Annotated in this window: 44 protein-coding genes and 2 pseudogenes (1 of these 46 running past the window's edge); 17 read left to right on the forward strand and 29 right to left on the reverse strand. The window is 71.7% G+C overall.

Going from position 1 to position 57671, the window contains the following annotated elements:
- Positions 1-143 precede the first annotated feature (143 nt).
- The gene (locus tag KUM40_RS01855; RefSeq protein ID WP_217162092.1) at positions 144-2090 is read right to left on the reverse strand and encodes an acyl-CoA dehydrogenase family protein; all 1947 of its coding nucleotides are present in this window, start codon (positions 2088-2090) and stop codon (positions 144-146) included.
- A gap of 291 nt (positions 2091-2381) precedes the next feature.
- Between KUM40_RS01855 and KUM40_RS01860 the strand changes: the two genes are divergently transcribed.
- Positions 2382-3395, forward strand: coding sequence for a LacI family DNA-binding transcriptional regulator (locus tag KUM40_RS01860; RefSeq protein ID WP_217162093.1), 1014 nt, complete (start codon positions 2382-2384; stop codon positions 3393-3395).
- Between the two features lie 145 nt (positions 3396-3540).
- Here the strand turns inward: KUM40_RS01860 and KUM40_RS01865 are convergent, their stop codons facing one another.
- The 6 genes from KUM40_RS01865 to KUM40_RS01890 form a co-directional block, all read right to left on the reverse strand.
- Positions 3541-4254 carry a hypothetical protein gene (locus KUM40_RS01865; protein ID WP_217162094.1) on the reverse strand — a complete coding sequence of 238 codons (714 nt, stop codon included), beginning with the start codon at positions 4252-4254 and terminating at the stop codon, positions 3541-3543.
- A gap of 40 nt (positions 4255-4294) precedes the next feature.
- Positions 4295-6574, reverse strand: coding sequence for a glycoside hydrolase N-terminal domain-containing protein (locus tag KUM40_RS01870; protein WP_217162095.1), 2280 nt, complete (start codon positions 6572-6574; stop codon positions 4295-4297).
- Between the two features lie 425 nt (positions 6575-6999).
- The gene (locus KUM40_RS01875; RefSeq protein ID WP_217162098.1) at positions 7000-8991 is read right to left on the reverse strand and encodes a beta-galactosidase; all 1992 of its coding nucleotides are present in this window, start codon (positions 8989-8991) and stop codon (positions 7000-7002) included.
- Complete coding sequence (locus KUM40_RS01880; protein WP_217162461.1) at positions 8991-9917, reverse strand: carbohydrate ABC transporter permease; 927 nt, start codon at positions 9915-9917, stop codon at positions 8991-8993. Before KUM40_RS01880 ends, KUM40_RS01875 begins: the two co-directional genes overlap by 1 nt.
- A 41-nt stretch (positions 9918-9958) precedes the next feature.
- Entirely contained in the window at positions 9959-11002 is a 1044-nt protein-coding gene (locus KUM40_RS01885) for a sugar ABC transporter permease (protein WP_217162099.1), read from the reverse strand.
- A gap of 27 nt (positions 11003-11029) precedes the next feature.
- Positions 11030-12715: an extracellular solute-binding protein gene (locus KUM40_RS01890; RefSeq protein WP_217162102.1), complete on the reverse strand. Its 1686-nt coding sequence runs from the start codon at positions 12713-12715 to the stop codon at positions 11030-11032.
- A 441-nt stretch (positions 12716-13156) separates the two neighbouring features.
- On the opposite strand from KUM40_RS01890, the gene KUM40_RS01895 reads away from it, so the two are divergent.
- Positions 13157-16030 carry a glycoside hydrolase family 3 C-terminal domain-containing protein gene (locus KUM40_RS01895; RefSeq protein ID WP_217162104.1) on the forward strand — a complete coding sequence of 958 codons (2874 nt, stop codon included), beginning with the start codon at positions 13157-13159 and terminating at the stop codon, positions 16028-16030.
- A gap of 45 nt (positions 16031-16075) precedes the next feature.
- On the opposite strand, the pseudogene KUM40_RS01900 reads toward KUM40_RS01895, so the two are convergent.
- Positions 16076-16628, reverse strand: a pseudogene (locus KUM40_RS01900) (response regulator).
- Positions 16629-16885: 257 nt separating this feature from the next.
- Between KUM40_RS01900 and KUM40_RS40970 the strand changes: the two are divergent.
- Together KUM40_RS40970 and KUM40_RS01910 are read left to right on the forward strand one after the other, a co-directional pair.
- Positions 16886-17121, forward strand: a pseudogene (locus KUM40_RS40970) (glycosyltransferase); the annotation flags it as partial.
- Between the two features lie 102 nt (positions 17122-17223).
- Positions 17224-17637 (forward strand): cytidine deaminase, encoded by a 414-nt coding sequence (locus KUM40_RS01910; protein ID WP_217162107.1) that lies wholly within the window; start codon positions 17224-17226, stop codon positions 17635-17637.
- 12 nt (positions 17638-17649) lie between these two features.
- On the opposite strand, the gene KUM40_RS01915 is transcribed toward KUM40_RS01910, so the two are convergent.
- From KUM40_RS01915 to KUM40_RS01925, 3 genes are all read right to left on the reverse strand, one after another.
- Positions 17650-19095: an aldehyde dehydrogenase family protein gene (locus KUM40_RS01915; protein WP_217162109.1), complete on the reverse strand. Its 1446-nt coding sequence runs from the start codon at positions 19093-19095 to the stop codon at positions 17650-17652.
- Positions 19096-19451: 356 nt separating this feature from the next.
- Positions 19452-21170, reverse strand: coding sequence for a PucR family transcriptional regulator (locus KUM40_RS01920; RefSeq protein ID WP_217162111.1), 1719 nt, complete (start codon positions 21168-21170; stop codon positions 19452-19454).
- A 210-nt stretch (positions 21171-21380) separates the two neighbouring features.
- Positions 21381-23561 carry an ATP-binding protein gene (locus KUM40_RS01925; RefSeq protein WP_217162117.1) on the reverse strand — a complete coding sequence of 727 codons (2181 nt, stop codon included), beginning with the start codon at positions 23559-23561 and terminating at the stop codon, positions 21381-21383.
- A 294-nt stretch (positions 23562-23855) separates the two neighbouring features.
- Between KUM40_RS01925 and gabT the strand changes: the two genes are divergently transcribed.
- Entirely contained in the window at positions 23856-25190 is a 1335-nt protein-coding gene (gene gabT / locus KUM40_RS01930; protein ID WP_217162119.1) for a 4-aminobutyrate--2-oxoglutarate transaminase, read from the forward strand.
- 374 nt (positions 25191-25564) lie between these two features.
- Here the strand turns inward: gabT and KUM40_RS01935 are convergent, their stop codons facing one another.
- Positions 25565-26371, reverse strand: a complete 807-nt coding sequence (locus KUM40_RS01935) for a tetratricopeptide repeat protein (protein WP_308401041.1) — start codon at positions 26369-26371, stop codon at positions 25565-25567.
- 44 nt (positions 26372-26415) lie between these two features.
- Here KUM40_RS01935 and KUM40_RS01940 point away from each other — a divergent pair, with 44 nt between their 5' ends.
- Entirely contained in the window at positions 26416-27120 is a 705-nt protein-coding gene (locus KUM40_RS01940) for a phosphatase PAP2 family protein (RefSeq protein ID WP_217162465.1), read from the forward strand.
- Here KUM40_RS01940 and KUM40_RS01945 read toward each other — a convergent pair.
- From KUM40_RS01945 to KUM40_RS01980, 8 genes are all read right to left on the reverse strand, one after another.
- The gene (locus KUM40_RS01945) at positions 27059-28876 is read right to left on the reverse strand and encodes a chitinase (RefSeq protein ID WP_217162121.1); all 1818 of its coding nucleotides are present in this window, start codon (positions 28874-28876) and stop codon (positions 27059-27061) included. The genes KUM40_RS01940 and KUM40_RS01945 overlap by 62 nt on opposite strands.
- A 96-nt stretch (positions 28877-28972) precedes the next feature.
- Entirely contained in the window at positions 28973-29431 is a 459-nt protein-coding gene (locus tag KUM40_RS01950) for a hypothetical protein (RefSeq protein WP_217162123.1), read from the reverse strand.
- A gap of 185 nt (positions 29432-29616) precedes the next feature.
- Entirely contained in the window at positions 29617-31044 is a 1428-nt protein-coding gene (locus KUM40_RS01955) for an FAD-binding oxidoreductase (RefSeq protein WP_217162125.1), read from the reverse strand.
- A gap of 81 nt (positions 31045-31125) precedes the next feature.
- On the reverse strand, positions 31126-31953 hold the full coding sequence (locus KUM40_RS01960) for an ABC transporter permease (protein WP_217162126.1): 828 nt from the start codon (positions 31951-31953) through the stop codon (positions 31126-31128).
- Positions 31954-32886, reverse strand: a complete 933-nt coding sequence (locus KUM40_RS01965) for an ABC transporter permease (RefSeq protein WP_217162127.1) — start codon at positions 32884-32886, stop codon at positions 31954-31956.
- Complete coding sequence (locus KUM40_RS01970; protein WP_217162128.1) at positions 32886-34079, reverse strand: ABC transporter ATP-binding protein; 1194 nt, start codon at positions 34077-34079, stop codon at positions 32886-32888. Before KUM40_RS01970 ends, KUM40_RS01965 begins: the two co-directional genes overlap by 1 nt.
- Positions 34080-34084: 5 nt before the next feature.
- Positions 34085-35332, reverse strand: a complete 1248-nt coding sequence (locus KUM40_RS01975) for a PotD/PotF family extracellular solute-binding protein (protein WP_217162129.1) — start codon at positions 35330-35332, stop codon at positions 34085-34087.
- Between the two features lie 111 nt (positions 35333-35443).
- A complete protein-coding gene (locus KUM40_RS01980) occupies positions 35444-36979 on the reverse strand; it encodes a gamma-aminobutyraldehyde dehydrogenase (RefSeq protein WP_217162130.1) in 1536 nt (511 codons plus the stop codon).
- Between the two features lie 202 nt (positions 36980-37181).
- On the opposite strand from KUM40_RS01980, the gene KUM40_RS01985 reads away from it, so the two are divergent.
- A complete protein-coding gene (locus KUM40_RS01985) occupies positions 37182-37802 on the forward strand; it encodes an NADAR family protein (RefSeq protein ID WP_217162131.1) in 621 nt (206 codons plus the stop codon).
- 80 nt (positions 37803-37882) lie between these two features.
- On the opposite strand, the gene KUM40_RS01990 is transcribed toward KUM40_RS01985, so the two are convergent.
- Positions 37883-38332: a DUF4190 domain-containing protein gene (locus tag KUM40_RS01990; protein ID WP_217162132.1), complete on the reverse strand. Its 450-nt coding sequence runs from the start codon at positions 38330-38332 to the stop codon at positions 37883-37885.
- A 73-nt stretch (positions 38333-38405) separates the two neighbouring features.
- Positions 38406-39071 (reverse strand): DUF4190 domain-containing protein, encoded by a 666-nt coding sequence (locus KUM40_RS01995; protein WP_217162134.1) that lies wholly within the window; start codon positions 39069-39071, stop codon positions 38406-38408.
- 56 nt (positions 39072-39127) lie between these two features.
- Between KUM40_RS01995 and KUM40_RS02000 the strand changes: the two genes are divergently transcribed.
- The 3 genes from KUM40_RS02000 (at position 39128) to KUM40_RS02010 (ending at position 42348) form a co-directional block, all read left to right on the forward strand.
- Positions 39128-40294 carry an adenosine deaminase gene (locus tag KUM40_RS02000; RefSeq protein WP_217162136.1) on the forward strand — a complete coding sequence of 389 codons (1167 nt, stop codon included), beginning with the start codon at positions 39128-39130 and terminating at the stop codon, positions 40292-40294.
- Between the two features lie 14 nt (positions 40295-40308).
- Positions 40309-41058, forward strand: a complete 750-nt coding sequence (locus tag KUM40_RS02005; protein ID WP_217162138.1) for a glycerophosphodiester phosphodiesterase — start codon at positions 40309-40311, stop codon at positions 41056-41058.
- A 123-nt stretch (positions 41059-41181) separates the two neighbouring features.
- Positions 41182-42348 (forward strand): serine hydrolase, encoded by a 1167-nt coding sequence (locus KUM40_RS02010; RefSeq protein WP_217162139.1) that lies wholly within the window; start codon positions 41182-41184, stop codon positions 42346-42348.
- 65 nt (positions 42349-42413) lie between these two features.
- On the opposite strand, the gene KUM40_RS02015 is transcribed toward KUM40_RS02010, so the two are convergent.
- The 3 genes from KUM40_RS02015 to KUM40_RS02025 all read right to left on the reverse strand — a co-directional run bounded on the left by KUM40_RS02015 (position 42414) and on the right by KUM40_RS02025 (position 45821).
- A complete protein-coding gene (locus KUM40_RS02015) occupies positions 42414-42965 on the reverse strand; it encodes an HXXEE domain-containing protein (RefSeq protein WP_217162141.1) in 552 nt (183 codons plus the stop codon).
- 15 nt (positions 42966-42980) lie between these two features.
- The gene (locus tag KUM40_RS02020) at positions 42981-44171 is read right to left on the reverse strand and encodes a spermidine/putrescine ABC transporter substrate-binding protein (RefSeq protein WP_217162143.1); all 1191 of its coding nucleotides are present in this window, start codon (positions 44169-44171) and stop codon (positions 42981-42983) included.
- Positions 44172-44381: 210 nt separating this feature from the next.
- Entirely contained in the window at positions 44382-45821 is a 1440-nt protein-coding gene (locus tag KUM40_RS02025) for a gamma-aminobutyraldehyde dehydrogenase (protein WP_217162146.1), read from the reverse strand.
- Positions 45822-45986: 165 nt separating this feature from the next.
- Here KUM40_RS02025 and KUM40_RS02030 point away from each other — a divergent pair, with 165 nt between their 5' ends.
- The 7 genes from KUM40_RS02030 (at position 45987) to KUM40_RS02060 (ending at position 53017) form a co-directional block, all read left to right on the forward strand.
- Positions 45987-46502 carry an Lrp/AsnC family transcriptional regulator gene (locus tag KUM40_RS02030; protein WP_217162148.1) on the forward strand — a complete coding sequence of 172 codons (516 nt, stop codon included), beginning with the start codon at positions 45987-45989 and terminating at the stop codon, positions 46500-46502.
- Between the two features lie 2 nt (positions 46503-46504).
- Positions 46505-47884: an aspartate aminotransferase family protein gene (locus tag KUM40_RS02035; protein ID WP_217162154.1), complete on the forward strand. Its 1380-nt coding sequence runs from the start codon at positions 46505-46507 to the stop codon at positions 47882-47884.
- A 256-nt stretch (positions 47885-48140) separates the two neighbouring features.
- Positions 48141-48944, forward strand: a complete 804-nt coding sequence (locus KUM40_RS02040; protein ID WP_217162156.1) for an ABC transporter ATP-binding protein — start codon at positions 48141-48143, stop codon at positions 48942-48944.
- A complete protein-coding gene (locus KUM40_RS02045; protein ID WP_217162158.1) occupies positions 48926-50383 on the forward strand; it encodes a hypothetical protein in 1458 nt (485 codons plus the stop codon). The genes KUM40_RS02040 and KUM40_RS02045 overlap by 19 nt, the downstream gene beginning before the upstream one ends.
- Positions 50384-50534: 151 nt before the next feature.
- Positions 50535-50942: a VOC family protein gene (locus KUM40_RS02050; RefSeq protein WP_217162160.1), complete on the forward strand. Its 408-nt coding sequence runs from the start codon at positions 50535-50537 to the stop codon at positions 50940-50942.
- Positions 50943-51070: 128 nt separating this feature from the next.
- Positions 51071-52147, forward strand: coding sequence for an LOG family protein (locus tag KUM40_RS02055; protein ID WP_217162466.1), 1077 nt, complete (start codon positions 51071-51073; stop codon positions 52145-52147).
- A gap of 156 nt (positions 52148-52303) precedes the next feature.
- Positions 52304-53017 carry an LAETG motif-containing sortase-dependent surface protein gene (locus KUM40_RS02060; RefSeq protein WP_217162161.1) on the forward strand — a complete coding sequence of 238 codons (714 nt, stop codon included), beginning with the start codon at positions 52304-52306 and terminating at the stop codon, positions 53015-53017.
- A 63-nt stretch (positions 53018-53080) separates the two neighbouring features.
- Here the strand turns inward: KUM40_RS02060 and KUM40_RS02065 are convergent, their stop codons facing one another.
- The 4 genes from KUM40_RS02065 to KUM40_RS02080 all read right to left on the reverse strand — a co-directional run.
- Entirely contained in the window at positions 53081-53890 is an 810-nt protein-coding gene (locus tag KUM40_RS02065; protein ID WP_217162163.1) for a maleylpyruvate isomerase N-terminal domain-containing protein, read from the reverse strand.
- Between the two features lie 24 nt (positions 53891-53914).
- Positions 53915-54934, reverse strand: coding sequence for an ABC transporter ATP-binding protein (locus tag KUM40_RS02070; RefSeq protein WP_217162165.1), 1020 nt, complete (start codon positions 54932-54934; stop codon positions 53915-53917).
- Positions 54935-54965: 31 nt separating this feature from the next.
- Positions 54966-56567, reverse strand: a complete 1602-nt coding sequence (locus KUM40_RS02075; protein WP_217162167.1) for an iron ABC transporter permease — start codon at positions 56565-56567, stop codon at positions 54966-54968.
- 101 nt (positions 56568-56668) lie between these two features.
- On the reverse strand, positions 56669-57671 hold the 3' portion of the coding sequence (locus KUM40_RS02080) for a thiamine ABC transporter substrate binding subunit (RefSeq protein WP_217162169.1). The gene runs 83 nt beyond the window's last position; 1003 of the gene's 1086 nt are visible here — the last part of the coding sequence; its start codon lies beyond the right edge, outside the window — the gene reads right to left on this strand; it ends in the stop codon at positions 56669-56671.

Raw genomic sequence — 57671 nt, forward strand, 5'->3', positions numbered from 1 at the left:
GTCGGGGGCGGTGTCGGGGGTGAGCCGTCCCGCGTGGGGCGGGGGGCCGGTGGGGCGATCCGGGTTCGTCCGGATCGGCATTGTTTATCCGAACCGTCCGGGTTCGGCCCGACCGCCCGGATCACCGGATCGCCCCCGGGGGCTCAGCCGATGCGACGACGCACGTTCTCCCTCCGCGCGGGGCCCGGTGTCGCGTCCGCGATCCACGGCCCGTCGCCCGACGGGTCGACGACGCCCTGTTCCAGCCACTCGTACGCGCCGCCCAGCACGCCCTTGACGACCTTGCGGTCGACGTCGTCGGTGTTGGTCCACAGCCGGCCGAAGAGTTCCTCGACGCGGATGCGGGCCTGGCGGCAGAAGGCGTCGGCGAGCTGGTAGGCCTCGCGGCCGTGGTCGTCCCTGGTGCGCAGGTGCTCGGCGCGCACGCACGCGGCGCTCATCGCGAAGAGTTCCGCGCCGATGTCGACGACGCGGCCCAGGAAGCCCTGCTTGGTCTCCATCCGGCCCTGCCAGCGGGACATGGCGTAGAAGGTGGAGCGGGCGAGTTTGCGGGCGGTGCGTTCGACGTAGCGCAGGTGGCCGGACAGGTCGGGGTGGCCCGAGGGGTGGAAGTCGGCGTAGGAGCGCGGGAGTTGTCCCGGTCCGGCGACGAGCTTCGGCAGCCACTTGGCGTAGAAGACGCCGGCCTGCGCGCCCGCCCTCGCCTTGTCGGACAGGGTCTTGTCGGGGTCGATCAGGTCGCCGGCGACCGAGAGGTGGGCGTCGACGGCCTCGCGCGCGATCAGCAGGTGCATGATCTCGGTGGAGCCCTCGAAGATGCGGTTGATGCGCAGGTCACGCAGGATCTGCTCGGCGGGAACGGCGCGCTCGCCGCGGGCTTCCAGGGAGGCCGCGGTCTCGAAGCCCCGGCCGCCGCGGATCTGGACCAGTTCGTCGGCCATCAGGCATGCCATCTCGGAGCCGTAGAGCTTGGCGAGGGCGGCCTCGATGCGGATGTCGTTGCGGTCCTCGTCGGCCATCTGGGAGGACAGGTCCAGGACGGCTTCGAGCGCGAAGGTGGTAGCCGCGATGAAGGAGATCTTGGAGCCGACGGCCTCGTGCAGCGCGACCGGCTTGCCCCACTGCTCGCGCACCGCCGACCACTCGCGGGCGATCTTCAGGCACCACTTGCCGGCGCCGACGCACATGGCGGGCAGCGAGAGGCGGCCGGTGTTGAGGGTGGTGAGGGCGATCTTGAGGCCGGCGCCCTCGGGGCCGATGCGGTTCGCGGCCGGGACGCGCACCTGGTGGAAGCGGGTGACGCCGTTCTCCAGGCCGCGCAGGCCCATGAAGGCGTTGCGGTTCTCGACCGTGATGCCCTCGGAGCCGGCCTCCACGACGAAGGCGGTGATGCCGCCCTTGCGGTCCTCGGACTTCGGGACGCGGGCCATGACGACGAGGAGGTCGGCGACGACGCCGTTGGTCGTCCACAGCTTCACTCCGTCGAGGACGTAGTCGTCCCCCTCCGGCACCGCGGTGGTGGCCAGGCGCGCCGGGTCGGAGCCGACATCCGGCTCGGTCAGCAGGAACGCCGAGATGTCGGTGCGGGCGCAGCGCGGCAGGAACGTGTCCTTCTGCTCCTGGGTGCCGAACATCTTCAGCGGCTGCGGTACGCCGATCGACTGGTGGGCGGAGAGCAACGCACCGATCGAGGGGTTCGCGGACCCGACCAGGGCGAGGGCCTTGTTGTAGTAGACCTGGGTCAGGCCGAGGCCGCCGTACTTCGTGTCGATCTTCATGCCGAAGGCGCCCAGCTCCTTCAGCCCGGTGATCACCTCGTCGGGGATCCGTGCGTCGCGTTCGATCACGGCCCCGTCGATCTTCGTCTCGCAGAAGTCGCGCAGTTTGGCGAGGAACTCCTCGCCGCGCTGGACGTCCTCGTCGGCCGGGAGCGGGTGGGGGTGGAGGAGGTCGAGGCGGAAGCGGCCGAGGAACAGCTCCTTGGCGAAGCTGGGCTTGCGCCAGTCCTGTTCCCGGGCCGCCTCCGCGACCTGTCGGGCCTCACGTTCGGTGACGGTGGGTCGGGAGGAGGGGGTGGTTGGTGCGGACATGAGGCTCACCTCGCCACGATTCATCCTGCACGAACAAGCGGATGTACGTTACTAGTCGGTGCTACCCGATCGTATGTACCCGATCCCGGGCGACCCAGCCACCCTTCGTGCGGCCGTTCGGCCGATACTGCGGAGGGGAGACGGGAAGTGGGACACGCGGAACCCAAGGCAGTCGAAGCGCTTCGACAGCCTATGGACACCCATCCCCACTGGGGTTACTGTCGGACTACTCTCACCCGCCGTTGTCCGCCCCGCGCGCTGTCGAAGCGCTTCAAAAGCTTGGAAAGCTGGATGGTCACCCTCGCCGAGGTCGCCCAGCACGCCGGAGTCTCGGCGAGCACGGTGAGCTATGTCCTCAGCGGCAAGCGGTCCATCTCCACCACCACCCGGCAGCGGGTCGAGGAGAGCATCCGGAAGCTCGGCTACCACCCGAACGCCGGCGCCCGCGCCCTGGCAAGCAGCAGGTCGAACATCATCGCCCTGATGATCCCACTGCGCACCGACATGTACGTGCCGGTGATGATGGAGATCGCCATCGCGGTCGCGACCAGTGCGCGCACCCACGGGTACGACATCCTGCTGCTCACCGGCGAGGAGGGCCCCGACGCGGTGCGCCGCGTCACCGGCAGTGGGCTCGCCGACGCGATGATCCTCATGGACGTCGAACTCGACGACGAGCGGCTCCCCCTGCTGCGCGGCACCGACCAGCCGTCCGTCCTGATCGGCCTGCCCGCCGACACCACCGGCCTCACCTGCGTCGACTTGGACTTCCGGGCGACCGGGGCGCTGTGCGTGGAGCATCTGGCGAAGCTGGGGCACCGCGACATCGCCGTCATCGGCGAGGCTCCCGCGGTCTACGAACGGCACACCGGCTTCGCCGAGCGCACCCTCGACGGGCTGCGCACCCGCGCGCGGGAGCTGGAGCTGCGGCTGCTGCACCGGCCCTGCGAGGGCGGGTACGACGCGATGGCCGCGACGCTCGCCCGTCTCTTCGACGAACGTCCGGACACCACGGGATTCGTCGTCCAGAACGAGTCGGCGGTCGAGCCGCTGCTCGCGCTGCTGCGCCAGCAGGGCCGGGCCGTGCCCGAGGACGTGTCGGTGGTCGCGGTCTGTCCCGATCAGGTCGCCACCCAGGCCTCGGTGCGGCTCACCTCGGTCGCCGTGCCGGCGCAGGAGATGGGCCGGCACGCCGTGGAGCAGCTTGTCGCCAAGCTCGGTGGCCGCGGCAGCGACGAGGTCGTGCTGCTCGCGCCGGAACTGACCGTCCGGGCCAGCTCGGGACCGGCGCCCGTCCGGTCGTAGCCGGCCGGGCCGGCCGTCAAGCTGGTGGTCGGCTCGGCCGGCCCGGCGTGGGCGGGCGGTGGCCGCGGACGCGGAAGCGGAAGCGGAGTCAGCGAAGGGACCGGTCCCGGGCGGGGCCGGCCCCTCGGCCCTGGGGTGCGGTGGGTCAGCCGGCGCTGACCGTCAGGTTGTTGGTCTGGAAGTCCAGACCGCCGGCGGACGAGGTGATCTCGTAGCCGAACTGCACGTCGCCGATGGTCTCGTTGCCCATCCAGCCCTTGGTGTCCTTGATCCATTTCAGGATCGGGAGGATGTTCACCGTGCCGGAGTCCGAGTCCGAGGTGCGCAGGAACGAGAAGACCTCGTTGGCGCCGTTGTCGCCCTTGTAGACGTTCCAGGTGTGGCCGCCGAGGGTGGCCGTCCCCTGCGAGATGCCGAGCGGGCCGACGGCTCCGTTGTGGTTGACCCAGAGCATGATCTCGTAGTCGTAATCCGTGTCCCAGATGTCGTACGACGTGTTGTACGCGCCGGACGACGGGACCGTGACGTTGTAGCTGCTGCTGAGCGAGCCGAGGGAGGTGATCGGCTTGTTGATCACCTTCTTGGCGTTCGGGTAGGACTTGATGCCGCCGGTGTTCGGGTGGTCGGCCCAGACGCCCCAGTTGGTGCCGGAGTTGGCCCAGACGCACTGGCTGCCGGCGCCGGAGCCCCAGATGTTGTTGTAGAGCGTGTAGCCGTTCAGGGTCGTGTTGCCCCACTGGTCGCAGGAGTTCCAGACGGCGGCCTGCGCGGGCGCGGCGGCGAGACCGACGGTGGCGCCGAGCGCGAGGGCGGGGGCGAGGAGAGCGGTCAGGGTGCGGGTGCGGGTGCGTGGTGCCATGGCGGTTCCTTCCATGGGTGGGGGGGGAGGTGCGCGGGTGCTACCGCGTCTTGACGCTGATGACGCGGTCCTCTCCGGCGACGAGGTCGAGCGGCTCGGCGCCGGAGGAGGTCCGGAGTTCCACGCGGTGGGTGCGGCGTGGACGCAGGAGGGCCGTCGCACGGCCGTCCGGCGTCCAGGTGAGGTCGAGTTCGGCACCGAACCGGGTGCGTACGCCCCTGAGTTCGCCCTGCGGGCAGGACGCGGGGAGGGCGGGCAGCAGGACGAGGCGGCCGGGGGTGGACTGCACCAGCATCTCGATCAGGACGGCCGGGAGGGCGTGTGCGGCGTCCGCGTTGTAGACGTCTCGGTGGGGGTAGTGCGCGCTCATCAGGGACGCGTGGAAGAAGTCGCCGTCGAGGACCTGGGCGAGGGCGTGGGCGACCCGGCCGCCGTCCCGGAGCCGGGCCGCGATCAGGGCGTGGTGGAGGTGGCCGTGGGCGGAGTCGTTCTCGGCGCCGCGCAGTGCGAGGGCGCGGTGGGCGGCCCGGGCGAGCTCGGGGGTGTCGTACGGGGTGATCTCGTCGAGCGGCCAGACGCCGTAGAGGTGGCTGAGGTGGCGGTGGTCGTAGGTGTCCTTGAGGCCGGGCCACGCCCACTCCGCGAGCGCGCCGTCGATGTTGATCCGGTGCGGGCGGACGCGGGCGGCGAGGGCGCGCCAGCGGTCGGCGTGTTCGGGGTGGTGGTCGGCGGCGGTCAGCAGGGCGTGCCGGGCGGCGGAGAGGTCCATGGCCGCGTTGAGGGTGCCCCAGCTTCCACCCGCGGGGCGGTTCTCGGGCGAGTACGAGGGGACGACCACCAGGTGTCCGTCCGGGTCGGTGCGGGTGAGGAAGTCCTCGTAGAACAGGGCGACTTCGGCCAGTGCGGCGACGGTACGGGGGTCGCGGGCGCCGTGGGTCTCGTCGTGGTCGACGAGGGGCTTGAGCAGCCAGTCGGCGCCGGCCGTCCAGAGGTGGAGCGGGTATGCGCGGCTGAAATGGTACGTGTGCCCGGACTCGCCGTCGGTGTGCGAGGGCGCGACGACGCCCCGGGTGCCGAAGATCTCGCGGGCGTTGTCCCGCCAGTGCGGGAGCTGCCGGTGGACCAGGGCGGCGTGGGCCTCGGTGACCTCGGGGAGGGCGGCCGCAGCGGCGGAGGCGGTCTGGAGGTTGAGGTTGGCGTTGGTGGTGAAGGCACCTGACCAGGCGGTGTTCCAGTCGCCGGTCCACAGGCCGGTCAGGCGGGGCGGGAGCAGGCCGCTCGCCGAGAGCAGGTGGTAGCGCCCGGCGGCGAAGAGGCGCTCCAGCAGGGCCGCGCTGCGGGGGCGGGTGAGCAGTTGCGATCCCGGCAGAGCGCGTTCGGCGGGGTCGGCGGCGAGGTCGAGGGTGACGCGGTCGTAGGCGGTGCGGTGGCGTGCGAGATGCCGTTCGAGGAGCGCGTCGTACGTCGGCCCGTCCGGCAGGTCGGGCAGGTCGTGCAGGCCTCGGAGGTCTCGGAGGTCTCGCAGGGCGCGGCTCTCGGCGACCACGTCCAGGTCGCCGGTGTGGCGGCGCACGCGGGTGAGGAGCAGCACTTCGGTGGCGCCCTCGACGAGTACGCCGGGCGGCACGAGCCTCGTGGTGCCGCCGGTGACGGCGATCAGGGTGACGCCGGTGTAGGCCAGGTCGCTGCCGGGGTAGCGGGCGCGGAGGCTGAGCAGGGCGCCCTCGGGGGTGAGGACGGTGCCGTGGCCGACGCCCAGCCCGGCGGGGGCGCCGGGGAGGCGGGGGTCGAGGGACAGGTCGAGGGTGAGGTCCGGGGCGGTGACGTGCTGGACGATCACGTCGTCGGCGCGGGAGACGAAGACCCGGCTGGTCCAGGTGGAGCGGGTGGCCGTCGTCTCGCCGGTGGTGAAGTCGACGGAGCGGCGGTAGGGGGCGTGGGCGTCGCACGCGGGCCGGTTCAGGCGGAGCTGGAAGGCCGGGTGGAAGGGGCGTACCCATTGCAGGGGACGGCCGTCGGTGAAGGCCTCGGCGGCGGTGGTGTCGCCGGCCAGCAGGCGGTCCTGGAGGGCGGGGAGCCGGTCGGCCAGCCGGGGCGGGCGACGGTGTTCGTCGTCGCCGTCGCCGTCCGGACGGACGAGGGTGTGGTGAGTAACGACGACCCGGTCGGCGTTCGGATCGCCGAACACGAGGGCGCCGTGATGGCCGTTGCCGCTCAGGAAGGCGTCCTCCCAGCGAGTGGCGGGCTCGGCCTCCCAGGTGCCGTGCAGGGGCCCGCCGGTTGTGGGCGTGTCGGTCGTGGGCGTGTCGGTCACGGGCATGGCGTGCACGGGCCCGCCGGTCGTGGACCCACCGGTCGTGCGCGTGTCCTGCCGGGGCCCGCCGGTCGTCGGCCCACCGGTCACGGACATGTCGCACACGGGCCCACCGGTCGTGGACCCACCGGTCGTGCACGTCTCGTGCCGGGGCCCGCCGGTCGTCGGCCCACCGGTCACGGACATGCCGCACACGAACCCACCGCTCGTCGCCCCGCCGGTCACAGGCACGCCGTACACAGACCCACCCAGCGTCGCCCCACCGGTCACGGACATGCCGCACACGGGCCCACCGGTCGTGCGCGTGTCCTGCCGGGGCCCGTCGGTCGTCAGCCCGCCAGCCACAGGCACGCCGTACACAGACCCGCCCAGCGTCGCCCCGCCAGCCACGGACATGTCGTGCACAGGCCCGCCGGCCATCGGCGTGGCGGTCATGACGGCCGCTCCGTGAGGGCCGCCACGTCGTAGCGGCCGAGGGTGACGCGGTCGGTGATCCTCGTGTCGGTCAGCAGGTCGCGGTGGGTGCCCGGGACGTCGACGGTGACCGGGTCGCGGCCGTGGTGCAGGAGGAACAGCAGGTCGCCGCGGCGTACGGCCTCGACGTCGTCCGGGAGTCCGTCGAGCACCGGGCGGGCGCCCGCGTCGGCGGCGACGCGGGCGAGCAGGTCGCGCAGCGCCTCCGGCTCGGGGAGCGTCGAGAGGTACCAGGCGCGGCCCTTGCGCAGGACGGCGGGGAGTCCGTCCAGCTCGCCGCCCTTGTAGGGGATCGTCTCGGCGGCGGTGCCGTCGGGCTCGATCTCCTCCGACCACAGGGTGCCCCGGAAGCCGTCGCAGTCGACGCTCTCGTCCGTCTCCAGCGGCCACCACTCGTGCAGGGTGCGGATGCCGAACAGGTCGCGCAGTCGGGCGTCCATGCCGCCGGGTCTGACGCGGTCGTCCATGTTGGCGACGCCGGTGAGGAAGCCGCAGACGAGGGTGCCGCCGCCGTGGACGTAGGCGAGGAGTCTGTCGATCGCGGTGTCCGTGAGCGCGTAGAGCTGGGGGACGACGACGGCCTTGTACGGGGTGAGGTCGTGGTCCGGGTGGGCGAAGTCGGTGGTGAGGTGGGCCCGCCACAGCGCGCGGTGCCAGGCGCGCAGGACGTCGGCGTGGTCGAAGCGGCGGGAGGGGCGGGCGTCCTGGGCGCCGGCCCACCAGGAGTGCCAGTCGTGCAGGACGGCGATGTCGGCGGTGATCGTGCTCTCCGCCACGTGCGGGCCCAGCCTCGCGAGGTCGGCGCCGAGCTGCTTGACCTCCTGGTACGTGCGGCCCTGCTCCCCCGCGTGGGAGACCATCCCGGAGTGGAACTTCTCGGCGCCCTGCCGCGACTGCCGCCACTGGAAGTAGCAGACGGCGTCGGCGCCGCGGGCCACGGCCTGGAGGGACCACAGGCGGTTCAGGCCGCGCGGCTTGGGGTGGTTCACGCCGCGCCAGTTGACGGGTCCGGCCGCCTGTTCCATGAGCATCCACGGGCCGCGGGCCTGGGAGCGGGTCATGTCCTGGATCAGGGCGCCCTCCTGGGCGCCGAACGGGTCGCGCGGGTCGGGGTAGAGGTCGACGGAGACGACGTCCTCCTCCTCGGCCCAGCGCCAGGCGTCCTGGCCGGACCACAGCGGCATGAAGTTGGTGGTGACCGGGAGGTGCGGAGTGTGGCGGCGGACGATGTCGCGCTCGGCGGTGTAGCACTCCAGGAGCATGTCGGAGGTGAAGCGCCGGAAGTCCAGGACTTGGGTGGGGTTCTTCAGGTAGTGGGCGTGGCGGGGTGGGAAGACCTCCGCCCAGTCGCCGTAGCCCTGGCTCCAGAAGGCGGTGCCCCAGGCGGTGTTGAGGGCGTCGAGGGTGCCGTACCGGTCCAGGAGCCAGCGGCGGAAGCGGGTGGCGGCCTCGTCGCCGTGGTCGTGGGTGCAGTACTCGTTGTTGATGTGCCACATGGTCAGGGCGGGGTGGCTCGCGTAGCGGGCGGCCAGGGCCTCGGTGACGGCGGCGGCGTGGCGGCGGTAGGTGGTGCTGGAGTGCGAGAAGTGCTGCCGGCCGCCCCACCACTCGGTGCGGCCGTCCGCGTCGCGGGGCAGGGTGTCGGGGTGCAGGTGCCCCAGCCAGGGCGGGGGCGAGGCGGTGGGGGTGGCGAGGACGACGCCGATGCCGCCCTCGTGCATCAGGTCCATGAGACGGTCGAGCCAGGTGAAGTCGTGTACGCCGGGGCGTGGTTCGAGTTTCGCCCAGGAGAAGACGCCGAGGGTGACGGAGTTGACGCCGGCGGCCCGCATCAGGCGGACGTCGTCGGGCCAGGTCTCCTCGGGCCACTGCTCGGGGTTGTAGTCGCCGCCGTAGAGGATGCGCCGGCGGGTCGCGTCCGCGAGGTTCGGCTGTCCGCGGTGTCGCATCAGCCCTTCACCGCCCCGGTGAGCATCCCCTTCTTGAAGTGGCGCTGGACGAAGGGCGACAGCACGGCCACCGGCAGCAGCGCCATGACCATCACCGCCATCTGCACGGCCAGTCCGGACAGTTCACCGGTCTTGATCGCCTGGCCGAGGCCGACGGGAGCCTCCTGCTTCTGTACGAGCTGGATCATGACGTTCTGCAGGGGCAGCATGTCCTGGTCGTTGAGGTACAGGGAGGCGTTGAACCAGGCGCTCCAGTAGCCGACGGCGTAGAACAGCGTGATGACCGCGACGACCGCGCGGGAGAGCGGCAGCACGATCTGCCACAGGATGCGCAGGTCCCCGGCGCCGTCGATGCGGGCGCTGTCGATCAGCTCCTGCGAGATGCCCATGAAGAAGCCGCGCAGTACCAGGATGTTGAAGACGCTGATCGCGCTGGGCAGGATCAGCGCGAGGTAGCTGTCGGTCAGGCCCAGGGACTGCACCAGCAGGTAGGTGGGGATGAGGCCCGCGCTGAAGAACATCGTGGCGAGCAGCACCATGAGGATCCAGCGGTGGCCGAGGGAGCCGGTGCGGGACAGTCCGTAGGCGCACAGCACGGACACCGCCATCGAGAACAGGGTGCCGACGAGGGTGACGCCGATGCTGACCAGTGCGGCGCGGGTGACCTGGCCGCCGCTGAGCAGCTCCTGGTAGGCGACGAAGGTGATGTCCTTCGGGATCATCACCAGCCCGCCGGCCTCGTCGATGGCCTTGCGCGAGGCGAGGCTGGTGACGACGACGATCCACAGCGGGAACAGGATCCCGAAGCAGGCCAGGAGGAGGACCAGTCCCTTGCCGGCGAGTCCGGTCCGGCTGGGTTTCTCCTCCCACACGGGCCGGGGCGGGGCCGCCCACCGGCGGGGTTTGCGCGCGGGATCGTCGGTCACGGCGGTCGTGTCCTGGACGGCGGTCGCGCCTTGGGCGGCGGTCACTTCTTGTACACCCCCTGCTCGCCCATGAGGTGGGCCACCTTGTTCGCTATCAGGACCAGGCCGAGACTGATGACGCCCTTGACGAGTCCCGCGGCGGCCGCGAAGCCGAAGTCCTGGTTGCGTACGCCGTTCCACCACACGAAGGTGTCGAGGACCTCCGCGGCCCCCGGTCCGACGGCGCCGCGTTGCAACAGGATCTGTTCGAAGCCGACGGTGAGGGCGTCACCGACGCGCAGCACCAGCAGCAGGGCGATCACGGGGCGCAGCGCGGGCAGCGTGACGTGCCACATGCGGCGCCAGCGGTTCGCGCCGTCCATCGCGGCGGCCTCGTACAGGTCGGGGCTGACCGAGGCGAGCGCGGCGAGGAAGACGATGATGCCCCAGCCCGCGTCCTTCCACACGCTCTGCGCGGTGACCAGGAACTTGAAGGTGTCCGGGTCGGTCATGAGGGTGAGCCCGTCGTACCCGTGGTCGCGCAGCAGTTGGGACAGCAGCCCGGCGCCGCCGAAGATCTGCTGGAAGACGGCGATGACCAGCACCCACGAGAAGAAGTGCGGCAGGTAGAGGATGGCCTGGGAGATCGCCCGTACCCGGGGCCGGACCACGCTGTTGATGAGCAGCGCGAGCCCGATGGGGATCGGGAAGTACAGCACGAGCTGGAGCACGAACAGCACCAGCGTGTTCCGCACCGAGTTCCAGAACGCGGAGTCCTCGAAGATCCGCTGGAAGTTGTCCAGGCCCACCCAGGGGCTGTGCAGGATGGAGACGATCCCGTTGTCGCTGATGTAGGGGTCGTACTCCTGGAAGGCGACGACGTTGCCGAGGATCGGCAGGTAGTTGAAGAGCAGCACGAGCAGGACGGCCGGCAGCGTCATCAGCAGGAGTACGCGGTCGCGCCGGTATCTCAGCCGGAGGCTGAGCTTTCCGGCGTGCGTGTGCGGCCTTCCTCCGCGGGGGCCGGTGGCGCCGCCGGACGCCACCGGGGTCTTCTTCGTCGCATCGGCCTCGGCCCTGGTCCGAGGCACCGTGCTGTGGGACACGGCGGTTCTCCTTGCCTCGGTACCGAATCAGCCCGCCGCCATGCCATTCTCGTCGAGCAGCTTCTTGTACCAGTCGCGGAGCTTGTCGCCGCCCTTGCTCTTCCAGTCGGAGACGGCCTGCTGCATGTCGCCGATCTTCTTGCGGCCGCGGACGATGTCGTCCTCCAACTGCTCGAAGTCGTTGGAGAGGTTGGTGTAGCGGGTGGGCTCGGTGATCTGCATGCCGTAGAAGGTGGGCTTCTTCGTGAAGGCACCCATGCGCTGCTGCCACTCGACCTGCCCCTTGGCGACCTCGGGGAAGTCGGGGTGGGCGATGGTCGCGGCGGGGCTCGCCACCATCACGAAGGCGTTCAACACGTCGATGTTGCCCTGCTCTGTCTTGGTGGGCACCCCGTCCTCGACGGTGTAGTGGGTGCCTTCCACGCCGTAGTTGGTGGCCATGTACTCCTTGGTGCCGTACGGCGCGGCGGTGACGTTGGCGACGGCCAGCACGTCGCGGATCACGGACTTGGATGCCTTCTTGTTGACGAAGGCGAAGATGCCCGCCGGGTTCTGCGCCCACAGGGTGGGGTCGCCGCCGTCGTGGCCGAAGATGTCCATGCCCCAGATCTTGAACTCGGGGTTCTGGATGGCTTGTTCGGCGGTACGGCTCCACCACTGCGAGGAGTCCTGGTTGTAGATGATGAACTCGCCGGCGGCGAACTTGGGCCCCGGGTCGGCGGCGTTGCTCTTGCCCAGCTTGGCGTCGGGGTGCACGACACCGGCGGCGAACAGCTTGCGCGTCCACTCCAGGGCCTCGAGGTATTCGTCGGTCTCGATGCGGTAGATCAGCTTGCCGTCGGCCTGGTTCCAGCCGAGGGACTTCTCGTTGCCGGAGAGCACGCCGAAGGCGTTGAAGGCGGTCCACTTCATGTCCAGGCAGGCCCAGCGCTTGGCCTTGGCGCTGGTGGCGTCCTTGGCCAGCGCCATGAACTCGTCGCAGGACCGGGGGACTTCGTAGCCCCGCTTGTCGAAGATGTCCTGCCGGTACAGCGGCACGATGCCGGTCACGTACGAGGAGGGCATCGGCAGGCCGCGCAGTTTGCCGCCGAAGATGGACCGGCGCCAGGCGTCGGTGGGGATCGCCGCCAGGTTCGGGTATTCCTTGACCGCGTCGCCGGACAGGTACGGGCCGAGGTCGGCGAACTTGCCGATGATGGCGCTGGGTATCCTGCCGGTCATGTTCCAGCCGGGTACGACCACCACGTCGGGCACCTCGCTGGAGGCGAGGACCGCGCCGAGTTTCTGGTCGTAGGTGTTGCCGTCCTGGTTCTGCCAGCCCACGTCGACGCCGATGAGGTCGTTCATCGCCCGGTAGTAGGCGTTGTCGTCCTTCGGCGGGGATCCCCAGAACGGCGACATGACGGTGACCTCGCCGCCCTTGCCGAGCTTCTTGGGCACCGAGGTCTTCAGGCCGGCGAGGTCGAGCTTGCCGGTGAAGCCGACCGCGGAGCCGTTCTTGCTCGGGATGTCGGGGGTGACGACGTTGCCGGCCACGTACGCCGGCAGCAGCTTCTCGGCGTCCTTGCCGGACGTGGTGCCGTCTCGCGAACCGCCGTCGGATCCGCCGCAGGCGGAGAGCAGCGGCACCCCTCCCGCCACCGCCGCGGTGGCGGCCGCTGTGGAGGCGAGGAACTTTCTCCGGCTGGGACCGGAGCCGGCGTTCGGCGTCATTTGCGTCAACCCTTCATGCCTGCGTGCCTTCATGTCTTCGTGCCTGCGTGCCTTCATGCCTGCGTGGCGCACCAGGGGACACCCGGCGGTGGCCGTCGGCTGCGGTGTCTCGAGTGGAACCGGCTGAGCCCGAAGCGGTCCTCGGAGGAATCCCCGGTTCGCGTCGCACCTCAGGTGCGCTGCCGGGCGGGAGCCTCGCCGTCGAAGCGCTTCGATGTGCTGCGAGGTTAAGTGAACGCCTGGGGGTGCACAAGGGTCGACTCCATAATTCCTCCGAGGTATGGGGTGGACGGGACAGGCCGAACCGGCTCATGTGGCACCCGGGTTGCGAAGAGAAGTCGGAGGTGATGCGCCCAAGTGGCTTGACACCCACCCTGGCGGCGACTGAGCATCGAAGCGCTTCGAAAGCGCCTGGCCGCTCCATCGCAAAGGGAACCCCACGTGACCGCATCCACGCCGCCCACGCCGCCTTTCCGTGATCCGCACCTGCCGTTCGCGAAGCGCGTCGACGACCTGCTGTCGCGGCTCACGCTCGACGAGAAGACCGGGTTCCTGCACCAGTACGCGCCCGCCGTCGAGCGCCTCGGCATCGCCGCCTTCCGCACCGGCCAGGAGGCGCTGCACGGGGTGGCCTGGATGGGTCCGGCGACCGTGTTCCCGCAGGCCGTGGGGATCGGCGCCACCTGGAACGAGGACCTCGTGCGCCGGGTCGGCGAGGCGGTGTCCAGGGAGGCGCGGGCGATGCGCGCCCACGACGACCGCGTCGGCCTCAACGTCTGGTCCCCGACGGTGAACCTGCTGCGCCACCCCCTGTGGGGCCGGGGCGAGGAGGGCTACTCCGAGGACCCGGGGCTCACCTCGGCCATCGCCACGGCCTACACCCGTGGCCTGCGCGGCGAACATCCGACGTACTGGCGCACCGCGCCCGTCCTCAAGCACTGGCTCGCACACAACAACGAGACCGACCGGGACACCTGCTCGTCGTCCGTCCGGCCACGCGTCCTGCACGAGTACGACCTGCGCGCCTTCCGCGCGACCGTCGGGGCGGGCGCGGTGGCCGGGGTGATGCCGGCCTACAACCTGGTCAACGGCCGCCCCAACCACGTCTCCCCGTATCTGCGGGAGCACCTGCGCGCGTGGACGGAGGAGGACCTGCTCGTCTGCTCCGACGCCGGCGCGCCCTCCAACCTGGTCGACTCCGAGCACTACTTCGACACCCACGAGGAGGCGACCGCCGCCGCGCTGCGGGCCGGGGTGGACAGCTTCACCGACCACGGCACGGACCCGTCGAAGACCGTCGCGCGGGTCCGGGGCGCACTGGAGCAGGGCCTGCTGACCGAGGCCGACGTCGACGCGGCGGTGCGCAGGCAGCTTTCGGTCCGCCTCCGGCTCGGCGAGTTCGACCCGGAGCACGATCCGTACGCCGTCACGGACACCGCCAGGGACTTCTTCGACTCGCCGGAACACCGGGCGCTCGCGCGGGAGGCGGCCGAGCAGGCGGTCGTCCTGCTCAAGAACGACGGCGTCCTGCCGCTGGCCGCCGACACCCGCGTCGCCGTCGTCGGACTGCTCGCCGACGAGTGCAAGCTCGACTGGTACAGCGGCACGCTCATCCACCGCTCCACCCCGCTGGAGGGCCTGTACGAGCGGTTCGGCGCCGACCGCGTGAGCTTCGCGGAGGGCGTGGACCGGGTCCGGCTGCGGACCGCCGGCGGTACGTTCCTGCACGTGCTCCCGGCGGAGGACTCCCCCGCCGGAGCACGCGGCGCCGAGGGCGCCCTCGACCCGGCCCTGCTCGTCGGCCGCACCGACCTGCCGCCCCTCACCACCGACGCCACCGGCACCGAACTGGCGCTCATCGACTGGGGCGAGGGCGCCTTGACCCTGCGCTCCCCCGACGGCCGCTACCTCTCGGTCGCCGAGGACGGCTTCGTCCGCGCCTCCGCCGACCAGCCCGGCGGCTGGATCGTGCAGGAGACGTTCCGACTTGAACCCCACGGGAACGGGCACCTCCTCCAGCACACAGGGACGGGTCGTCACGTCCGGGTCGCCGCCGACGGCGTGAAGGTTGCCGCCGAAGACGCCAGCGGCGGTCCGGACGTCTTCGAGCTGGTCGTCACCGAGCGCGGCGAGGACGCCGTGACGCGGGCGGCGGCCGAGGCCGACGTGGTCGTGGTCGTCACGGGCAACGACCCGCACATCAACGGCCGGGAGACCGAGGACCGTACGACGCTGCGGCTGCCCGCCCACCAGGAACGGCTGCTGCGCGCGGCCCGCGCCGCCAACCCGGACACGGTGCTGGCGCTGGTGTCCGCCTACCCGTACGCGGTCGACCCTGCGACCCTCCCGGCGGTGCTGTGGACCGCGCACGGCGGCCAGGCGGCCGGCACCGCGCTGGCCTGCGTGCTCGCCGGGGACGTCTCCCCCGCCGGACGGCTCCCGCAGACCTGGTACGCCGACGACGCCGACCTGCCCGGTCTGCTCGACTACGACGTGATCGGCGGCCGTCAGACCTACCTGTACTTCGAGGGGACACCGCTGTTCCCGTTCGGGCACGGCCTCTCCTACGCGTCCTTCGGGTACGCGGACCTCACTGCACGGGTGACCGAGGAGGCGGTGTCCGTGTCCTTCACGGTCACCAACACCGGCGACGTCACCGCCGACGAGGTGGCCCAGCTCTACGCCCGCGCCCAGGCCCCGTCGGTCCCGCGTCCGCGCCGCGAGCTCCTGGCCCACCGCCGCTTCGCCCTCGCCCCGGGCGCGACGACCCAGGTCTCCTTCGAGGTCCCGCTGTCGGCCTTCGCGTTCTGGGACGTCGCGCACGACCGGTGGCGGCTGGAGCCGGGCCCGTACGCCCTGCTGGTGGGCGCCTCCAGCGAGGACGTACGCCTGTCGGCGACCGTGACCCTCGACGGCGAGCCCGCCACCCCGCGCCCGGCCGGCCAGCGCGGCGTTCAGGCCGTCGACTTCGACGAGCAGAGCGGCACGGAGATCGTCGACCGGACCAGGGTCGTGGGCGACGCGGTGACGCCGGTCGCCGGACGGACGGGCGAACTGCTCTACCGCGACTGCGACTTCGGCGCCGGTGTCACCGGGGTGGCGGTGGCGGTGGCGGGCGGGAGCGGTGGCGGTGGCACGGTCGAGATCGCCCTCGACGGGGGCCCGTGGACGACGGCGCTGTCGCCTGACGCGCCCACACCGGGACCGTACGACTACGTGGAACTCCACGCCGCCTTCGCGGCCGAGGGCGTCCACGACCTCCGCATCAGGCTGCGCGGCCCGCTGCGGCTCGCGCACGTCGGCTTCTCCGGCTGAGGGTCCGGAGCAGGCCGGCACGATGACGGGGCCCGGCGTCGGTGGCTACCGGTGCCGGGCCCCCGACTCCAGGGCCGCCCGGACCAGGCCGAGTTCGTAGGCGACGATCACGGCCTGGGCCCGGTCGCGCAGCTCCAGCTTGGCGAACAGCCGGTTGATGTGGGTCTTCACCGTGTGATCGGTGGGTCAGCACCTCGGTCTCCCGGGCCGTGAGATCGGCGGCCGGACGGACGGGCAGCCGTGAGGCGCGGGTGTGGACGAAGTCCGCGATCAGCCGCTTGGTGATCTCGGGCGAGAGCAGGGCGTCGCCGCTGGCCACCACCCGGACCGCGTGCAGCAGTTCGGGGAAGGTGGCGTCCTTGAGCAGGAAGCCTCCAGCCCCGGCCGCGAGCGCGTCGTACACGTAATCGTCGAGGCCGAACTGCGGCATCCGGATGTCGAGGAGCACGAGGTCGGGCCGGGTCTCGTCGGCCACCCGCACCGCCTGCGCCCCGTCCTCCGCCTCGCCGACGACCTCGATGTCCTCCTGGATGCCCAGGAGGTTCACGAAGCCGGTGCGGACGACCGCCTGGTCGTCGGCGACCAGTGCTCTGATCACACGGGTCTCCTCGCTCGTCGCTCCACGGGGCACATCCGCTCCCCCACGGAAGCTCCACTTCCACCAGGAAACCGCCGTCCGGACCCGCTCCCGCATCCCGGTCAGGCCGTGCCCCGTGCCGGGGCCGTCGTCGCGGACGCGGAGGGTGAGGAGCCGGTCGGCGCCGTAGTCGACCTCCACCACGGTACGGGCGCCGGGGGCGTGCTTGCGGCGTTGGTCAGTACCTTTTGGGCGATCCGGTAGGCGGACAGCTCCCAGGACCGCCGGTCGTCGCGGGCGACTCGGGCGGCGCCCCGGACGCGGTGTGCGACGGCGAGACGGCGAGACGGGTCATGTCGTCCACGGCGGCTCGGGCGCGGCGACGGCGGACCGGCTGATCAGACTCCTGCGCGACCCGCGGCGGGCCCGCGCCATGGGCGAGAAGGGCCGCCACTGGGTGCGTACCGCATGGTCCTGGGACCACTCCAGCGCGACGTTGCGGGACCTGCTGTCGGGGCGGACGGCGGGCTGTCGCACAGTAGGAGCGTCGTATCCGTCCGCACACCGACCGACGGCCCCCGCCCGACGTCGCCCGACACCTGACAAGGCAGCGACGATGACCTCGCAGACGCACCCCGTCGACCACGAACTCGTCGAGGCCGCGGCACACGTGGCCCGTACCCGGTGCCGGGGCGACAACCACACCGTGGCGGCGGCCGCCCGCGACCGGGACGGCCGGATCGTCACGGCGGTCAACGCCTACCACTTCACCGGCGGCCCCTGCGCCGAGCTGGTCGTCATCGGAGCCGCGGCGGCCCAGGGCGCCCACGAGCTGGAGACGATCGTCGCCGTCGGCGACCGCGAGCGGGGAGTCGTTCCTCCGTGCGGCCGGTGCCGCCAGGTGCTGCTCGACTACTTTCCCGGAATCGAGGTGATCGTCGGTGACGGGGACCGCGTCCGCGCGGTCCCCGTCACCGACCTGCTCCCCGAGACGTACGTCTGGGCAGACCATCAGCTCGACGCCGGGTGAGAGGAGCAGGTGTCAGAGCGCGAGCCCCGTCAGGACCAGGACGCGCTCGTAGGTGTAGTCGTCCATCGCGAACTTCACGCCCTCGCGGCCGACGCCGGACTGCTTGGCGCCGCCGTACGGCATCTGGTCGGCGCGGTAGGAGGGGACGTCGCCGATGACGACGCCGCCGACCTCGAGGGCCCGGTGGGCGCGGAAGGCGGCCTGGAGGTCGTGGGTGAACACGCCTGCCTGGAGGCCGTACTTGGAGTCGTTGACGGCTGCGAACGCCTCGGCCTCGCCGTTCACCTTCTGCACGCTGAGGACGGGTCCGAAGGCCTCCTCGCGGGCGAGGGTGGTGTCGGCCGGCAGGCCGGTGAGGACGGTCGGGGCGTAGGAGGCGCCGTCGCGCTTGCCGCCGGTGTGGAGCGTGGCGCCCGCGGTGACGGCCTCCTCGACCCAGGACTCCACGCGCTCCGCGGCGGCCTCGCTGACCAGCGGGCCCACATCGGTCGCGTCGTCGTTCGGGTCGCCGGTGACCTGGGCCTCGACGGCGGCGACGATGCGCGGCAGCAGACGGTCGTGGACGGCGGCGTCGACGATCACGCGCTGCACGGAGATGCAGGACTGGCCGCCCTGGTAGTTGGAGAAGGTCGCGATGCGCTGCGCGGCCCACGTCAGGTCCTCGTCGCTCGCCCAGTCGCCGAGGACGACGGCTGCGCCGTTGCCGCCCAGCTCCAGGGTGCAGTGCTTGCGCGGGACCGAGTCCATGATCGCGTAGCCGACCGTCTCGGAGCCGGTGAAGGAGATGACCGGGAGGCGCTCGTCCTGGACCAGGGCGGGCATGCGGTCGTTCGGGACCGGGAGGATGCTCCAGGAGCCGGCGGGCAGCTCGGTCTCGGCGAGCAGCTCGCCGAGGATCAGGCCGGAGAGGGGCGTGGCGGGGGCCGGCTTGAGGATGATCGGGGCGCCGGCGGCTATCGCGGGGGCGATCTTGTGGGCGCACAGGTTGAGGGGGAAGTTGAAGGGCGCGATGCCGAGGACGACGCCCTTGGGGAAGCGGCGGGTGAGGGCGAGGCGCCCCTGGCCGCCGGCGTCGGTGTCCAGGCGCTGGGCCTCGCCGCCGTTGAAGCGGCGGGCCTCCTCGGCCGCGAAGCGGAACACGGACACCGCTCGGCCGACCTCGCCGCGGGCCCACTTGACCGGCTTGCCGTTCTCGGCGGAGATCAGGCGGGCGATCTCCTCGGCGCGGTCGGCCAGGCGGCGGCTGACGTGGTCCAGGGCGGCGGCGCGGGTGTGGGCGGGGGTGGCGGCGAACGCGTCCCGTACGGCGTACGCGGCGGCCACGGCCTCCTCGACCTGGGCGTCGGTCGGGAGGCTCACCGTGCCGACGTGGCTGCCGTCCCAGGGGGACGTGACGTCGAGGGCTGCCTCGCCGGTGGCCTGGCGGCCGGCGAGCCAGAAGGCGTGGGTGGAAGTCATGTGGAGTCCCGGGCCCTTCCGCGTTGGGGTGGTGTCGGTGTGTGCGCTGCGGTGCGGTGTGGTGTGGTGCGGGGTCAACGGTAGGGCGGGGTGGGGTGGAGGGCGCTTGTCCGTGGCGTATTAGTGAGGGTGGGTTCTTCGACGGTGTGGCCAGGTGGGGGTGGGCGCGTGCGGGGTGCGGGTGAGGGTGGGCGGTGCGGGGTGGGTGTGCGTGGTGGGTTTTCGCCCCCGCCGCCCCTTCCCGTCCCGTCCCCGGGGGCTGCCGCCCCCGGACCCCCGCTTCGGCCTGGACGGCCTCGTCCTCAAGCGCCGGACGGGCTGAGGATTCCGGCCGACGCTTGTGAGGGGACCGGCGGCTATTCGGGCGATGTCGCCTTCAGGGCGAGCCACAGCTCCATGCGTACGTCCGGGTCGTCCAGGGAGCGGCCGAGGATCTCCTCCACCCGCCGCATCCGGTAGCGCAGGGTGTGGCGGTGGACGCCCAGGTCGGCCGCGGCGGCGTCCCACTGGCCGTGGCGGGAGAGCCAGGCGCGCAGGGAGGCCACCAGGTCGCCCCGGCCGGTGGCGTCGTGGTCGCGCAGCGCCCGCAGCAGGCCGTCGGCGAAGGCGCGCACCGCGTCGTCGGCGAGCAGCGGAAGGACCGAGCCGGCCGCCAGGTGCTCGTGCTCCACGCAGACGCGTCCGCGCCGACGGGCCACCGACAGGGCCTGTTCGGCCTGTTTGTAGGCGGCGGAGGCGGCGATGGGCCCGGACGGTGCCGACAGGCCGACGACCAGGCCCTCCTCGTCGCCGCCCGTCATCGGCTCCGGAGCCGCACGCCCGGCCTCCAGCGCCGCCGCGTACTCGACGCAGGCGGCGACGGCCGCGCCCCCGTCCGTGGCCAGCGCCACGAGCCGTTCACCCTCGGGTACGACCAGCACCGCCTCACCTGCGCGGGCCGCCGCGGACTCCACGACCTCGGTGAGCGAGGCGAGCGGGTCGCCGCCCGGGGCAGCGGCGGTCGGCGAGCCGCCGGACCCGGAGCCAGACCTGGAGCCGGTCTTCGCGGCAGGCGCGCGTGTCTGCCCTCCGGCGTGCGCCCGCGCGGCGGAGGCGGAGGCCTGCTCGGCGACGATCATCCGGAACGGGGCGTCCAGCAGGCCGCCGTACAGGTCCCCGGCGACCGTGCGCGCGTGGTCGGGTTCGCCGGCCAGCAGCATGCGCAGTACGGCCGCGTCGATGCGCAGCCCGGCTTCGTGCAGGGAGCGGGAGCGTTCCGTGGTGAGGGTGAGCAGGGCGATGGCGGAGTGGACGGCGTACCGCTCGGCGGTGCCGAGGGCGGCGGCGGTGCCGACGGCGAGCGCGGAGCGTGGTCTGCGGGAGGTGCCCAGGGAGTGCAGCTCGACCCGGTCGGCGTTCTCGGCGTTCTCGGCGTTCTCGGGGTGCTCGGGGTTCCCGGCGCCGCCGACCACGGAGGAGGCCGGTGCCGGGCGCTCGCGCAGCCGCCGCACGTCCGCCGTGAGCCGGGCCGCCCTGCGGCCCGCCCACTCCGGTGCGGTGGCGACGACGGCGCCCGAGGCGTCGTACAGCGCCGCCCAGCCGTCGACCTGTGCGGCGAGCGCGGCCAGCAGGCCCTCCGGACCGTCGGTCAGGGTCCGCCGGGTCAGCTCGCGCTGGGCGGCGAAGCCCGCGGTGACCGCGCGGTACTGGTCGGCGGCGATCGCGGCGGACACGGCCTTGCTGATGGCGAGGAAAGGGGTGCGGCGCGGCACTTCGAGGAGCGGCAGCCCCTCCTGCCGGGCCGCTTCGACCAGCGCCTCGGGGACCGCGTCGTAGTTGACCCCGACGGCGAAGCCGAGGCCCACCACCCCGGCGCCCGCCAGCCGCTTCACGTACCGGTGCATCGCCTCGGGGTCCTCGGCGTCCAGCTTGAGGGCGGTGACCAGCAGCAGTTCCCCGCCCTCCATGTAGGGCACGGGGTCGGCGAGTTCGCTGACGTGCGCCCAGCGCACCGGCACGTCGAGGCGGTCCTCGCCCGCGCGCACGGTCAGCTTGAGCGCCGAGTGGTGGACGAGCGAGGCGAGCGTGGGGGGCATGGGGTCTGGGCCTTCGGGTCTGCGTCGAGGTGCACGAGGTCGGTGCGGGGATCGGTGCGGGGATCGGTGCGGGGATCGGTGCGGGGATCGGTGTGGGTCGGTGTGGGTCGGTGTGGAGTCTCTGTGATTTTTGGCCGCCGCGTATGAACGACCTGTGTCGATTCTGCCTCACTGTACGGTCCCCGGGTGCCCGCCCGGGGACCGTACGACTCACCCGCGAAGATCCACCAGCAGGGGCGGCGCGTGCTCCCCCTTGACGCTCGTCAGCGACAGCACCGCGTGCCCGGCCGGCACGGCGTGCGCCAGCTCGGACGCCGACCACCGCTCCCGCTCGACCTGCCGCACGGTGACCGCCCGCGCGGTGGGCGCCTTCCCGGTGATCACCCGGCGGAGCATGTGCACGGCCTTGCCTGCCGGGGTCTCGGCGATGATCTGCCGGTCGGTGACGTCGCGGGCCTCGGTCCACTCCTTGCCCCACACCTCGGCGAAGTCCTGCCCGTCCCAGGGGGTGAGCCCGGACAGCGCCATCCGGCACCCGATGGCCCCGAGCAGCGGCCCGCGCAGGGGGCGCGGTACGTCGTCCAGGGTGCGCAGCGTCAGCACGACCCCGGCGCCCGCCGAACGCAGCCGCTGCACGCCGCGTACGGCCTCCGGCGTCACCACGCCGCTCGCGTCGTCCAGCACCAGGCAGGGGAACAGCGACCGGTCCTCCCGCAGCGAGACGCTCGCCGTGAACTGGGCGAGCACCAGCCGGGCCAGCATCCGCGAGGCGTCGGCGTGGCCGCGCTCCGGCAGGTCGATGCGGACCCGGACCGGGTGGTCGAGGGCCTTGAGCGAGAACGGCCGGGACTGCCCCGAGGTGTCGAAGAAGGAGGCGAACGCGGGCCGGTCGAGCAGCGCCACCCGGTCGGCCAGTACGCCGCCCACGTCCCCGGGGTTGCCCATCTGCCGCTCACGCGCGTCCAGTTCGCGCAGCAGCGACTCCTGCCCGGCCGCCCGCAGGCCCTGGCGCAGTTCGGCCAGCGGTCCGGGCGCACCGTCCAGCAGTTGCCGCAGCTCCGGTACGCCGGGGAAGCGGCCGTGCACCGCGCGGAACGGGCCGAGCAACTGGGCGAGGACGGTGGTGGAGCGCCGGGTGTCGCCGCCCTGGTGCTGGTCGGTGAGGTCGCCGACCAAGGCCTCGGCGAGCACGACGGCGGCCTCGTCGGGGTCGGTGGTGCCGCCGTACAGGTCCAGGTCGTACACGGAGTCCGGGTTGCCGATCCGGACGACCACGTCGTAGGCGTCGGCCGGGCCGAGGTCGGCGCCCGCCGCGCCGACCACGACGACCGCGGCGCGGCCGGCCAGCGCGTGCAGGCACAGCGACTCGGTGAGCGGCCGCACCACGCTGCCGGTCTTGCCGGAGCCCGCGGGGCCGACGGCGAGCAGGGAGGTGCCGAGCAGGTCGGGGCCGAGGGCGAGTCCGGTGCCGCGGTAGGCGTAGGGGTTGCGGTCGTCTTCGGCGGCCGTGCCGATGCGCACCTGCCCGGTGACCAGGTCGTGCCGGGCCTGCCGGACGGGCAGGTCGCGGGCTCCGGAGGGGTGCGGGCAGGCGCCGGCGCCGTGGCTGAGCACCGCGCCGGTGAAGGTGGCGAGGCTGTGCCGCCCGCGCTGCACGCCCTGCCAGGCGCGGGTGATGCGGGCGTGGTCGACGTCCCGCATGAGCCCCGTGCGGGCGTCGGCGGCGAGCCGCTCGGCGGCGTCGTGCGCACCGGCGGCGCGGAGCGCGGGCCAGGCGGCGGGGTCCTCCTCGGGGGCGGGCGCGGGAACGCCGCCCGGGGCGGCGGCCCGGCGCCATGCGGGCGGGCCGTAGCGCCGCCAGATCTCGCCCCAGCGGCCGAGCCGGCCGACGCCGACCATGATGATGCCCGCGATGAGGACGTAGTAGGCGTAGACGACCACGACAGAGGCGAAGCTGTGCGGCTGGGCCCAGGAGTCCGGGATCATCGCGTAGAGGGGCAGCAGCCACCAGCCGCCCAGGTAGCCGTTCCACAGCAGCGACCAGATCAGCCAGCCGACGAGGAAGGCGATCACCGCCCCGCTCAGCAGTTGCCGCCCCGGCACGCGCTCGGGCTCCTCCTCCGGCCGCGCCCGGTGCCCGAAGCGCCAGACGCCGGGCAGCGCCTGCGGGCGCGGGGTACGCAGCCAGGACAGGAAGTCGGAGCCGTCGGGCAGCGGCGGTACGCCCGGCAGCGCGGACATCCCCGGCGGCGCCCGCGTCGGCCGTGGCGGTGCCGTGGGCGCCTCCGCGGGTACCTCGGGAGGCCTCGCGGGTACCTCGGGAGGCCCCGCCGGGCGCGGCACAGGGTTCGCATGCGTACCCCGCGCGTCCCGGTTCCCGTCGCCGTCCATCGCCCTTGCCCCCTGACCAGCCGCTCCGTCCACCATCAGCGAGCCAATCTAACGCCCTCCCAGGGGGAGTTCACCGCTTACGCGGCCGGGCTCGCGTCGACGTGTCCATATGTCGCCGTTCCCGACACCTGTCCATGTCGGACAACCGGCCTCACGGACAACGCCCACATGGAGCATGCCCACCCCACACCACCGGTCCTAGCCTGCGAGAAAAGAAGGCAAGCGTCCGTAAGATCCCGCGGATCCCGCAGGCACACCAGGTCCCGCAGATCCGGCAAGACCCCAGGAGCCCCCATGACCGCACTTCCGCAGGAGCGCCGCGTCGTCACCGCCATTCCCGGCCCGAAGTCGCGGGAGCTGCAGGCCCGCCGTACGGCCGTGGTCGCGCAGGGTGTGGGCTCCACACTGCCGGTCTTCGTCGCGCGCGCCGGCGGCGGTGTCATCGAGGACGTCGACGGCAACCGCCTGATCGACTTCGGTTCCGGCATCGCGGTGACCTCCGTCGGCGCCTCGGCCGAGGCCGTCGTACGCAAGGCGTCCGCGCAGCTCGCCGACTTCACCCACACCTGTTTCATGGTCACGCCGTACGAGGGCTACGTCGCCGTCGCCGAGGCGCTGGCCGAGCTGACGCCGGGCGACCACGCCAAGAAGTCGGCCCTGTTCAACAGCGGCGCCGAGGCCGTCGAGAACGCCGTCAAGATCGCCCGCGCGTACACGAAGCGGCAGGCGGTCGTCGTCTTCGACCACGGCTACCACGGCCGGACCAACCTGACGATGGCGCTGACCTCGAAGAACATGCCGTACAAGCACGGCTTCGGCCCCTTCGCGCCCGAGGTGTACCGCGTGCCGGTCGCCTACGGCTACCGCTGGCCGACCGGCCCGCAGAACGCCGGTCCGGAGGCCGCCGCCCAGGCGATCGACCAGATCAGCAAGCAGGTCGGCGCCGAGAACGTGGCCGCGATCGTCATCGAGCCCGTGCTCGGCGAGGGCGGCTTCATCGAGCCGGCGAAGGGCTTCCTGCCCGCGATCCGCGAGTTCGCCTCGGACAACGGCATCGTGTTCGTCGCGGACGAGATCCAGTCCGGCTTCTGCCGCACCGGCCAGTGGTTCGCGTGTGAGGACGAGGGCATCGTCCCCGACCTGATCACGACCGCGAAGGGCATCGCGGGCGGCCTGCCGCTGTCCGCCGTCACCGGCCGCGCCGAGATCATGGACGCGGCGCACTCCGGCGGCCTCGGCGGCACCTACGGCGGCAACCCGGTGGCCTGCGCGGGCGCGCTCGGTGCCATCGAGACGATGAAGGAGCTGGACCTCAACGCCCGGGCGAAGAACATCGAGGCGGTCATGAAGTCCCGGCTGGCCGCCATGGCCGAGAAGTTCGACGTCATCGGCGACATCCGGGGCCGCGGCGCGATGATCGCGATCGAGCTGGTCAAGGACCGCGACACCAAGGAGCCGAACCCGGAGGTGACCGCCGCGCTCGCCAAGGCCTGCCACGCCGAGGGCCTGCTGGTCCTGACCTGTGGCACCTACGGCAACGTGCTCCGTTTCCTGCCGCCGCTGGTCATCGAGGAGGACCTGCTGAACGAGGGCCTCGACATCATCGAACAGGCCTTCGCCGGCGTCTGAGCTGCGTTTCGCACGCCTGGCCGGGCCGACCGTCAGAGCGTGTGAAGAACGTGTGCGAGGTGGATGTCAGGACGCCGATGGCCCTGTCCTGAGCCCAACCCCTGCCGTAGGTTCTACGCAGATGAGAGATACACCCCGCCCACAGGGGACTGTGGGCGGATCATCAGGACGAGGCTTCCCCAGCTTCGACCTGGTCGTGCCTCGCGCACACAACCGGAGCCCGTGGGCTCCGGCTTCCTCACCGATCGGACGGTCGCCCGCCCCAAACCCCCCGGGGCGCGCGGCGTTCCGGTCAGGACGGCCGCCTCGGCATTCGGGACGGTGGTTCACCGAAGGGCCGACACACTCCCCCCCTTGTGCCGGCCCTTCGGTGTTCACTCCCCCGCTCCCTCTCCCGTGATGCGGGCCAGCAGGGCGCCGGCCTCGCCGGTACGCGGATGGGCCGGGTGCAGTTGCCGCTCGCAGTCGGCCAGCGACCGTCGTACGGCGTCCTCCGCCTCGGCGCGGCGCCCCAGTCCGTACAGGGCCTCGGCGGCGACCAGGTCCAAGTATCCGGCGGCGTAGCGGGGCGACGGCAGGGGCCGGCGTACCTCGGTCAGCGCCTCCTCGTAGCGGCCCTGCCCGTTCAGGCTGCGCGCCAGCGTGGTGTGCAGGACGCCGACGGCGGGTCCGTTCGCCCGGGTCAGATTGCCGCGGGCCACGGCCTCCGCCTCCTCGTGGCGGGCCAGCCCGCACAGCACGGCGGTCAGATGTCCGAGGGTGGTGATCTCCAGCGCCGACACCGGGGCGCGGTGGGCGATCTGGTTCAGCTCCCTCAGGACGCCGTTCGCCTCCGTCTCTGCCTCCGCGTACCGCCGCAGGCCGGACAGGGCCACCACGCGGTTGCTGCGGGCGATCAGTCGCAGCATCTGCGAGTTGAGGCCGACGGGCTCCAGTTCCGCGATGAGCGTGTCCAGTTCGTCCAGCGCCTCGGCCATCCGGCCGTGCATGACGGCCGTTCCCGTGGCCAGTACCCTCGCCTCCCAGTGCGGCGGACGCCTCCGCCAGGGTCGCCGCGGGAGCGCGGCCAGGGTCCGTGCCTCGGCCTCGACCTCCTCGTACCGGCCCTCCTTGGCCATGGTCCGCAGCCGGGCGAAGGTCTCTCCCCACTGGCTGTCCCGTGCCGTTCGTATGGTGATCACGGGCGGTGAGACTACGCGACGGCGGGCCTGCGAAGCTGGGCGTCATGCCGGTCTCCGTCCCGCCACGCGCCCTGTCCGCCCTCCTCGGGCTGCCCGTTCTCCTCTTCGCGCTGATCACCTGGCAGGTCGTCGCCGACGGCCCGCTGGTCGGGGTGGACGAGCGGCTGAGCGAGGCGCTCGTCCACCCGGACCGGTTCTCCGAACTGCTGGCCGACCTGGGCAATGTGCAGGTGGCCGTGCCCGTCCTCGTCGTGGCGCTGGCGTACGTGGCGTGGCACGGGCGGGCTACAAGTGTGGACCGTTGGTGGCTGCCGCCTCTGGCCGGGGCTCTGGCGATGGCCCTGGTACCGGCGCTGGTCGCCCCACTGAAGGAGTGGACCGACCGCCCCGGCACCCCGGCGGTGCCGCCCGCCACCGGCTACTACCCTTCGGGCCACACCGCCACGGCGGTCGTCGCGTACGGCGCGGCGACGCTGCTGCTGCTCGGACGGCTGCGCGCGCCGGCCGTACGCCGGGGGCTGGTCGTGCTGTGCGTCCTGCTGGTGCTCGGCACCTCCTACGGGCTGGTCCGGCGCGGCTACCACTGGCCGCTGGACGTGGTGGCCAGTTGGTGCCTGGGGGCGGTGCTACTGACCGGGGTCCGGCTGGTGGACCGCCGGACCCCACCCGGCCGGACCCCGCGGGACGTCAGCCGAAGTACGCGTCGAAGTTCTTCTGGAACTCCCAGTTCGAGTAACGGTCCCAGTTGATCGACCACGTCATCAGGCCGCGCAGGTCCGGCCAGGTGCCGTGGGTGGCGTACGAGCCGCAGTCGGTCTTCTTGGTCAGGCAGTTCAGGGTCTTGGTGACCTCGGCCGGGGAGACGTGGCCGTTGCCGGCGTTGGTGGAGGCGGGCATGCCGATCGCGACCTGGTCCGGGCGCAGCGGCGGGAAGACGTTGTTCGCGTCGCCCGCGACGGGGAAGCCGGTGAGCAGCATGTCGGTCATGGCGATGTGGAAGTCGGCGCCGCCCATGGAGTGGTACTGGTTGTCGAGGCCCATGATCGGGCCCGAGTTGTAGTCCTGGACGTGCAGCAGGGTCAGGTCGTCGCGCAGGGCGTGGATCACGGGCAGGTACGCCCCCGCCCTCGGGTCCTGGCCGCCCCACTTGCCGGTGCCGTAGTACTGGTAGCCGAGCTGGACGAAGAAGGTCTCGGGGGCCATGGTCAGCACGAAGTCGTCGCCGTACTTGGCCTTGAGGGTCTTCACGGCGGAGATCAGGTTGACGATGACGGGGGTCTTCGGGTTCTTGAAGTCCGTGTCGTCGGCGTTCAGCGACAGGGAGTGGCCCTCGAAGTCGATGTCGAGGCCGTCCAGGCCGTACTCGTCGATGATCTTCGAGACGGAGGAGACGAAGGTGTCGCGGGCCGCCGCGGTCGTGAGCTGCACCTGGCCGTTCTGGCCGCCGATGGAGATCAGGACCTTCTTGCCGGCCGCCTGCTTGGCCTTGATGGCCGCCTTGAACTCGGCGTCGGACTCCACGTTCGGGCACTCGGCGACCGGGCAGCGCTCGAAGCGGATGTCGCCGGAGGTGACCGAGGTGGGCTCCCCGAAGGCCAGGTCGATGACGTCCCAGCTCTCGGGCACATCGGCCATACGGGTGTAGCCCGAGCCGTTGGCGAAGCTCGCGTGGAGGTAGCCGACCAGGGCGTGGGCCGGGAGGTCCGAGGATCCGCCGCCGTCGTCCGGGCGCTGGGCGGTGGTCGCCGTGACCGTGGCGGACCGCGCCGACTCGCCCGCGTCGTTGACCGCGGCGACCTGGAAGGCGTACGCCGTCGAGGGGGTCAGGCCGGTCACGGTGGTGGAGGTGCCGGTGACCGTGCTGACCTTGGCGCCGTCGCGGTAGACGGCGTATCCCGTCGCGCCCGGCACCGGTGACCAGGACAGGGCGACGGTGGAGGAGGTGACGGAGCCGGTCTTCAGGCCCCCGGGGGCCGCGGGGGGCTGCCCAGTCTCGCCGCCGGGGCCGGTGAGGGAGATGTCGTCGGCGTGGTAGGCGCCGGTGCCGTACCAGCCGTGGGTGTAGACCGTGACCTCGGTGGTGGACGGGCCGGTGCGGAAGCTGGTCGTCAACTGCTGCCAGTCGGGGGCGGACTGGGCCCAGGTGGAGACGTCGGTGGTGCCGGTGCCGCTCGCGCCGAGGTAGACGTAGCTGCCGCGGACGTATCCGGACAGCGTGTACTGGGAGTCCGGTTTCACGGACACCGTCTGTGCGCAGCGGGCGTTGTCGGCGCCGGCCGGGGTGGCCTTCAGGGCGGCCGTGCCGCTGTGGACGGGCGAGGTCACGGTCGTGCCCGCCGTACAGGTCCAGTGGTCGAGGGCGGACTCGAAGCCGCCGTTGCGGGCGAGGTCCGCGTCGGCCGCACGGGCGGCCGACGTGAGCGCGGTCGTGCCGGACGCGGCGAGAGCCGCGGCGGTGAGCAGCGTGACGAGGCGGCGACGGGCGAGAGGTCTGGAGCGTTCCACAAGTGCCTCCGGACATGGGGGAGATGGGGAGGGTGAAGCGCGCCCAATTTGGTCCAGACCAATTCGGTTGTCAACCCCTTGTGCACCTCACCCCTCTCATCGCTCGTTCTCCTCCACCGCGAGAGCCGCCGCCGCCTCGTGCATCGCCAGCTCCAGGAGCGAGGGATCGGTGAGGGTACCGCTCCCGTCCGGCGGGATCAGCCAGCGGATTCCGCCGGAGGACAGCCCGCCGGGGTGGGGCACCACGATCCAGGTGCCGAGCCCGGCCGTCCGGATGCCGGTGCCCAGCCAGCGGGTCGCGGTGCCGGCCGGCACGAAGAAGCCGGTGCGCGCGTCGCCGAAGTCGGCGAGCACCGGGCCGGGCTGGTCCAGGACGCGGGAGAGCACGTCGAGGGTCGGGTAGCCGAGCCTGCTCGGCAGGATGAGCACGTCCCAGGCCTTGCCGGCGGGCAGCAGCGCGACTCCCAGAGGGTCGCGCTCCCAGTCCCGCCGACAGGACTCGGGATCCGGTGCGACGGATGCCAGCCAGGTGGCCGCCGTCTTCGCCCCAGGCATGTGAGACCTCCCTTTCACTCGTGGACGCGGGGTGCGTCACGAGAGAGAGGGAGGTCTGGCGGCAGCATTACGCGGGTTGCCGCACCCCGTTGGGGTGAACCGGGTCACACGGAGAGCGGGCCCGCCGGGCCCGGCGGGCCCGGCGGACCCTGCCTGGCGGACCCGGCCGACCCGGCCGACCCGGCTTAGCTGTCGAAGCCGAGCCCCAGCCGGTCCATGGTCCGCAGCCACAGGTTGCGCCGGCCCCCGTGCGCGTCCGCTCGGGCCAGCGACCACTTGGTGAGCGCGATACCGGTCCAGGCGAAGGGCTCGGGCGGAAACGGCAGCGGCTTCCTGCGGACCATCTCCAGTTCGGTGCGCTCGGTACGCTCCCCCGCCAGCAGGTCGAGCATCACCTCGGCGCCGAACCGGGTGGCGCCCACGCCGAGCCCGGTGTACCCGGCCGCGTACGCCACCTTGCCCTGGTGCGCGGAGCCGAAGAAGGCCGAGAAGCGGGAGCAGGTGTCGATGGCGCCGCCCCAGGCATGGGTGAAGCGGACGCCCTCCAACTGCGGGAAGCAGGTGAAGAAGTGCCCGGCGAGCTTGGCGTAGGTCTCGGGGCGGTCGTCGTGCTCGGCACGCACCCGGCCGCCGTACGGGTAGATCGCGTCGTAGCCGCCCCACAGGATCCGGTTGTCGGCGGAGAGGCGGAAGTAGTGGAACTGGTTGGCGCTGTCCCCGAGGCCCTGCCGGTTCCGCCAGCCGACCGAGGCCAGTTGCCCGGCGGTGAGCGGTTCGGTCATCAGGGCGTAGTCGTAGACCGGGACGGTGTACGGGCGCACCCGCCGGACCAGGTTCGGGAAGACGTTGGTGCCGAGCGCGACGGCTCGGGCCCGGACCCCGCCGTACGGGGTGCGTACGGTCATGCCGGCGCCGTAGGGCCGCAGGGTGAGCGCGGGGGTGTTCTCGTAGACGCGCACGCCGAGATCGAGGCAGGCCCGCTTGAGGCCCCAGGTGAGCTTCGCGGGGTTGACCATCGCCACGCCACGCCGGTCGTACAGTCCGCCCCGGAAGGTCGGCGAGTCGACCTGTTCCCGTACGGCCCCGGCGTCCAGGTACTCGACGCCGTCGGCGAGGCCCTTGGCGCGGATCTCCTCGTACCAGCCCTTCAGCTCCCGGGCCTGGTACTCCTCGGTCGCCACGTCGATCTCGCCGGTGCGTTCGAAGTCGCAGTCCAGGGCGTGGCGGGCGACCGCCGACTCGATCGCGTCGAGGTTGCGGGCGCCCAGTTCCTCCAGTCTGTGGATCTCGTCCGGCCAGCGGGTGAGGCCGTTGGACAGTCCGTGGGTGAGGGAGGCGGCGCAGAAGCCGCCGTTGCGGCCGGAGGCGGCCCAGCCCACCTCGCGGCCCTCAAGGAGCACGACGTCCCGCCCCGGGTCGCGCTCCTTGGCGATCAGCGCGGTCCACAGCCCGCTGTAGCCGCCGCCGACGACCAGCAGGTCGCAGGTCTCGGCGCCGGTGAGGGCGGCCTCGGGGCGGGGACGGCCGGGGTCGTCCAGCCAGTACGGGACCGGCTGGGCGTCGGAAAGGGATTTCGTCCAGTCGTTGCTGCGGCTCATGGCGCTCGGGGCCATGATTTCAACTCCCTACGAATGCACTGACGCGCGTTACGCCTTTGTGTCTTTACGCCTTGCGGCCTTTATGCCTTGCGGCCTTTATGCCTTGTTGCGGTTTCGGCGGTTGCCGATGGCCATGGAGACCAGAACGAACAGTACGGCGATGACGAACATGGCCGTACCGACGACATTGATCTGAACGGGCGTTCCGCGCTGGGCCGACCCCCAGACGAACATGGGGAAGGTGACGGTGGAACCCGCGTTGAAATTGGTGATGATGAAATCGTCGAAGGACAGCGCGAAGGCGAGCAGCGCGCCGGCCGCGATCCCGGGGGCGGCGATGGGCAGCGTGACCCGCACGAAGGTCTGGAAGGGACCGGCGTACAGGTCCTGCGCGGCCTGCTCCAGTCTCGGGTCCATCGACATCACGCGCGCCTTGACGGCCGTCACCACGAAGCTGAGGCAGAACATGATGTGGGCGATCAGGATCGTCCAGAACCCCAGCCGAGCGCCCATGTTGAGGAACAGGGTGAGCAGCGAGGCGGCCATCACGACCTCGGGCATCGCCATCGGCAGGAAGATCAGCGAGTTGATCGCGCCGCGTGCGCGGAAGCGGTAACGGACCAGTGCGAAGGCGATCGCCGTGCCGAGCGCGGTGGCGCCGAGCGTCGCCCAGAGGGCGATCTGGAGGCTGAGCGAGAGGGAGCCGCACAGCCCGGCGACCCCGCACGGGTCCTTCCAGGCGTCCGTGGAGAATTGCTGCCACTCGTAATTGAATCGCCCGTTCGGCTTGTTGAACGAGAACACCGTGACCACGACGTTGGGCAGCAGCAGATACGCGAGCGTCAGCAGTCCGGCGATCACGACCATATGGCGCTTGAACCAGTTGACGCTCGTGCCGAATATACGACTCCGTCGCGCGTCCATTTAAACGAGATCCTCCGTCCCGGACCTGCGGATGTAGAAGGTGACCATGGCGAGAATCGCGGCCATGAGGATGAACGAGAGCGCGGCCGCCGCCGGATAGTCCAGCACCCGCAGGAACTGGGACTGGATCACGTTGCCGATCATGCCGGTGTCGGCCGAGCCCAGCAGGGAGGCGTTGACGTAGTCGCCGGTCGCCGGGATGAAGGTGAGCAGCGTCCCGGAGACCACGCCCGGCATCGACAGCGGGAAGGTGACCTTGCGGAAGACGGTGGACGGCTTCGCGTACAGGTCCTTCGCCGCCTCGTGCAGCCGCCCGTCGATGCGCTCCAGCGAGGTGTACAGCGGCAGGATCATGAAGGGCAGGAAGTTGTACGTCAGTCCGCAGACCACCGCGAGCGGCGTGGCCAGCACCCGGTCGCCGGACGTCCAGCCGAGCCAACTGGTGACGTCCAGGACGTGCAGCGTGTTCAGGGCGCCGACGACGGGGCCGCCGTCCGCGAGGATCGTCTTCCAGGCCAGGGTGCGGATCAGGAAGCTGGTGAAGAACGGCGCGATCACCAGGATCATGATCAGGTTGCGCCAGCGGCCGGCGCGGAAGGCGATCAGGTAGGCGAGCGGATAGCCGAGCAGCAGGCACAGCACCGTCGCGGAGGCGGCGTAGGCGACCGAGCGCAGGAACTGCGGCCAGTACTCGGACAGCGCGTCCCAGTAGGTGGCGAAGTGCCAGGTGACCTTGTAGCCCTCCTCCAGCGAACCCGTCTGCACGGACGTGGAGGCCTGGTAGATCATCGGCGCCGCGAAGAAGACGACGAGCCACAGGATGCCGGGCAGCAGCAGCCAGTACGGCGTCCAGCGGCCCCTCTTGCGCGGGGGCTTCTGCTTCTCGGGCGCGGGTGGGGAGAGCGGCGGGGGCGCCTCGGTGAGGGTGGACATCAGGCGGCCTCGCCCTCGGCGATACCCGCCTCGCCCATCGTCCCTGCAAGCACGGACTGAGCGGCATCGAGCCCGAAGGTGTGCGCCGGGTTCCAGTGCAGGACGACGTCGGCGCCGGGCGCGAGCCGGGGATCGCGGTCGATGTTCTGGGCGTAGACCTCGAACTCGGGGCAGGCCGCGCAGTCGACGACGTACTGGGTGGAGACGCCGATGAAACTGGTGTTGCTGATCCTGCCGGTGACGCGGTTGCGGCCCTCGGGGACGGAGCCCGCGTCGTCGGCGTGGGTGAGGCTGATCTTCTCGGGGCGGACTCCGACGAGTACCTTGCCGCCCGCCCGGGCCGGCGCGGAACATCGGGCGCCGGGCAGTACCAGCTTGTCGCCGGCCGCCTTCACCACGACGTCGTCGCCGTTGCGGGTGTCGACCTCGGCCTCGATGAGGTTGGAGGTGCCGAGGAAGTTGGCGACGAAGGTGGTCCGCGGGTTCTCGTACAGGTCGGCGGGGGCGCCCAGTTGCTCGACGTGGCCCGCGTTCATCACGGCGACCCGGTCGGCCATCGTCATGGCCTCCTCCTGGTCGTGGGTGACGTGCACGAAAGTGATGCCGACCTCGGTCTGGATGCGCTTGAGCTCGAGCTGCATCTGGCGGCGCAGCTTGAGGTCGAGGGCGCCGAGGGGCTCGTCGAGGAGCAGCACCTTGGGGTGGTTGATCAGGGCGCGGGCGAGCGCGACGCGCTGCTGCTGGCCGCCGGAGAGCTGGTGCGGCTTCTTGCGTGCCTGCTCGCCGAGCTGGACCAGGTCGAGCATCTCCCCGACCTGCTTCTTCACGCTCTTGATGCCGCGCCGGCGCAGACCGAAGGCGACGTTCTCGAAGATGTCGAGGTGCGGGAAGAGGGCGTAGGACTGGAAGACCGTGTTGACCGGCCGTTTGTAGGGCGGGAGGGCGGTCACGTCCTGGTCGCCGAGGTGGACGGTGCCGCCGCTGGGCTCCTCCAGTCCGGCGATCATGCGCAGGGTGGTGGTCTTGCCGCAGCCGGAGGCGCCGAGCAGGGCGAAGAAGGAGCCCTGCGGCACGGTCAGGTCGAGCGGGTGCACGGCGGTGAAGGAGCCGTAGGTCTTGCTGATGCCGGTGAGGCGGACGTCGCCGCCGCGGTCCGTCGCCTCTGTCCGGCTCTTCGTCGTATGCGTCGTCATCGTCGTCACGCCCCAGTGAGCTTCGCGAACTTCTCTTCGTATGCCGTCTCTTCCTTCGAGCTCAGGGAGCGGAAGGAGTGCGACTTGGCCTGCATGGCCTGGTCGGGAATGATCAGCGGGTTGTTCGCCGCGTCCTCGTCGATCTTCGCCAGATCGTCCTTCACGCCGTCCACGGGACAGACGAAGTTGATGTAGGCCGCGAGTTGTGCGGCGGGGCCCGGCTCGTAGTAGTAGTCGATGAGCCGCTCGGCGTTCGTCTTGTGCCGCGCCTTGTTGGGGATCAGCATGTTGTCGCTCGAGGTGATGTATCCGCTGTCCGGGATGACGAAGTCGACGTCCGGGTTGTCCGCCTTGAGCTGGACGACGTCTCCGGCCCAGGCCAGACAGGCCGCGAAGTCGCCCTTGCTGATGTCGGCGGTGTAGTCGTTGCCGGTGAAGCGGCGTATCTGGCCGTTGTCGACGCCCTTCTGGAGCCGGGCGATCGCGGCGTCGTAGTCGTCGTCGGAGAAGCGGGCCGGGTCCTTGCCCATGTCGAGCAGCGTCATGCCCATGGTGTCGCGCATCTCGGTGAGGAAACCGACGCGCCCCTTGAGCTTCGGGTTGTCGAGCAGGTCGGAGACCGACTTCACCTCGACGCCGTCCAGGGCCTTCTTGTTGTAGGCGATGACGGCGGCGATGCCCTGCCAGGGGTAGGAGTAGGCGCGTCCGGGGTCCCAGTCGGGGGTGCGGAACTGGGGGGAGAGGTTGGCGAAGGCGTGCGGCAGGTTGGCCGGGTCCAGTTTCTGGACCCAGCCGAGGCGGATCAGGCGGGCGGCCAGCCAGTCGGTGAGGACGATGATGTCGCGCCCGGTCTCCTGGCCCGCGGCGAGCTGCGGCTGGATCTTGCCGAAGAACTCGCTGTTGTCGTTGATGTCCTCGGTGTAGGTGACCTTGATGCCGGTGCGTTTGGTGAACGCCTCCAGCGTGGGGTGCCGACGGCCGCTCTCGTCGACGTCCATGTACTCGGTCCAGTTGGAGAAGCGGACCTGCTTCTCCTCCTTGGAGTGGTCCTCGGCGGAGACGCCGCCCTCGGTCTTGCCGGCCGCCGGGATGCCGCAGCCGCTCAGCAGGCCGAGTCCGCCGACCGCGAGCGCGCCGCCGCTGGAGGCGCGCAGCAGTGAGCGACGGGTGAGGGCGGCCCTGCCGCCCGTGAGACTGCGCCGCATGGCGGCCACTTGGGCCGCGGACAGGCGGTCGGGCTCGTACTGCTCCATGCGCGTGGTTGCCCTTCCGGGTGGGTCGGCCGTGGTCGGCGGCCTGGCGTGACGGCTGTCGGTGCTGTCGGTGCTGTCGGCCCTATCGGTTTTATCCGGTCCTATCCGGTCCTATCGGTCCCCGAAGACGGTGCGGTGCCAGTCCTTGGCCGCCACCGCGGTGTTGTCGAACATGACGTGCTTGACCTGCGTGTACTCCTCGAAGGAGTAGGCGGACATGTCCTTGCCGAAGCCGGACGCCTGGTAACCGCCGTGCGGCATCTCGCTGATGATCGGGATGTGGTCGTTGATCCACACGCAGCCCGCCTTGATCTCGCGGGTGGCGCGGCCCGCCCGGTACACGTCCCGGCTCCAGGCGGAGGCGGCGAGCCCGTACGGCGTGTCGTTGGCCAGCCGGATGCCCTCGTCGTCGGTGTCGAAGGGCAGCACGACCAGGACGGGCCCGAAGATCTCGGACTGGACGACCTCGCTGTCCTGCGCGGCGTCCGCGACGAGGGTCGGCCGGTAGTAGGCGCCGTCCTTGAGTACACCCTGCGGTGCCTCGCCGCCGGTCACCACGCGCGCGTAGGAGCGGGCCCGGTCGACGAAGCCGGCGACGCGGTCGCGCTGGACGTGGCTGACCAGCGGGCCGAGGTCGGTGCCCGCGGCGAAGGGGTCGCCGACGCGGACGGTGTCCATGAGGGCGGCGGTCCGCTCGACGAACGCCTCGTACAGGGGCCGCTGCACGTACGCGCGCGTGGCGGCCGTGCAGTCCTGGCCGGTGTTGATGAGCGCGCCCGCGACCGCGCCGTGGACGGCGGCTTCGAGGTCGGCGTCGTCGAAGACGAGGAAGGGGGCCTTGCCGCCCAGCTCCAGGTGCAGGCGCTTGACGGTGGCGGTGGCGACCTCGGCGACGCGCTTGCCGACGGCGGTGGACCCGGTGAAGGAGGTCATGGCGACGTCGGGGTGCCCGACCAGGTGCTCGCCGGCCTCCCGCCCGGTCCCGCTGACGATGTTGATCACGCCGTCGGGGATGCCGGCGGCGGTCGCGGCCTGGGCGAACATGAGGGAGGTCAGCGGGGTGATCTCGGCGGGCTTCAGCACGATGGTGTTGCCCGCGGCGATGGCCGGGAGGATCTTCCAGGCGGCCATCTGGAGGGGGTAGTTCCAGGGTGCAATGGACCCGACGACGCCGATGGGCTCGCGGCGGACGTACGAGGTGTGGTCGCCGGAGTACTCCCCGGCCGACTGCCCCTGGAGGTGCCGGGCGGCACCGGCGAAGAAGGACGCGTTGTCGATGCTGCCCGGCACGTCGAACTCGCGGGTCAGCTTCAGTGGCTTCCCGCACTGGAGGGACTCCGCGCGGGCGAAGTCCTCGGCGCGTTCGGCGAGCACCTCGGCGAACCGGTGCAGGGCGTCCGAGCGCTCGCCCGGGGTGGCACCGGCCCAGCCGGGGAACGCCTCCCGCGCGGCGGCGACGGCCGCGTCGACGTCCTCGGAACCGGCGAGCTCATAGGTCAGGACGTCGGCACCGGTGGCCGGATCGACGACCGTGTGCGTCCGCCCGGAGGTGCCCCTGGTCAGACGGCCCGCGATGTACTGGGCCCCGTCCGCGAAGCGGTCCTGGGCCGGGAATCGGTCCTGGGTGGCGTTGCCCGGGTTGTGCATGTCGGCTCTCCTCGGTCGCCCCGTGGTGGGGGCCGGCGTGGCTCAGGCTCGATGTGAGTGCCGATCCTGACAGAGCACTAGGCCCCCAACAAGTGATTCCGTTGTTGCCATTTGGTTACGCGACGGAATCTGTCGACCAGGTGTCGAGTCGCCACGGAAAAGGACGGACGGAGTGTCAGTGGCGCGTGCCACACTCGCGTGTATGGGAGAGATCACAGGGGCGGAGGCGGAGACGGAGCGGATGACGGGGGCGGCGGTGGAGGGCATCGACAGCAGGGAGGCGCTGATCGGGCGGGTCCGGGCGGGCGCGCGGATCAAGTACCTCTGCTTCTGGGGGCACCGACCGCTCCCGGACGGCCGGATCGGACCGAGCTGTCTGAGCCAGTGGTGGCCCTCGCCCTTCACCGTGGCGGGGGTGCAGTACGCGAGCGCCGAGCACTGGATGATGGTGGGCAAGGCCCGGCTCTTCGAGGACGCGGAGGCCGAGCGACGGGTGCTCGCGGCCGGCCATCCCGCCGAGGCGAAGAAGGCGGGCCGGCTGGTGCGCGGCTTCGACGAGGCCGTGTGGGCGCGGGAGCGGTTCCGGATCGTGGTGGCGGGCAGCACCCACAAGTTCGCCTCGGACCCGGCGCTGCGGGCGTTCCTGCTGAACACGGGCGACCGAGTGCTGGTGGAGGCGAGCCCCGTGGACCGGGTGTGGGGCATCGGCCTGTCCACGACCCACGAGGCGACGACCGATCCGGAGCGCTGGCGGGGGCCGAACCTGCTGGGCTTCGCGCTGATGACGGCCAGGGAGCGGCTGAGAACGCGCGAGCAGCACTGAGCCCCGCCCGGCCCGCCCGCGGGGCGGCCTCGGGGCCGCCCCCTTCGCCGGCTACCGGGCCGGGCCCGCGGGCGCCCGGCTCAGGCGACGCTCATCAGGCTCGCGAAGGCGAGGAAGCCGAGCAGGGGCAGGATCACGGTGGCCGTGATGCCGAGCACGAGTCCGGCGGTGGCGGCGCCCTTGTTGGTGGCCTCGCCCCGGTTGGCCTTGCCGCGGCCGATCGCACCGAAGATGATCCCGAGCACGCCCAGGATGACGCCGAAGAACCAGAGGAAGAAGGTCAGACTGCACACCACGCCGATGATGCCCAGCACCAGACCCGCGGTCCCCATGCCGTTGCTCGGCTGCATCGGCATGCCGTAGCCGGGGGCATGCGGGTAGCCGACCGGTGGGGCCGCCGGGTACCCCGGCCCCTGGTTCGGACTGCCGTACCCGGGCGCGGACTGCGGGTACGCGTAACCCCCGGCGGGCGGCTGACCCGGCTGCGGCGGTGGGCCGTACCCTCCGGGTCCGGGACTGGTGTGCGACATGAACTGCTCTCCCCTCGTTGGCGTTTGACATCGTAGAGGAGAGTCCCTGGTGAGAATCCCTGGTGAGGAGGGTTCAGCTTTCCGCCGCCGCGGAGACCGGCACCGGGCGCGCGGATCCGTAGTAGGGGTCGTCGTAGTCCGAGTCGTCGTTGATGGCGGCGGTGATGCCGATGGCGATCAGCAGCATCACGGCGGCGCCGAGGATGATGCCCACGATGCCCATGACGAACCCGGCCTGCGCCTGCCCGTGGTTGTTGGCCAGGCCGTGGTCGGCCTTCCGGCGACCCTTGATCCCGAAGATCACGGCGAGGATGCCGAGCACCACGGAGACCACGCCGTACATGCAGAACAGCGCGCAGGCGAGGATGCCCAGCACCATCGACGCGGTGCCCATGCCGTTCTGCGGGGGCATCGGCATGCCGGGCCAGCCGTAGCCCTGACCGTATCCGGGGTAGCCGTAGCCGCCCGGGGCACCGGCGCCGCCCGGCGCGACCGGTGGAGGCGGCACCGGGGAATCCGGGGCGCCGAACCCGGCGTTCGGCATCGAGGTGACCGTGGGCTGGTCGTGGACCGGCGGCGGCTGCCAGGGCGGTGTGTCGGCGACGGGAGGCCGGGGCGGCTCCTGCGGCTGCCCCGCTCCGGCGCCGGCGCCCTTGTCCAGGGACGGCCCGCTCTCCGGGGGCGCCCAGGGGTCGTGACCATCCGCGGAGTTCCCGCCCGGCTGTATCGAGTCCGTCATGCCTTTGCCCCCTGGGTCGTTCGTGCCCGTCATGCTACGGTCCCGGGCCGCCCGGCGTGAGACCGGCCTACGATGATCCCCGAACCATCGATCAGCCGATCACCCGCGCCCCACCACCGCCGCCGCCGCGCGGCCCGGGGCGCCGCTTTGGGGAGGAACCCTTGACCGAGCACCTCGTCGACCCCGAGGTCCCGCGCGACCTGCACGCCTTCATCGCCGGGCTGCCCAAGGCCGAGCTGCACGTCCACCACGTCGGCTCCGCCTCCCCGCGCATCGTCTCGGAGTTGGCCGCACGCCACCCCGACTCCAAGGTCCCCACCGACCCCGAGGCACTGGTCGACTACTTCACCTTCACCGACTTCGCACACTTCATCGACGTGTACCTGTCCGTCGTCGACCTGATCCGCACCCCGGAGGACGTCCGGCTGCTGACGTACGAGGTGGCCCGGGAGATGGCCCGGCAGCAGGTGCGGTACGCCGAGCTGACGATCACCCCGTTCTCCTCCACCCGGCGCGGCATTGACGAGAGCGCCTTCATGGACGCGATCGAGGACGCCCGCAAGGCGGCCGAGGCCGAGTTCGGGACCGTACTGCGCTGGTGCTTCGACATTCCGGGCGAGGCCGGACTGGAGTCCGCGCAGGAGACGGCGCGGCTCGCCACCGACGACCGGCTGCGCCCGGAGGGCCTGGTCTCCTTCGGGCTCGGCGGACCCGAGATCGGGGTGGCCCGCCCGCAGTTCAAGCCGTACTTCGACCGGGCGATCGCCGCGGGCCTGCACTCGGTGCCGCACGCCGGCGAGACCACAGGACCGCAGACGGTGTGGGACGCCCTGACCGCACTGCGCGCCGAGCGCATCGGGCACGGCACCAGTTCCGCGCAGGACCCGAAGCTGCTGGCCCACCTCGCCGAGCACCGGATCCCGCTGGAGGTGTGCCCGACCTCTAACATCGCCACCCGGGCGGTGCGCACCCTGGACGAGCACCCGATCAAGGAGTTCACCCGCGCCGGGGTCCTGGTGACGATCAACTCCGACGACCCGCCGATGTTCGGCACCGACCTCAACAACGAGTACGCCGTCGCCGCCCGCCTCCTCGGGCTCGACGAGCGGGGACTCGCCGACCTGGCGAGGAACGGCGTCGAGGCGTCCTTCCTCGACGCGCCGGGCAAGGCTCGGATCAAGGACGAGATCGACACGTACACCGCCGCCTGGCTCGCCTCCTGAGAGTTGCCGTCATCATGAACACCCCGCGCGACCTGACCGCCGTGGCCCACCGCGGCGACCCGTACCGGCACCGCGAGAACACCGTCGACTCGCTGCGTTCCGCCCTGGACCGCGGCGCGGACGCGGTCGAGACCGACGTACGCCTCACCCGGGACGGCGTACCGGTGCTGCTGCACGACGAGACCCTCAAACGGCTGTGGCAGCAGGACCGGCCGCTGCGCTCCCTGTCCGCGGACGAGGTGCGCGGGCTGACGGCGGGCAGGGTGCCGACCCTCGCCGAGGCCCTGGCCGCGACCGAGGGCGGCCGGCTGATGCTCGACCTGCCGGGGGCGCCGGGCGAGCGCGCGGTGCGGCGCGTCGTGGACGTGGTCCGCGAGTGCGGGGCGCGGGACCGGGTGTACTACACGGCGGGTGCCGCGGCGATGCTCGCCGTGCGGGCCGCCGACCCCGCCGCCGAGATCGCCATGACCTGGACGACGTCGGCCCCGCCCCGGCCCGCGCTGCTGGCGGCGGTCCGGCCGCGGTGGCTCAACTACCGCTTCGGACTGGTGGACCGGGCCCTGGCCGACCGCGTCCACGGCGACGGCCTCCTGCTGTCCGTGTGGACCCCCGACACCCGCCGCTCCATGCGCCGGCTGCACGCCCTGGGCGTCGACTCGATCACGACCAACCGCATCGACGTCCTGTGCGCCCTGCGCGACGCGCACGCGGACCGGCCGGCACGTCCCGTACGGACTGTCCCGCACAAGTCCCCCGTCACGTAAGGGATTTCCCCGACCTCCGCTTCCGGGCAGGAGTCCTCCCCCGCGGCGATCCGGCGTGGCGGGCGGCACACGAGGATGATCGGCGACCGTCTTGCCCGTCCCTCCCGGATCCTGGAGCCGTCGATGCGTGCCCGCACCTCCTCCGTCCTCGCCGCTTCCCTGGTACTCGCCCTGTCCGCCGGACCGCTGGCGGCGCCCGCGTTCGCCGCACCGTCCACCCCTCCCACCCCGGCCGCCGCCGCGCACCGGTCGGACGGACCGGCCGCGAAGGCGCTGCGCGACGCCCTCGCCATGGTCCCTGGCGACCACGCCACGGCGGCCCTCGTACGGGTCGGCGGCACCGACGGCAGTTGGCGCGGCAGCGCGGGCGTGCACGACCTGGCCAGTGGCCGGCCTGCGGATCCGGACGCTGTCTTCCGGGCCGGTTCGGTCACCAAGGTCGTCACGGCCGCCACCGTCCTGCGGCTCGCGGCACAGGACCGTGTCGACCTGGACGCCCCGGTGCAGCACTACCTTCCCGGCGTGTTCACCCCGGACTTCGACCAGCCGATCAGCGTCCGCCAACTGCTGAACCACACCAGCGGCATCCAGGCGGGCGACGGGCTCGGCGACGACTTCGCCGAGCTGTACGCGCACCGCTTCGACACCCTCACCCCGCGGGAGGTCGTGGCGTCGGCGATCGCGAAGGGGCCGGAGTTCTGCCCGGGCAAACGGCAGCACTACCTCAACATCAACTACACGGTCCTCGGGCTGCTGATCGAGAAGGTGACGGGACACTCCTACGCCACCGAGGCCACGCGCCTGGTCCTGCGCCCGGCGAGGATGTGGCACACGTACTTCCCGGGCACCGACCCGCGCATCCGGGGCCCGCACAACCGGGGTTACCAGAGGGTGGAACGGCCGGACGGTACGACGGAGCTGCTCGACGTGACCGAGTGGAACCAGGCGGACCGCTGGGCGGCCGGTGACATGATCTCGACGACGGCCGACCTGGAACGGCTGCTCACCTCCCTGTTCCGGGGGCGGATCGTGCCCCGGCCGCAGTTGGAGGAGATGTTCACGACCCCGGCGGGCCTTCCGGACGCGACCCGCAGCGCGGGGCTCCAGTACAAGAAGGTGGGTGACATCACCTTCTGGGGCAAGTCGGGCTCCCGCTACGGCTACAGCGCGCTCATCGGCGGCACCCGCGACCTGTCCCGCACCCTCGTCTACTCGGTCAACGCCACGGACGCCAAGAGCACGGAGCCGAACCCCGTGATCGATGGAATCGTCGCGGCCGCGCTGAAGTAGCTCCCGTCAGTCCACGCCAGTCCCTGTCAGTCCCCGTCAGCCGCTGACCGGCTGCTTGCCGGCCGTCAGCCGCTGACCGTCAGCCGCCGTGCCACCACATGCGCCGCGACCGTCGCCGCGCCCGCGAAGCCCAGGCCCACGGCGAGATCACGCGGGCGGGTGGCGCGCAGGACGTCGGCGCGGCGCAGGCGACGTCGGGCCCAGAGGGTGAACGGGACGACGATCAGCGGAGAGGTCGCCGACCCGGGCGTGTAGCCGCGCGCCAGACCCGCCTGCGCGAGGTGGACCAGGCCGTGCAGGCCGAAGGCGTTGAGCGCGGTCTGGTAGGTGGCCGACCGGCCGCCGGTCAGGCGTCCCGCGACGGACGCGGAGGTCACGACCGCGGCCATCGCGCCGACGGCCACCGCGAACTCCCGCCCGCCGACCGACTCGGCCCGCCGCCAGACGGCCTCCGGCACGGTGGGGTACCGCTCGCGCAGGGCGGGGAGGTTGCGCCGCCACCAGCCTGGCATGGCCGCCAGTTCCTCCAGGTCGTGCAGGGCCCAGGCGGCCAGCAGCCCCAGGGTGACCGCACCCCCCACGCCTTCGCCATTTGATGACCCATTTGATGACTTCATCACATGATCAGTCTGCTATACCCCCACGATCCCGTTCCACCGCTTCGCGAACTCCGTCCGCTCCCCCGCCGCGATGTCCCGTGCGATCGCGAGCCGCCCGCGCATCGCCGCGTCCGGGAAGATCAGCGGGTCCTCGGCCAGGGCGGCGGTCTCCTCGTCGTCGGAGGAGGCGAGCACGTCCTGGGCGGCGGGGACCGGGCAGACGTAGTTGACCCAGGCGGCCAGCTCCGCGGCGACCTCGGGCTGGTAGTAGTAGTCGATCAGCCGCTCGGCGTTGGCCTTGTGCCGGGCCAGGTTGGGGATCATGAGGGACTCCGCCCACAGTTCGGCGCCCTCCTGCGGGACGACGAACTCGATGTCGGGGTCGTCCGCCTGGAGCTGGATCACGTCACCGGAGTAGGCCTGGCAGGCGAGCACGTCACCGCTGGAGAGGTCCTTGATGTAGTCGTTGCCGGTGAAGCGGCGGATCTGGCCCTTGCCGACCTGCTTCTCCACCTGGTCGCAGATGAGGTGGAAGTCGTCCGCCTTCCAGTCGGTGATGTCCACGCCGTTGCCCTGCATCAGCAGCGCGAACGCCTCGTCCATCCCCGACAGCAGGGTGACCCGGCCCTTGAGGTCGGCCGCCCACAGGTCGGACACGTGCCGGATCTCCCGACCGAGCCTGCGGCGGTTGTACGCGATGCCGGTGATGCCCGACTGCCAGGGCACGGTGAACTTCCGGCCCGGGTCGAAGGCGGGCGAACGCAGCAGCGGGTCGAGGTACTTGGTGACGTTCGGCTGGCGGGAGCGGTCCATCTCCTGCACCCAGCCGAGCCGCACGAACCGCCCGCACATCCAGTCGCTGATGACGACGAGGTCGCGGCCGGTGGGCTGGTGGTTCATCAGGGACGGGCTGATCTTGCCGAAGAACTCGTCGTTGTCGTTGATCTCCTCGATGTACTCCACGGAGATGCCGGTCCGCTCCTCGAACGCCTCCAGGGTGGGCCGCCGGCTCGGGTGCTCGTCGTCGGTGTCGATGTAGAGCGGCCAGTTCGCCCAGGTCAGCCGTCGTTCGGTAGCGGACCTGTCGGTCGCGGCCCGGTCGCCCGGCGCGACGTACGCGGCCGGCACACCGCAGCCGGCCAGCGCGCCGGCCGCGGCGGAACCGCCCAGCGTCCGCAGCAGGGCCCGGCGGGAGAGCGAGGGCGTCTTCGAGAGCAGGGGCATGGCCGCAGGATGCCGCGCCCGCCGTGGCGCGGACAATGGACGCTGCGTCGAGCGCCTCCGTCCAGGCCCGACACCCTGTCGACCGGGGCCGGTTCACGGTTCACACACCGCGGCCCCGGACGGAGGGCTTCCGTCCGGGGCCGCGCGCACACCGGGTTCGTCAGACGGTCCGACGGGGTCCGAGGGTCGGACCGGCGGACCGCGAGACGGTCAGACGTCCAGGGACGTCATCACGTGCTTGATCCGCGTGTAGTCGTCGAAGCCGTACGACGACAGGTCCTTGCCGTAGCCGGACTTCTTGAAGCCGCCGTGCGGCATCTCGGCGACCAGCGGGATGTGGGTGTTGATCCACACGCAGCCGAAGTCCAGCTTCTTGGACATCCGCATGGCGCGGCCGTGGTCCTTGGTCCACACCGAGGAGGCCAGCGCGTACTCGACGCCGTTGGCCCACTCGACGGCCTGGTCCTCGTCACGGAAGGACTGGACGGTGATGACGGGGCCGAAGACCTCGTTCTGGATGATCTCGTCGTCCTGCTTGAGGCCGGAGACGACGGTCGGGGCGTAGAAGTAGCCCTTGTCGCCGACCCGGTGGCCGCCCGCCTCGACCTTGGCGTGCGCGGGCAGCCGCTCGATGAACCCGGAGACCTGCTTGAGCTGGTTGGGGTTGTTCAGCGGGCCGTACAGCACGTCCTCGTCGTCGGGCCGGCCGGTTTTGGTCTCGGCCGCCGCCTTGGCGAGGGCGCCGACGAACTCGTCGTGGATCGACTCGTGGACGAGGACGCGGGCGGCCGCCGTACAGTCCTGGCCGGCGTTGAAGTAGCCCGCGACCGAGATGTCCTCGACGGCCTTGGGGATGTCGGTGTCCTCGAAGACGACGACGGGGGCCTTGCCGCCCAGCTCCAGGTGGACGCGCTTGAGGTCCTTCGACGCCGACTCGGCGACCGACATGCCGGCCCGCACGGAGCCGGTGATGGAGGCCATCGCCGGGGTCTCGTGCTCGACCATCAGACGGCCGGTGTCGCGGTCGCCGCAGACGACGTTGAAGACGCCCTTGGGGACGACCGAGCCGATGATGTCGGCCATCAGGGCCGTGGACGCGGGGGTGGTGTCCGAGGGCTTGAGGACGACCGTGTTGCCCGCGGCGAGCGCCGGGGCGAACTTCCACACGGCCATCATCATCGGGTAGTTCCACGGCGCGACCTGCGCGCAGACGCCGATCGGCTCGCGGCGCACGAAGGAGGTCAGACCCTCCATGTACTCACCGGCGCCGCGTCCCTCCAGCATCCGCGCCGCGCCCGCGAAGAAGCGGATCTGGTCGACCACCGGCGGGATCTCCTCGGAACGGGTCAGCCCGATGGGCTTGCCCGTGTTCTCCACCTCGGCCGCGATCAGCTCCTCGGCCCGCTCCTCGAACGCGTCCGCGATCTTGAGGAGGGCCTTCTGCCGCTCGGCCGGGACCAGGTCCCGCCACGCCGGGAAGGCCGCGGCGGCGGCCGCCATGGCGGCGTCGACGTCCGCCCGGCCGGACAGGGGGGCGGTCGCGTAGGCCTCGCCCGTCGCGGGGTTGACCACTTCCGTGGTCCGTCCGTCGGCGGCGTCCCGGAACTCACCGTCGATGTAATTGCGCAGACGACGCAGCTCGGTGCTCACTGCCGGCCCTCCAAGTTCGGGTGTCCAGTAACTGAGACACCCACCCTAGACGGAGTCCCGACGTTTTCAACACCCCCGGTCGCCTCCAGGGTGCGAAATCCGCAGACTCAGACGATTCAAACAACGAATTTCATCGATCTGGCCTTGCGAAACTGTCGATACGTCGTGCACAGTGAAGCCGTGGCCAGTCGAAGCGCAGACCAGAAGGACTCCCGCGAGTCCAGGAACGGCGGTCCCCAGTTGGACGCCGTCTCCCTCGCCATCATCGAGCAGCTCCAGGAGGACGGCCGACGGCCGTACGCCGCCATCGGCAAGGCCGTGGGCCTGTCGGAGGCGGCCGTGCGCCAGCGCGTCCAGAAGCTCCTCGACCAGGGCGTGATGCAGATCGTCGCCGTCACCGACCCGCTCACCGTGGGCTTCCGGCGCCAGGCGATGGTCGGCGTCAACGTCGAGGGGGACGTGGAGTCCGTCGCCGAGGCGCTGTCGGCCATGTCGGAATGCGAGTACGTGGTGATGACCGCGGGCTCCTTCGACCTGATGGTGGAGGTCGTCTGCGAGGACGACGACCACCTCCTGGAGGTCATCAACCGCCGCATCCGGGCCGTGCCCGGGGTGCGCTCCACCGAGAGCTTCGTCTACCTCAGGCTCAAGAAGCAGACCTATATGTGGGGAACCCGATAATCGTGAGCACCGACAGCCCCAACCCCAAGGACCTCAGCAGGACCGCGTACGACCACCTGTGGATGCACTTCACCCGCATGTCGTCGTACGAGAACGCCCCCGTCCCCACCATCGTCCGCGGTGAGGGCACCCACATCTACGACGACAAGGGCAAGCGCTACCTCGACGGTCTCGCCGGCCTGTTCGTGGTCCAGGCCGGACACGGCCGCACGGAGCTGGCCGAAGCCGCCGCGAAGCAGGCGCAGGAGCTCGCCTTCTTCCCGGTGTGGTCCTACGCCCACCCCAAGGCCGTCGAGCTGGCCGAGCGCCTGGCGGTCGAGGCCCCCGGCGACCTGAACAAGGTCTTCTTCACCACCGGCGGCGGCGAGGCGGTCGAGACGGCCTGGAAGCTCGCCAAGCAGTACTTCAAGCTGACCGGCAAGCCGACCAAGTACAAGGTCATCTCCCGCGCGGTCGCCTACCACGGCACCCCGCAGGGCGCCCTGTCCATCACCGGCCTGCCCGCCCTCAAGGCCCCCTTCGAGCCGCTCGTCCCGGGCGCGCACAAGGTGCCGAACACCAACATCTACCGCGCGCCGCTCTTCGGCGACGACCCCGAGGCCTTCGGCCGCTGGGCCGCCGACCAGATCGAGCAGGAGATCCTGTTCGAGGGCGCGGACACGGTCGCGGCCGTCTTCCTGGAGCCCGTGCAGAACGCCGGCGGCTGCTTCCCGCCCCCGCCCGGCTACTTCCAGCGGGTGCGCGAGATCTGCGACCAGTACGACGTGCTGCTCGTCTCGGACGAGGTCATCTGCGCCTTCGGCCGCCTGGGCACGACCTTCGCCTGCGACAAGTTCGGCTACGTCCCGGACATGATCACCTGCGCCAAGGGCATGACCTCGGGCTACTCCCCGATCGGCGCCTGTGTCATCTCCGACCGCCTGGCGGAGCCGTTCTACAAGGGCGACAACACCTTCCTGCACGGCTACACCTTCGGCGGCCACCCGGTCTCCGCCGCGGTGGGCATCGCCAACCTCGACCTCTTCGAGCGCGAGGGCCTCAACCAGCACGTCCTCGACAACGAGGGCGCCTTCCGCGCCACCCTCGAGAAGCTGCACGACCTGCCGATCGTCGGCGACGTCCGCGGCAACGGCTTCTTCTACGGCATCGAACTGGTCAAGGACAAGAACACCAAGGAATCCTTCAACGAGGAGGAGACCGAGCGTGTCCTGTACGGCTTCCTCTCCAAGAAGCTCTTCGAGAACGGCCTGTACTGCCGTGCCGACGACCGCGGCGACCCGGTCATCCAGCTCGCCCCGCCGCTGATCTCCCACCAGGAGACCTTCGACGAGATCGAGCAGATCCTGCGCGCCACGCTGACGGAGGCGTGGACGAAGCTCTGATCACCGGTCCGCGAGCCTCTGGCTCCGCTTGTTCCGCTTGTTCCGCTTGTTCCGCTTGTTCCGATCTTCCTTTCGGATCATCACTTCGGCCCCGGCGCCGCCCGTTCGAGTGAGACACGGCGGCCCGGGGCCCGGTGCTGTCCGGCCTCCCGCCGGGGACTGCCTAGCGTGCCCAGTGACCGATCGGCCCCGTCTTCGTTCCCCCGGAAGGGGGACGTGACCGGGGAAATACGGATCTGAACCGAGGTGTACGCCCATGGAGGCTCCGCCGGACAACGACGTGCTCTGGGCCCGCGCCCTGCACTTCCAGCACCACGACGGCTCCCCCGCGCTGCAAGGCGTGTCGCTCGGCGTGCGCGAGGGCGAGATCCTCGCCGTGAGCGGCCCGCGCGGCAGCGGCAAGACCACGCTGTTGCGCTGCCTGTCCGGGCTGGTGAAGCCGCAGGACGGCGAGGTGTGGTTCAACAGTGTGCCGGTGCACACCATGGGTCCCCTCAGCCGCGAGCGGCTGCGCCGCGACCGCTTCGGCTGGATCGATCCCACCCCGGTGCTCGTCCCGGAGCTGAACGCCTGGGAGAACGCGGCGCTCCCTCTGATGCTGCGCGGCACCGGGCGGCGCCGGGCCAAGACCGCCGCCCTGGAGTGGCTGGACCGCCTCGACGTCGGCGACAAGGCGCGCAGGCGCCCGCACGAACTCCGGCAGGCCGAGCGGCAGCGCGTCTGCATCGCCCGCGCGCTCGCCGTCGCCCCGGCGGTCCTCTTCGCCGACGAGCCGACGGCGCCCCTGCACCGCGCCGACCGTGCCCAGGTCCTGCGGACGCTCACCACGGCGGCCCGCTCGCACGGCATCACCGTCCTGCTCGCCACCCACGAGGCGCAGACGGCCGCCCTGGCCGACCGCGCGGTGGCTCTCCTTGACGGACGGCGGGTACGGACCGTGCACCTGCCTCCGCTCGCGGAGACCACGGTGGCCACGGGGGCTGCCGGGTCTGCCGGGTCCGCCGGGTCCGCCGGGTCCGCCGGAACGGAAGGCCGGGCGGCGTGCTCGCTCTCCGCCTGACCCGCACGGCCCACCTCGCCGTCCACCTGCGCCGCCTGCTGGTCGCGGTGGCCTCGGCGGGCACGGGCTTCCTGCTGCTGTGCGCCCTCGGACACGCGCTGAGCCACCCCGACACGCCCGGCGCCTCCGCTCTCCGCCTGGCCTGGTGCGCGGCCCCCCTCGCCGCCACGGTGTACCTCGCCGTCGCCGTGGCCCACACCGATCCCGGTACCCGGCCCCGCTCCGGACTGTCGGCGATCGGCCTGGGCCCGGGCCGCCTGATGGCCGTCTCGGCGACGACCACGGCCCTGTCCGGCGTGCTCGGTTCGGTGGTGGCCCTGCTCGTCTTCCTCCACCTGCGCGGCGACCTGACGGGCGGCCTGCCCTTCGACGGCGTGGCGGCGGACGCCCTGGCGGTCGGCCAGTCCCTCCCCGCCCCGGCCGTCCTGACCCTGCTGACCCTCGTACCGGCCGTCGCGTCGGCCGCGGTGGCGCACACGCTGCGCCCCCGCGAGCCTCGGTCCACCCGGGCCAACGCCACCCGCGGGTACGGCCGCTTCGGCGCGTACGGCTGGGGCAAGGCCCGCGAGACCTTCGGCGCCTACGGCCGCTTCGGCGCCCGCGCCGCCGAGCCCGCCAGCGCTCGTGCCGCCGGTGACGCCCCCGCCGGGGAAGGCACCCTGCTCACGCAGGCCAGTGACACCCGCCCGACAGCGGCAGCGGCAGCGGCAACGGCAACGGCGGTGACAGCGGCAGCCGAAACGGCGACCGCGGCTGGAGCTGCGACTGGGGCTGCGGCTGCGGCTGCGGCTGGGGCGGACGGCACCGCGCGGACGCCGGACGACCCGCCCGGTCCTGCTCCCCGCCCGCAGAACAGCACCGTCCTCCCCTGGGGCATCGCCGTACTCGCCGCGGGCCTCACCGTCGAGACCTACACCGGCAACGCGGCCGGCGCGCCCGACCCCGGCACCGCCCCCTCCGCCGGTGTCCTGATCGGCTGGGCCCTCACCGCCCTGGGTCTCGCCCTGGCCGGGCCCGGCCTCACCCAGTTGTGCGGCCGTCTGCTCCAGGCCGCCCGCCCCGGCGCCCTGCGTCTCCTGGCCGGCCGCGTCCTCATGGAGGAGTCGCACCGCATCGGCCGTCCCCTCGGCGTGGTGGCCGCCGTCGCCGCCGCGGCGTACGTGTCCACCACGGTGTACGACGGCGACGGACCGGCCTTCGGCCCACTGAGCACCCTGGGAGCCGTCCTCGTGGCGGGCTGCACGGTGGCCACCCTCCTCACCGCGGCCGTCGAGGCCAGACACGCCCGTGCCGACACCAGGGACGCCCTGCTGCGGTTGGGCGCGCCCCCGACCACCCTGCGCGCCGCCGCGGCCGTGCGAGCCGCCGCCCTGCTCGCCCTGTTCGGTCCGCTGACCCTGATCGTCGCGGTGCTGGCGGCGCTGCCGCTGACCCACTGACCCACCGACCCCGCTGCCCCGCTGCCCCGCGGAGAACCCTTCGAAGAACTTCTCGAAGAAAGTCGCGAACCGGCGATGAGTTCCGCGGGCCCGTCCCGTCTACCTCTTCGAACGGCACGACAACAGCAGCGCCCCGACGGGAGAGGCCCCCATGTACCAGCAGATGATCTTCCTGAACCTGGCCACCAACGACCTCGACGCCTCCAAGAAGTTCTTCGTCGAGCTGGGGTACGAGATCAACGCCCAGTTCAGCGACGACACCACCGCCTCGATCCCGCTCAGCGAGACCATCGTCGTGATGGTGCACACGCCGCAGAAGTACCGCGAGTTCACGAAGAAGGAGATCGTGGACTCGACGAAGTCCAGCGAGGTGCTGATCGCGCTGAGCGCCGAGAGCCGCGAGAAGGTCGACGAGCTGGTGGAGAAGGCGGTCGCGGCCGGCGGCTCGGTCACCGGCGAGACCCAGGACCACGGCTTCATGTACGGCCGTGCCTTCGACGACGTCGACGGCCACACCTTCGAGGTCGTGTGGATGGACCCGGCGGCGGTCCAGGGCTGATCCGGGCGCAGGCCTAGCATGGGCGGGTGGATCCGACACCCGCCCAGCCCAAGGCCCGCCCACAGCCCGGGTCACCGTCCCAGTCCCAGTCCCAGTCCCAGTCCCACCACGCCTCTCACGACCGGGAGATCGAGAGCCTCGCCGAGTTCGACCGGGTCGTCTCGGCGCACGGCACTCTCGCCCATCACCGCGTCCAGGCCGTCGACCTGACGGCCCGTACGGACGCCCTGCTCGCCGCGGACCCCACGGGCGCCGTCTTCCTCGGCTGCCCGATGGACCCCGGCGCGGCCGCCCGGGTGCGCGCCGCCGGCGCCCTGGTCTTCCCGCCCATACCGGGCCTGCCCGTAGACCCCTACCGGGGCCACGTCTACTCCCCCGGCGAGCTGTACGCCTCTCTCGACGAGGGCTACGAGGCGACACCCGACGCCCTCGCCTACGACTGGTTCCAGCAGACCAGGACCGACGGGGACGTCTTCGCCTCCATGCTGCGCGCGATCCACGACGACGCCGTGTCGGACGCGCTGGACGAACTCGTCGCCGGCGCCCGGGTGGTGGGTGTCATGGGTGGACACGCCATGGCGCGCGGCACCCTGGAGTACGCGGGCGCCGCGCGCCTGGGGCGCGAACTGGCCCGCGCCGGTCTCACGGTGGCCACGGGCGGCGGCCCGGGCGCGATGGAGGCGGCGAACCTCGGCGCGTACGCGGCCCCGTTCGACGACGGGATGCTCGACGACGCCCTGACGCTGCTCGCCAAGGTCGCCTCGTTCACGCCGTCGATCGCCGACTGGGCGCGGTCCGCCTTCGAGGTGCGCGAACGCTGGCCCGGTGGCGGTGGATCGGTCGGCATCCCGACCTGGTTCTACGGCCACGAGCCGCCCAACGCCTTCGCCGCGCACATCGCCAAGTACTTCGCCAACGCGACCCGCGAGGACGGCCTGCTGGCCCGCTCCAACGCGGGCGTGGTGTTCCTGCCGGGCGCGGCCGGCACCCTCCAGGAGATCTTCGACAACGCGACGCCGAACTACTACGAGTCGCGCGGCGAGCCCACGCCGATGGTGCTCGTGGACCGGGAGCACTGGACCCGGACGCTGCCGGCGTGGCCGCTGCTGACCTCGCTGGCGAAGGGGCGCGCTATGGAGTCCCGGATCGCACTGGTCGACCGGATCGAGGAGGCTCCCGAGGCACTGAAACGTGTCGGCGGTTAATAAGGCGGTAAAGTCAACAGCCGTGGCTGGCATATGCGTTGACAGTTCTTATGCACCGCTTATAGACCAGTGAGGCTCATGGGTGTGCTGATGCCGTCTCTTCGAGCGTCGGCACTCTCTCCACCCCCCGCATCTGCGCTCCCGTAAAGGACAAAAGTGGCAGTCCTGTCCATAATCAGCCGCACGGCATCACGCCGTAGCGTCCGCGCCCTCGGCGTCGTCGCCGCCTCCGCGGCCCTGGCACTCAGCGCCTCCGGCACCGCCCTCGCCTGCAACATCAGCGAGTTCTCCGCCGCCGCCGAGTGCGACGGCGAGAAGGGTGTCATCACCGTCACCGACGTGGACCCCGCCGGCGTCCCGGCCACCGTCACCGTCTACCTGCAGAACAACGGTGCCGACGCCGAGAAGGTCGGCCAGCAGACGGTCAAGGGCACGCGCGAGGGCAGCACCATCACCTTCGCCGCCGACTGGAAGCCGAACGCGGAGTACCGCATCCACGTCAAGGCCGCCCAGTACGTCGACGAGGACATCAAGCCGAACCTCACGACCCCGTCGACCCCCTGCAAGACCGAGGACACGCCGACCCCGACCCCGTCGGAGAGTTCCTCGACCCCGTCCGACGAGACGGAGACCCCGGCCCCCGAGCCGTCCACCTCGGCCCCCGCGCCGTCGCAGGACGAGAGCACCGCTCCGGCGGCCGTGCCGAACGACAACGCACCGTCCCCGGCGGCCGGTGACTCCAACCTCGCCGAGACCGGTGCCAACTCCAACACCGGCATGATCGCCGGCATCGCGGCGGCCCTGGTCGCCGTCGGTGGTGGCGCGGTCTTCTTCGGCCTGCGCCGTCGCGGAGCGAACAGCAGTAGCTGACGCCCGCACTGCGGTTCACGCACGGCGGTGGCCCGTCCCGATCCGGGGCGGGCCACCGTCGTGTCAGCCGAACGTCGCCTTTTCCAGCCAGAGTTCGAGCAGCCCCCGGTCACCGAGCACCTCGAGTCCCGGGGCGTCCAGCGGCAGTCGGCCGTAGAAGGCCAGCAGCACGTCCGTGAGCGGGCCGTGCAGCACCACGGTGGCCTTGGTGGCCTTCTCGTGGCCTCGGCGCCAGATGATGCCGTCGTCGGGAAGCTCGATCAGCCACTCGGCGTTCAGTTCCGCCGGGGTGTCGGTGGCGTGCAGGTGAAGGCTGCTGCCCGGGGCGCGCAGTTCGTTCACCGCCGCGCCGGGAAGGACCCGCTGCACGAACCGCACGATGTCCAGCCACTCGTCGACCGCGTCGGCCGCCACGTCGGGCGCGACCGCCGGGAGCGGCAGGTCCGCCGCCAGTGCGGCGTCCGCGCCGTGGACGACGAGTTCGTGGGTCACCCGCCGCGCCCAGAAGCCCGCCGTGTCGATACCGGCCCATGACCACGCGTGCGCGTCCGGTCCGGCCTCCCGCAACGCCTCGACGACCACCTCGCCGGACTCCGCCAGCCACGCGTCCAGCGCCGCCGCGTCCCCGGTCGTCGCGGGCCCCTCGGTGCCCGGTGCGCGGTCCATCGGGACGTCCTCCTCGGCGCGGGTGCCGACGATCAGCCCGGTCCAGCGCAGGGCCCGGCCCACGTGCCGCACCAGATCCTCCAGGGTCCAGTCCGGGCAGGTCGGCACGGTGGCGGACAGGTCCGCACCGGACGTGACCACGGCCCTGAGCCCGGCCGTCATGTGAACGATTTCGTCGCAGTACCGGTCGTGCGCGAGGAGTGTCATGCGGTCACCCTATGAGCGCGACGATCACCCGAGCACGACGATTTCCGCCGCGTCGAACTCCACTCCCACCGCGTCCCCGACCTCCGGCGCCGAGCGCAGCGCGCACGCCGCCTCCAGGCGGGGCGCGTCCTCGGGCTGGAGGCGGACGGCGACGTGGGTGCCGCGGAAGGTGCGGGCCGTGACCGTGCAGCGCAGGCCCTCGTCGGCGGGGACGACACGGACCCCGGCGGGCCGCACGAGCAGCGTCCGCGTGCCCTGCGGGGCGTCCTCGGGAACCGGCACCTTGCCCCACGGGGTGTCCGCGGCCTGACCGGCGACGGAGGCGTCGACCACGTTGTCGAAACCGAGGAAGCGGGCCACGAACGCGTCCGCCGGCCGCTGCCACACCTCAAGAGGCGTGCCGGACTGCGCGATTCGCCCGTCCCGCATCACCACGACCCGGTCGGCGAGCGCGAAGGCCTCGCCCTGGTCGTGTGTCACGGCGAGCACGGTGGTGCCCAACCGGCTGAACAGCTCCCGCAGTTCGACCACCAGGCGCTCCCGCAGCGAGCGGTCGAGCTGGCCGAGCGGCTCGTCCAGCATCAGCAGCCGGGGCCGGGGCGCGAGGGCGCGGGCCAGCGCCACCCGCTGCTGCTCACCGCCGGACAGCGCGGCGACGGACCGGCGGGCGGCGCCCGGCAGCCCGACCAGCTCCAGCAACTCCGCGACCCGGGCTTGCTGTTCACTGCGGGAAGCGCCGCGCATCCGCGGCCCGAAGGCGATGTTTCCGGCCACGTCCCGCTGCGGGAAAAGCTGGTGGTCCTGGAACATCAGCCCAACCTCGCGCTTGTGCGCGGGCGCCCCCGACTGGTCCCGCCCGTCCAGCGAGACCCGTCCGGCGTCCAGCGGCTGGAGCCCGGCGACCGCCCGCAGGAGCGTCGACTTGCCGCTGCCGCTGGGCCCGAGCACGCACACCACCTCGTGCTCGGCGACCCCCAGGTCGACGTCGTCGAGCACGGCCCGTCCGCCGAAGCGAACGGTCGCGCCCTCAAGGCTCAGCAGCATCCCTGGATCACCCGCAAACCTAGGCGCATCTCTAGAACTCCCCGCTCCGGTCGGTCCGCAGTCGCTCCAGCACCACCAGGGCCACGGCGCACACCAGCATCAGAATCGTCGAAAGGGCCATCGCCTGGCCGTAGTTCATGTCCCCGGGCCGCCCAAGGAGCCGCGCCACGGCGACCGGCAGCGTCGGGTTGTCGGGCCGTGCGATGAACACGGTCGCCCCGAACTCCCCCAGGGACACCGCGAAGGCGAACCCGGCCGCGACCAGCAGGGCGCGCCGGACCATCGGCAGGTCCACTTCACGCCACACCCGCCACGGCGACGCCCCCAGCACCGCCGCCGCCTCCCGCAGCCGTCCGTCCACCGCCCGCAGCACCGGCAGCATGGTCCGTACGACGAAGGGGACGCCCACCAGCGCCTGCGCGAGCGGCACCAGGATCCAGGAGGACCTGAGGTCCAGCGGGGGTTCGTCCAGCGCGATCAGGAATCCGAAGCCGACCGTCACGGCCGACACCCCGAGCGGCAGCATCAGCAGCGCGTCGAACCCGCGCACGAAGCGGCCCGCGTCGCGCCGGGTGAGCGCGGTCGCGGCCAGCGCGCCGATCGCCACGGCGATGGCGGTGGCGGCGACGGCGTACTGGAGGGAGTTGCCGATCGCCTCGATCGGCGGGACGAGGAAGGCGCCGCCGTCCTCGCGGGTCAGCGCCCGGTAGTAGCCGAAGTCGGCGGCGCCCAGTGAACGCTGGACCAGCACCGCGAGCGGCAGCACCAGCAGGACGACGATGACGCCCAGAACCCCGGCGAGCAGCGTCCACTGCCCGGCTCCGCGCGGCCGGCGCGCGGTCGTGGCCGCGTCCACCAGCCTGAGGGCCGTCTCACGCCGCCGTACCGTCCAGGCGTGCACGGCGAGGACGGCGACGACCGCCGCGAACTGGATCAGCGTCAGCACGGCGGCCGTGGACAGGTCGAAGAGCTGCGAGGTCTGGCGGTAGATCTCCACCTCCAGCGTGGAGAAGGTGGGCCCGCCGAGGATCTGGACGACACCGAAGGAGGTGAAGGTGAACAGGAACACCATCAGCGCGGCGGCGGCCACGGCGGGCGCGAGCGCGGGCAGGGTGACCTGCCGCCAGGCTTTCAGCCGCGAGGCGCCGAGCATGCGCGCGGCCTCCTCCTGCCGCGGGTCGAGTTGCGACCACAGGCCGCCTACGGTGCGTACGACGACGGCGTAGTTGAAGAAGACGTGCGCGAGCAGGATCGCCCACACCGTGGTGTCCAGGCGCAGGCCCCACAGCTCGTCGAGCAGCCCGCCGCGCCCGACCATGGCCAGGAACGCCGTGCCGACGACGACCGTGGGCAGCACGAACGGCACGGTCACCACGGCCCGCAGGACCTGCTTGCCGGGGAAGTCGAAACGGGCGAAGACATACGCGCCGGGCAGCGCGATCAGCAGCGTGAGCGCGGTGGAGGCCAGCGCCTGCCAGGTGGTGAACCACAGCACGTGGCGGACGCCGGACTGTGCGAGCACGTCGCCGATGCGGCCGAACTGCCAGACCCCGTCGACCTCGAGTCCGCGCGCGACGATCGCGGCGACGGGGTAGGCGAAGAACACCGCGAAGAACGCGACGGGCACGGCCATCAGGGCGAGCCGCGCCGCGCTCCCGCGACGGCTCCCACCACGGCTCCCGCGGCGGCTCTCACCACGGCGGTCTCGCGGGGCCTTCGTGTCGCCCGCTCCGGTCACTTCAGTACGAGCGAGGTCCACGACTTGACCCACTGGTCGCGGTTGTCGGCGATCTTCGCCGGGTCCATGGTCTCCGGGTCCTTCGCCTGCGGCCCGAACCTCACGAACGACTGGGGGATCTGCGCGCCCTCCCGCACCGGGTACACGAACATGTTCAGCGGCATGTCGTCCTGGAAGGTCTTGCTGATCAGGAAGTCGAGGAGCGCCTTGCCGCCCTCGGGGTTCCCGGCGTTGCTGAGCAGGCCCGCGTACTCGACCTGGCGGAAGCAGGTGCCGGTGGCGACGCCCGTCGGTGCGGTGGCCGGCTGCGGGTCGGCGTAGATGACCTCGGCGGGCGGGGAGGAGGCGTAGGAGACGACCAGGGGGCGGTCGCCCTTGGCCTTCTTGCCGCCGGACGAGCCGGAGAACTCCTCGTTGTACGCCTGCTCCCAACTGTCGACGACCTTGACGCCGTTGTCCTTGAGCTTCTGCCAGTAGTCCTGCCAGCCCTCGTCGCCGTACTTCGCGGCGGTGCCGAGCAGGAAGCCGAGGCCGGGCGAGGAACTGCCCGCGTTCTCGGTGACGAGCAGGTCCTTGTACGCGGGCTTGACCAGGTCGTCGAAGGACTTGGGCGGGGTCAGGCCGTGCTTGCTGAAGTACGCCTTGTCGTAGTTCACGCAGATGTCGCCGGTGTCGACGGGCGTGACCCGGTGCTTGTCCTGGTCGGCCCGGTACTCGGGCAGGACCAGGTCGGAGCCCTTCGGCTCGTACGGCTGGAACAGGCCGTTGTCGAGGGCGCGGGACAGCAGGGTGTTGTCGACGCCGAAGAAGACGTCGCCCTGGGGGTTGTCCTTGGTGAGGATGGCCTTGTTGACGGCCTGCCCGGCGTCGCCGTCCTCCAGCACCTCGACCTTGTAGCCGGAGTTCTTCTCGAAGGCGGCGATGACGTCCTTGGACGCGGCCCACGAGTCGTGGCTGACCAGCGTCACGGTCTTGGAGTCGCCGGAGCCGTCGGCGTCG

Source organism: Streptomyces sp. AC512_CC834, assembly GCF_019049325.1.
Lineage (GTDB): Bacteria > Actinomycetota > Actinomycetes > Streptomycetales > Streptomycetaceae > Streptomyces.

Excerpts from the sequence above, each read along its gene's own strand:
- KUM40_RS01985 (WP_217162131.1), top strand. The coding sequence starts at position 37,182 with ATGGGAGAGATCACAGGGGCGGAGGCGGAGACGGAGCGGATGACGGGG.
- KUM40_RS01960 (WP_217162126.1), bottom strand. The coding sequence starts at position 31,953 with ATGGACGCGCGACGGAGTCGTATATTCGGCACGAGCGTCAACTGGTTC.
- KUM40_RS01925 (WP_217162117.1), bottom strand. The coding sequence starts at position 23,561 with ATGGACGGCGACGGGAACCGGGACGCGCGGGGTACGCATGCGAACCCT.
- KUM40_RS02075 (WP_217162167.1), bottom strand. The coding sequence starts at position 56,567 with ATGGCCGTGCCCGTCGCGTTCTTCGCGGTGTTCTTCGCCTACCCCGTC.
- KUM40_RS02050 (WP_217162160.1), top strand. The coding sequence starts at position 50,535 with ATGTACCAGCAGATGATCTTCCTGAACCTGGCCACCAACGACCTCGAC.
- KUM40_RS01890 (WP_217162102.1), bottom strand. The coding sequence starts at position 12,715 with ATGACGCCGAACGCCGGCTCCGGTCCCAGCCGGAGAAAGTTCCTCGCC.
- KUM40_RS01920 (WP_217162111.1), bottom strand. The coding sequence starts at position 21,170 with ATGCCCCCCACGCTCGCCTCGCTCGTCCACCACTCGGCGCTCAAGCTG.
- KUM40_RS01940 (WP_217162465.1), top strand. The coding sequence starts at position 26,416 with ATGCCGGTCTCCGTCCCGCCACGCGCCCTGTCCGCCCTCCTCGGGCTG.
- KUM40_RS01955 (WP_217162125.1), bottom strand. The coding sequence starts at position 31,044 with ATGGCCCCGAGCGCCATGAGCCGCAGCAACGACTGGACGAAATCCCTT.
- KUM40_RS01855 (WP_217162092.1), bottom strand. The coding sequence starts at position 2,090 with ATGTCCGCACCAACCACCCCCTCCTCCCGACCCACCGTCACCGAACGT.
- KUM40_RS01965 (WP_217162127.1), bottom strand. The coding sequence starts at position 32,886 with ATGTCCACCCTCACCGAGGCGCCCCCGCCGCTCTCCCCACCCGCGCCC.
- KUM40_RS01865 (WP_217162094.1), bottom strand. The coding sequence starts at position 4,254 with ATGGCACCACGCACCCGCACCCGCACCCTGACCGCTCTCCTCGCCCCC.
- KUM40_RS01990 (WP_217162132.1), bottom strand. The coding sequence starts at position 38,332 with ATGTCGCACACCAGTCCCGGACCCGGAGGGTACGGCCCACCGCCGCAG.
- KUM40_RS02005 (WP_217162138.1), top strand. The coding sequence starts at position 40,309 with ATGAACACCCCGCGCGACCTGACCGCCGTGGCCCACCGCGGCGACCCG.
- KUM40_RS01975 (WP_217162129.1), bottom strand. The coding sequence starts at position 35,332 with ATGGAGCAGTACGAGCCCGACCGCCTGTCCGCGGCCCAAGTGGCCGCC.
- gabT (WP_217162119.1), top strand. The coding sequence starts at position 23,856 with ATGACCGCACTTCCGCAGGAGCGCCGCGTCGTCACCGCCATTCCCGGC.
- KUM40_RS01980 (WP_217162130.1), bottom strand. The coding sequence starts at position 36,979 with ATGCACAACCCGGGCAACGCCACCCAGGACCGATTCCCGGCCCAGGAC.
- KUM40_RS01910 (WP_217162107.1), top strand. The coding sequence starts at position 17,224 with ATGACCTCGCAGACGCACCCCGTCGACCACGAACTCGTCGAGGCCGCG.
- KUM40_RS01950 (WP_217162123.1), bottom strand. The coding sequence starts at position 29,431 with ATGCCTGGGGCGAAGACGGCGGCCACCTGGCTGGCATCCGTCGCACCG.
- KUM40_RS02070 (WP_217162165.1), bottom strand. The coding sequence starts at position 54,934 with ATGCTGCTGAGCCTTGAGGGCGCGACCGTTCGCTTCGGCGGACGGGCC.
- KUM40_RS02065 (WP_217162163.1), bottom strand. The coding sequence starts at position 53,890 with ATGACACTCCTCGCGCACGACCGGTACTGCGACGAAATCGTTCACATG.
- KUM40_RS01995 (WP_217162134.1), bottom strand. The coding sequence starts at position 39,071 with ATGACGGACTCGATACAGCCGGGCGGGAACTCCGCGGATGGTCACGAC.
- KUM40_RS01860 (WP_217162093.1), top strand. The coding sequence starts at position 2,382 with ATGGTCACCCTCGCCGAGGTCGCCCAGCACGCCGGAGTCTCGGCGAGC.
- KUM40_RS02020 (WP_217162143.1), bottom strand. The coding sequence starts at position 44,171 with ATGCCCCTGCTCTCGAAGACGCCCTCGCTCTCCCGCCGGGCCCTGCTG.
- KUM40_RS01875 (WP_217162098.1), bottom strand. The coding sequence starts at position 8,991 with ATGCGACACCGCGGACAGCCGAACCTCGCGGACGCGACCCGCCGGCGC.
- KUM40_RS01915 (WP_217162109.1), bottom strand. The coding sequence starts at position 19,095 with ATGACTTCCACCCACGCCTTCTGGCTCGCCGGCCGCCAGGCCACCGGC.
- KUM40_RS02015 (WP_217162141.1), bottom strand. The coding sequence starts at position 42,965 with ATGAAGTCATCAAATGGGTCATCAAATGGCGAAGGCGTGGGGGGTGCG.
- KUM40_RS02010 (WP_217162139.1), top strand. The coding sequence starts at position 41,182 with ATGCGTGCCCGCACCTCCTCCGTCCTCGCCGCTTCCCTGGTACTCGCC.
- KUM40_RS02040 (WP_217162156.1), top strand. The coding sequence starts at position 48,141 with ATGGAGGCTCCGCCGGACAACGACGTGCTCTGGGCCCGCGCCCTGCAC.
- KUM40_RS01870 (WP_217162095.1), bottom strand. The coding sequence starts at position 6,574 with ATGCCCGTGACCGACACGCCCACGACCGACACGCCCACAACCGGCGGG.
- KUM40_RS01970 (WP_217162128.1), bottom strand. The coding sequence starts at position 34,079 with ATGACGACGCATACGACGAAGAGCCGGACAGAGGCGACGGACCGCGGC.